Annotated in this window: 52 protein-coding genes and 6 pseudogenes (2 of these 58 cut by a window edge); 40 read left to right on the top strand and 18 right to left on the bottom strand. The window is 69.0% G+C overall.

Features of this window, described 5'->3' with window-relative positions; genetic code table 11:
- From ACSYGN_RS01360 to ACSYGN_RS01350, 3 genes are all read left to right on the top strand, one after another.
- Positions 1-1,111: the 3' end of a helix-turn-helix domain-containing protein gene (locus ACSYGN_RS01360; protein WP_460390933.1), read on the top strand. 1,202 nt of this gene lie to the left of the window's left edge; only the last 1,111 of its 2,313 coding nucleotides appear in the window; its start codon lies beyond the left edge, outside the window; it ends in the stop codon at positions 1,109-1,111.
- Positions 1,112-1,326: 215 nt separating this feature from the next.
- Positions 1,327-1,599 (top strand): ATP-binding protein, encoded by a 273-nt coding sequence (locus ACSYGN_RS01355; protein ID WP_460390931.1) that lies wholly within the window; start codon positions 1,327-1,329, stop codon positions 1,597-1,599.
- A gap of 332 nt (positions 1,600-1,931) precedes the next feature.
- Complete coding sequence (locus ACSYGN_RS01350; RefSeq protein ID WP_460390929.1) at positions 1,932-3,248, top strand: PP2C family protein-serine/threonine phosphatase; 1,317 nt, start codon at positions 1,932-1,934, stop codon at positions 3,246-3,248.
- 569 nt (positions 3,249-3,817) lie between these two features.
- On the opposite strand, the gene ACSYGN_RS01345 is transcribed toward ACSYGN_RS01350, so the two are convergent.
- From ACSYGN_RS01345 to ACSYGN_RS01335, 3 genes are all read right to left on the bottom strand, one after another.
- The gene (locus tag ACSYGN_RS01345; protein ID WP_460390927.1) at positions 3,818-4,102 is read right to left on the bottom strand and encodes a hypothetical protein; all 285 of its coding nucleotides are present in this window, start codon (positions 4,100-4,102) and stop codon (positions 3,818-3,820) included.
- Between the two features lie 22 nt (positions 4,103-4,124).
- Positions 4,125-5,009, bottom strand: a complete 885-nt coding sequence (locus tag ACSYGN_RS01340; protein WP_460390925.1) for a thermonuclease family protein — start codon at positions 5,007-5,009, stop codon at positions 4,125-4,127.
- 527 nt (positions 5,010-5,536) lie between these two features.
- Positions 5,537-6,373 (bottom strand): hypothetical protein, encoded by an 837-nt coding sequence (locus tag ACSYGN_RS01335; RefSeq protein ID WP_460390923.1) that lies wholly within the window; start codon positions 6,371-6,373, stop codon positions 5,537-5,539.
- Between the two features lie 599 nt (positions 6,374-6,972).
- On the opposite strand from ACSYGN_RS01335, the gene ACSYGN_RS01330 reads away from it, so the two are divergent.
- The 12 genes from ACSYGN_RS01330 (at position 6,973) to ACSYGN_RS01275 (ending at position 15,081) form a co-directional block, all read left to right on the top strand.
- Entirely contained in the window at positions 6,973-7,221 is a 249-nt protein-coding gene (locus tag ACSYGN_RS01330) for an SCO4226 family nickel-binding protein (protein WP_460390921.1), read from the top strand.
- Between the two features lie 386 nt (positions 7,222-7,607).
- On the top strand, positions 7,608-8,327 hold the full coding sequence (locus ACSYGN_RS01325) for a carbon-nitrogen hydrolase family protein (RefSeq protein ID WP_460390919.1): 720 nt from the start codon (positions 7,608-7,610) through the stop codon (positions 8,325-8,327).
- Between the two features lie 353 nt (positions 8,328-8,680).
- On the top strand, positions 8,681-9,805 hold the full coding sequence (locus tag ACSYGN_RS01320; protein ID WP_460390917.1) for a CapA family protein: 1,125 nt from the start codon (positions 8,681-8,683) through the stop codon (positions 9,803-9,805).
- A 311-nt stretch (positions 9,806-10,116) separates the two neighbouring features.
- A complete protein-coding gene (locus ACSYGN_RS01315) occupies positions 10,117-10,572 on the top strand; it encodes a hypothetical protein (protein WP_460390915.1) in 456 nt (151 codons plus the stop codon).
- 17 nt (positions 10,573-10,589) lie between these two features.
- Entirely contained in the window at positions 10,590-11,087 is a 498-nt protein-coding gene (locus ACSYGN_RS01310; protein ID WP_460390913.1) for an alcohol dehydrogenase catalytic domain-containing protein, read from the top strand.
- Complete coding sequence (locus ACSYGN_RS01305) at positions 11,017-11,598, top strand: PfkB family carbohydrate kinase (RefSeq protein ID WP_460403153.1); 582 nt, start codon at positions 11,017-11,019, stop codon at positions 11,596-11,598. The genes ACSYGN_RS01310 and ACSYGN_RS01305 overlap by 71 nt, the downstream gene beginning before the upstream one ends.
- Positions 11,576-12,430, top strand: coding sequence for a class II fructose-bisphosphate aldolase (locus ACSYGN_RS01300; RefSeq protein WP_460390911.1), 855 nt, complete (start codon positions 11,576-11,578; stop codon positions 12,428-12,430). Before ACSYGN_RS01305 ends, ACSYGN_RS01300 begins: the two co-directional genes overlap by 23 nt.
- Positions 12,431-12,537: 107 nt before the next feature.
- Complete coding sequence (locus ACSYGN_RS01295; RefSeq protein ID WP_460390909.1) at positions 12,538-12,714, top strand: class II fructose-bisphosphate aldolase; 177 nt, start codon at positions 12,538-12,540, stop codon at positions 12,712-12,714.
- A 297-nt stretch (positions 12,715-13,011) separates the two neighbouring features.
- Positions 13,012-13,212, top strand: a complete 201-nt coding sequence (locus tag ACSYGN_RS01290) for a hypothetical protein (RefSeq protein ID WP_460390907.1) — start codon at positions 13,012-13,014, stop codon at positions 13,210-13,212.
- Positions 13,213-13,247: 35 nt separating this feature from the next.
- Positions 13,248-13,508 carry an HPr family phosphocarrier protein gene (locus tag ACSYGN_RS01285; RefSeq protein ID WP_460390905.1) on the top strand — a complete coding sequence of 87 codons (261 nt, stop codon included), beginning with the start codon at positions 13,248-13,250 and terminating at the stop codon, positions 13,506-13,508.
- Positions 13,509-14,155: 647 nt separating this feature from the next.
- On the top strand, positions 14,156-14,365 hold the full coding sequence (locus tag ACSYGN_RS01280; RefSeq protein WP_460390903.1) for a hypothetical protein: 210 nt from the start codon (positions 14,156-14,158) through the stop codon (positions 14,363-14,365).
- Positions 14,362-15,081: a restriction endonuclease gene (locus ACSYGN_RS01275; RefSeq protein ID WP_460390901.1), complete on the top strand. Its 720-nt coding sequence runs from the start codon at positions 14,362-14,364 to the stop codon at positions 15,079-15,081. The genes ACSYGN_RS01280 and ACSYGN_RS01275 overlap by 4 nt, the downstream gene beginning before the upstream one ends.
- A gap of 219 nt (positions 15,082-15,300) precedes the next feature.
- Here ACSYGN_RS01275 and ACSYGN_RS01270 read toward each other — a convergent pair whose 3' ends face one another.
- Entirely contained in the window at positions 15,301-15,915 is a 615-nt protein-coding gene (locus tag ACSYGN_RS01270; RefSeq protein ID WP_460390899.1) for a hypothetical protein, read from the bottom strand.
- Between the two features lie 221 nt (positions 15,916-16,136).
- Between ACSYGN_RS01270 and ACSYGN_RS01265 the strand changes: the two genes are divergently transcribed.
- On the top strand, positions 16,137-17,777 hold the full coding sequence (locus ACSYGN_RS01265) for a sigma-70 family RNA polymerase sigma factor (protein WP_460390897.1): 1,641 nt from the start codon (positions 16,137-16,139) through the stop codon (positions 17,775-17,777).
- A 230-nt stretch (positions 17,778-18,007) separates the two neighbouring features.
- Here ACSYGN_RS01265 and ACSYGN_RS01260 read toward each other — a convergent pair whose 3' ends face one another.
- The 8 genes and pseudogenes from ACSYGN_RS01260 to ACSYGN_RS01225 all read right to left on the bottom strand — a co-directional run bounded on the left by ACSYGN_RS01260 (position 18,008) and on the right by ACSYGN_RS01225 (position 25,213).
- Entirely contained in the window at positions 18,008-18,808 is an 801-nt protein-coding gene (locus ACSYGN_RS01260; RefSeq protein ID WP_460390895.1) for an ATP-grasp domain-containing protein, read from the bottom strand.
- Positions 18,805-19,707: an ATP-grasp domain-containing protein gene (locus ACSYGN_RS01255; protein WP_460390893.1), complete on the bottom strand. Its 903-nt coding sequence runs from the start codon at positions 19,705-19,707 to the stop codon at positions 18,805-18,807. Before ACSYGN_RS01255 ends, ACSYGN_RS01260 begins: the two co-directional genes overlap by 4 nt.
- A 618-nt stretch (positions 19,708-20,325) precedes the next feature.
- Positions 20,326-20,766, bottom strand: a complete 441-nt coding sequence (locus ACSYGN_RS01250) for a VOC family protein (protein WP_460390891.1) — start codon at positions 20,764-20,766, stop codon at positions 20,326-20,328.
- Positions 20,767-21,400: 634 nt separating this feature from the next.
- Positions 21,401-21,553: a hypothetical protein gene (locus ACSYGN_RS01245; RefSeq protein WP_460390889.1), complete on the bottom strand. Its 153-nt coding sequence runs from the start codon at positions 21,551-21,553 to the stop codon at positions 21,401-21,403.
- Positions 21,550-22,535: pseudogene (locus ACSYGN_RS01240) on the bottom strand (IS5 family transposase). The gene ACSYGN_RS01245 and the pseudogene ACSYGN_RS01240 overlap by 4 nt, the downstream one beginning before the upstream one ends.
- Positions 22,536-22,611: 76 nt before the next feature.
- Complete coding sequence (locus ACSYGN_RS01235) at positions 22,612-22,905, bottom strand: helix-turn-helix domain-containing protein (RefSeq protein ID WP_460390887.1); 294 nt, start codon at positions 22,903-22,905, stop codon at positions 22,612-22,614.
- Positions 22,906-23,100: 195 nt separating this feature from the next.
- A complete protein-coding gene (locus tag ACSYGN_RS01230) occupies positions 23,101-23,697 on the bottom strand; it encodes a nucleotidyltransferase family protein (protein WP_460390885.1) in 597 nt (198 codons plus the stop codon).
- A gap of 133 nt (positions 23,698-23,830) precedes the next feature.
- Entirely contained in the window at positions 23,831-25,213 is a 1,383-nt protein-coding gene (locus ACSYGN_RS01225; RefSeq protein WP_460390883.1) for an aminotransferase-like domain-containing protein, read from the bottom strand.
- A 76-nt stretch (positions 25,214-25,289) separates the two neighbouring features.
- Between ACSYGN_RS01225 and ACSYGN_RS01220 the strand changes: the two genes are divergently transcribed.
- The 4 genes and pseudogenes from ACSYGN_RS01220 (at position 25,290) to ACSYGN_RS01205 (ending at position 30,742) form a co-directional block, all read left to right on the top strand.
- A complete protein-coding gene (locus ACSYGN_RS01220) occupies positions 25,290-26,225 on the top strand; it encodes a DMT family transporter (RefSeq protein ID WP_460390881.1) in 936 nt (311 codons plus the stop codon).
- Between the two features lie 184 nt (positions 26,226-26,409).
- Positions 26,410-26,953: pseudogene (locus tag ACSYGN_RS01215) on the top strand (P-loop NTPase family protein).
- A gap of 641 nt (positions 26,954-27,594) precedes the next feature.
- A complete protein-coding gene (locus tag ACSYGN_RS01210) occupies positions 27,595-28,095 on the top strand; it encodes a DUF4232 domain-containing protein (RefSeq protein ID WP_460390879.1) in 501 nt (166 codons plus the stop codon).
- 445 nt (positions 28,096-28,540) lie between these two features.
- On the top strand, positions 28,541-30,742 hold the full coding sequence (locus ACSYGN_RS01205) for a recombinase family protein (RefSeq protein ID WP_460390877.1): 2,202 nt from the start codon (positions 28,541-28,543) through the stop codon (positions 30,740-30,742).
- Between the two features lie 17 nt (positions 30,743-30,759).
- On the opposite strand, the pseudogene ACSYGN_RS01200 reads toward ACSYGN_RS01205, so the two are convergent.
- Positions 30,760-30,858: pseudogene (locus ACSYGN_RS01200) on the bottom strand (IS5/IS1182 family transposase); the annotation flags it as partial.
- 91 nt (positions 30,859-30,949) lie between these two features.
- On the opposite strand from ACSYGN_RS01200, the gene ACSYGN_RS01195 reads away from it, so the two are divergent.
- Complete coding sequence (locus ACSYGN_RS01195) at positions 30,950-32,215, top strand: IS701 family transposase (protein WP_460390556.1); 1,266 nt, start codon at positions 30,950-30,952, stop codon at positions 32,213-32,215.
- 179 nt (positions 32,216-32,394) lie between these two features.
- A pseudogene (locus ACSYGN_RS01190) lies at positions 32,395-33,972 on the top strand (IS1182 family transposase).
- Positions 33,973-34,032: 60 nt separating this feature from the next.
- Here the strand turns inward: ACSYGN_RS01190 and ACSYGN_RS01185 are convergent.
- Positions 34,033-34,227 carry a hypothetical protein gene (locus ACSYGN_RS01185; protein ID WP_460390875.1) on the bottom strand — a complete coding sequence of 65 codons (195 nt, stop codon included), beginning with the start codon at positions 34,225-34,227 and terminating at the stop codon, positions 34,033-34,035.
- Positions 34,228-34,676: 449 nt separating this feature from the next.
- On the opposite strand from ACSYGN_RS01185, the gene ACSYGN_RS01180 reads away from it, so the two are divergent.
- The gene (locus ACSYGN_RS01180) at positions 34,677-36,710 is read left to right on the top strand and encodes a HelD family protein (protein ID WP_460403151.1); all 2,034 of its coding nucleotides are present in this window, start codon (positions 34,677-34,679) and stop codon (positions 36,708-36,710) included.
- A gap of 852 nt (positions 36,711-37,562) precedes the next feature.
- On the opposite strand, the gene ACSYGN_RS01175 is transcribed toward ACSYGN_RS01180, so the two are convergent.
- Together ACSYGN_RS01175 and ACSYGN_RS01170 are read right to left on the bottom strand one after the other, a co-directional pair.
- Positions 37,563-39,971: a macro domain-containing protein gene (locus ACSYGN_RS01175; protein WP_460390873.1), complete on the bottom strand. Its 2,409-nt coding sequence runs from the start codon at positions 39,969-39,971 to the stop codon at positions 37,563-37,565.
- Between the two features lie 849 nt (positions 39,972-40,820).
- A complete protein-coding gene (locus ACSYGN_RS01170) occupies positions 40,821-41,447 on the bottom strand; it encodes a DUF4253 domain-containing protein (RefSeq protein ID WP_460390871.1) in 627 nt (208 codons plus the stop codon).
- A gap of 167 nt (positions 41,448-41,614) precedes the next feature.
- Between ACSYGN_RS01170 and ACSYGN_RS01165 the strand changes: the two genes are divergently transcribed.
- Positions 41,615-43,015: an immunity 49 family protein gene (locus tag ACSYGN_RS01165; RefSeq protein ID WP_460390869.1), complete on the top strand. Its 1,401-nt coding sequence runs from the start codon at positions 41,615-41,617 to the stop codon at positions 43,013-43,015.
- A 40-nt stretch (positions 43,016-43,055) separates the two neighbouring features.
- On the top strand, positions 43,056-43,226 hold the full coding sequence (locus ACSYGN_RS01160) for a hypothetical protein (RefSeq protein ID WP_460390867.1): 171 nt from the start codon (positions 43,056-43,058) through the stop codon (positions 43,224-43,226).
- Between the two features lie 699 nt (positions 43,227-43,925).
- On the opposite strand, the gene ACSYGN_RS01155 is transcribed toward ACSYGN_RS01160, so the two are convergent.
- A complete protein-coding gene (locus ACSYGN_RS01155) occupies positions 43,926-44,234 on the bottom strand; it encodes a Ku protein (protein WP_460403149.1) in 309 nt (102 codons plus the stop codon).
- A 136-nt stretch (positions 44,235-44,370) separates the two neighbouring features.
- Positions 44,371-44,547 (bottom strand): annotated as a pseudogene (locus tag ACSYGN_RS01150) (Ku protein); the annotation flags it as partial.
- Positions 44,548-45,403: 856 nt separating this feature from the next.
- Between ACSYGN_RS01150 and ACSYGN_RS01145 the strand changes: the two are divergent.
- The 15 genes and pseudogenes from ACSYGN_RS01145 to ACSYGN_RS01075 form a co-directional block, all read left to right on the top strand.
- Positions 45,404-46,237, top strand: a complete 834-nt coding sequence (locus ACSYGN_RS01145; RefSeq protein ID WP_460390865.1) for a PIG-L family deacetylase — start codon at positions 45,404-45,406, stop codon at positions 46,235-46,237.
- Between the two features lie 476 nt (positions 46,238-46,713).
- A complete protein-coding gene (locus ACSYGN_RS01140) occupies positions 46,714-46,911 on the top strand; it encodes a toxin-antitoxin system HicB family antitoxin (RefSeq protein WP_360969070.1) in 198 nt (65 codons plus the stop codon).
- A complete protein-coding gene (locus tag ACSYGN_RS01135) occupies positions 46,908-47,204 on the top strand; it encodes a hypothetical protein (protein ID WP_460390862.1) in 297 nt (98 codons plus the stop codon). Before ACSYGN_RS01140 ends, ACSYGN_RS01135 begins: the two co-directional genes overlap by 4 nt.
- Positions 47,205-47,695: 491 nt before the next feature.
- Positions 47,696-48,229 carry a GNAT family N-acetyltransferase gene (locus ACSYGN_RS01130; protein ID WP_460390860.1) on the top strand — a complete coding sequence of 178 codons (534 nt, stop codon included), beginning with the start codon at positions 47,696-47,698 and terminating at the stop codon, positions 48,227-48,229.
- Positions 48,230-48,524: 295 nt separating this feature from the next.
- Positions 48,525-49,508, top strand: a complete 984-nt coding sequence (locus ACSYGN_RS01125) for a hypothetical protein (RefSeq protein ID WP_460390858.1) — start codon at positions 48,525-48,527, stop codon at positions 49,506-49,508.
- Between the two features lie 255 nt (positions 49,509-49,763).
- A pseudogene (locus ACSYGN_RS01120) lies at positions 49,764-50,322 on the top strand (NAD-dependent epimerase/dehydratase family protein); the annotation flags it as partial.
- A gap of 19 nt (positions 50,323-50,341) precedes the next feature.
- Complete coding sequence (locus tag ACSYGN_RS01115) at positions 50,342-50,560, top strand: hypothetical protein (protein WP_460390856.1); 219 nt, start codon at positions 50,342-50,344, stop codon at positions 50,558-50,560.
- A 415-nt stretch (positions 50,561-50,975) separates the two neighbouring features.
- On the top strand, positions 50,976-51,368 hold the full coding sequence (locus ACSYGN_RS01110; RefSeq protein ID WP_460390854.1) for an SAV_915 family protein: 393 nt from the start codon (positions 50,976-50,978) through the stop codon (positions 51,366-51,368).
- Complete coding sequence (locus ACSYGN_RS01105) at positions 51,368-51,670, top strand: DUF6317 family protein (RefSeq protein ID WP_460390852.1); 303 nt, start codon at positions 51,368-51,370, stop codon at positions 51,668-51,670. Before ACSYGN_RS01110 ends, ACSYGN_RS01105 begins: the two co-directional genes overlap by 1 nt.
- Positions 51,670-52,941, top strand: coding sequence for a hypothetical protein (locus ACSYGN_RS01100; protein ID WP_460390850.1), 1,272 nt, complete (start codon positions 51,670-51,672; stop codon positions 52,939-52,941). The genes ACSYGN_RS01105 and ACSYGN_RS01100 overlap by 1 nt, the downstream gene beginning before the upstream one ends.
- Positions 52,919-53,443: a hypothetical protein gene (locus ACSYGN_RS01095; protein ID WP_460390848.1), complete on the top strand. Its 525-nt coding sequence runs from the start codon at positions 52,919-52,921 to the stop codon at positions 53,441-53,443. Before ACSYGN_RS01100 ends, ACSYGN_RS01095 begins: the two co-directional genes overlap by 23 nt.
- Before the next feature lie 211 nt (positions 53,444-53,654).
- Complete coding sequence (locus ACSYGN_RS01090) at positions 53,655-54,140, top strand: transposase family protein (RefSeq protein ID WP_460390846.1); 486 nt, start codon at positions 53,655-53,657, stop codon at positions 54,138-54,140.
- Complete coding sequence (locus ACSYGN_RS01085) at positions 54,058-54,942, top strand: ISL3 family transposase (protein ID WP_460390844.1); 885 nt, start codon at positions 54,058-54,060, stop codon at positions 54,940-54,942. The genes ACSYGN_RS01090 and ACSYGN_RS01085 overlap by 83 nt, the downstream gene beginning before the upstream one ends.
- Before the next feature lie 145 nt (positions 54,943-55,087).
- Entirely contained in the window at positions 55,088-56,677 is a 1,590-nt protein-coding gene (locus tag ACSYGN_RS01080; protein ID WP_460390842.1) for an arabinofuranosidase catalytic domain-containing protein, read from the top strand.
- 311 nt (positions 56,678-56,988) lie between these two features.
- Positions 56,989-57,285: the 5' portion of a hypothetical protein gene (locus ACSYGN_RS01075; protein WP_460390840.1), read on the top strand. 93 nt of this gene lie beyond the right edge of the window; 297 of the gene's 390 nt are visible here — the first part of the coding sequence; the start codon lies at positions 56,989-56,991; the stop codon falls past the right edge of the window.

Genomic DNA, 57,285 nt, shown 5'->3' with positions numbered 1-57,285 from the left:
GGCAGCAGAACGCTACCGGTTCCACGACTTGCTGAGACTGTTCGCCGCCGAGTGCCTGGCCGCGGAGGACGACCTGGGCACGCGCGAGGCGGCTCTGGAGCGCACCGGTGGATGGATGCTGCGCCGGGCCGCCGCGGCAGCGCTGCGCTTCGATGCCGACCGCCATCAGGACTCACCGGACGCGGACCCCGATCCCGCGACCGCCCCCGCGGACCAGGCCGGAGCGCGTGCCTGGCTGGAGGCCGAACGGGACGAATGGCTCGCGGCCCTGCGCCGGGCTGCGACGGCCGGACACCACCGGCAGGTCATCGACACGGCCGAGGCCATGCACTGGTTCTCCGACCTCAATCAGCACTGGGAGCAGTGGGCCGAGGTGTTCCAGCTTGCCGTCGACTCCGCCCGCGCCCTCGGCTCGCGGCAGGACCTCGCCGTGCAGCTCAACTACCTGGCCTGGGCACACAACCTGTGCCGCCACGACCATCGCGCCGCTCTTGACGCCGCCGATGCCGCCCTCGACGTAGCCCGCATGATCGGCGACGGGCTCCAGACCGGCTGGGCCCTGGGACATGGTGCGGCGGCACTGCACAGGCTCGGCCGGACCACCGAGTCGTTGGACCGTTTCCGCGAGGCGGCGTCCTGCCTGCGCAGCCAGACCTCACCACAAGCCCGCCTCGCCGAACTCACGATCCTCAACGCCCTCGGCCACAATCTCCGCCACCACGGGCACGCCGAGGATGCCCTCACCATCCACCGGCGCATCGAGGCGGTCTGCGGCGCCGGGATACCGGGACAGCGGCCTGACCTCATCGCGGCGTACCACGCGAGCGCCTGTCAGCAGATCGGCAACGACCTTGCCGCGCTGGGCCGGCTCGACGAGGCGGAGGTCGCGCTGCGGCAGGCCCTGGCCCACTTCGAAGCCGTGCGGATGACCGCTTGGAGCGAACCCGCCCGCCTCGACCTCGGCATCGTCCTGCGCCGACGGTCCCGCCATCAGGAGGCGTTTGAGGTTCTGCTTGCCGCCGAGCGCTCCCTCACCGCGTTGAACAGTCCCCGGCATGTTGAAGCAGCTGAGCAGCTACGGCAGTTGGCGGAGGCGGACACCGGGTGGTGAGCGGTTTTCGGTCCGCTCGCCGACGCTCCGGTGTGCCGTTCCGCCGCGTCCGCCTGGACGCCCGTTCCACCGCCCGCGTCCACACCGGGCAGGGCCGCGACAGCCGCATAAAGACGCACCTGGCGATCGGCCTGGCTTCGGCTGCATCCCCTTCGAAGCGGAGGCCGTGAACCTGTTTTTTCCAGCTCATCTCGAACAGCTACGAACGCGCGTCCGTGATCGTCACCAGCAACAAGCCCTTCGGACGCTGGGAAAAGGTTTTCGGGGACGAGACTGTGGCCGCCGCCATGATCGACCGCCTGTTCCACCACGCCGAGGTCCACTCCCTCAAGGGCGACTCCTACCGCATGCGAGGACGCGAGCTCGGACGCGTCCCCGCCGACACATCGGACAACGACCGAACCACCACCCATCGACACCAACCGGGTCATATTCCACGGCGCCCAAAGTGGGTCGCGATTCACCCGACGCCGACACATAGACCGTGATCAGCGCGCGTATAGCTGTTTTCGGCCTGCTCCGGGCGCGCGGACGCGCCGGCATCGGACACAACTCGGCCCGGAAGCCGACCGCTGTTGCCGCCCCCGAGGGAGAGGAGAACCCCGGACGGGTTAGGCTTTTCGCCTAAAATCTGGGCAATAGGGGCGTGCCTGCGGTCCCGGATCCTTGACCGGGCGAGAGGAACACGAGGCCACCGCGGTGGCCTCGGATGTTCCGTTCCATGAGTGGGGCGGTTCGAAGACACGCTGATCCAGACCGGAACTGGGCTCCAACCGGCTGAAGGCCAGCGAAGCGGAACGTAGAGAACCAGGCGGCTGTAATGACTGATCGCGAAGAGCCCCAGCAGCCCAGGCCGCGTCTGCGTCTGAGCGGTGAGCTGGAGCGGATCGCCGAGCAGCTCAGGTCGCTGGCCCGGGCCCAGGACGAGCTGAATCACCTGTATCGGGCCGTGCTGAGCCGGGAGGTGGAGCTGCCCGCCGTGCTGGGTTCGATCGTGTCCACGGCGATGGACCTGGTCGGGGCCCGTTACGGCGCGCTGGGCGTGCTCGATGAGGAGGGCGACAAGCTCTCATTGTTTCTTCCCGTGGGCCTTTCGGAGCAGGAGAGAGCCGACCTGGCCGACGTGGAGCTGCCCCGCGGGCGCGGCCTGCTCGGGCATCTGATCACCCACCCCCAGCCGCTGCGCGTCGATGACATCTCCGCCCACCCGGAATCGGCGGGCTTCCCGCCCGGCCACCCGCCCATGCGCACCTTGCTGGGAGCCCCGATCGACATCCGTGGGAAGATCTACGGAGATCTGTATGTCTCCGAGCGGCTCGACGGGCGGCCCTTCGACGCTCTCGACGAAGCCCTGGTCGTGGCGCTGGCCGGTGCCGCAGGCCTGGCCATCGACGACGCCCATCTGTATGAGCAGACCCGCCGCGATGCCGAACGCTTCCAGCAACTCCTGCGACCGCGGCTCCCCGACAGCCTCGAGCCGTTCGACGCTGCCACCGCGTACCGCCCCGCCAACACCGCCGGTCACGTCGGCGGAGACTGGTTCGACGTGCAGATGGTCTCCGACCAAGCCTGCGCCGCCGTCATCGGCGACGTCCTGGGACATGATCTGAAGGCCGCGGCCGCCATGGCACAGACCCGCAACATGCTGCGCGCCATCCTCTACAACAGACGCATCCCGCTCAGCGCCATCCTCGCCGAGCTCGACCGCACCCTCCACGCCATCACCGACAACCCCATCACCACCGCATGCCTCGCTCGCATCGAACCCGGGCAACCGGCCGGCTGGACCTTGCGCTGGAGCACCGCAGGTCATCTCCCGCCACTGCTTGCCACGCCCGGCCACCGGGCCCGCTACCTGCGCGTCAGCCCCGACCTGCCCCTCGGCGTCGACACAGCCTTCGCCCGCCACGACCACACTCACCCCCTGCCGGCCGGGGCCACCGTGATCCTCTTCACGGACGGGCTCGTCGAACACCACCAGCACCCGGTCGAAGAGAGCCTGGAACACCTCGCTGACCTCGCCACCGCCCACGCCGCCCTGCCCCTGCACGACCTCGTACAGACACTGGCCGACCAACACCCCGGCGACGGCCACGACGACATCACCATCCTCGCCCTACGGACCCCGCACACCTGACCCCCCAATGGGGGAGGCGAGCGCCGTGGTCAGCCGCTGGTACAGGGTGATACGTCCGTCGGGCAGCCGTACGGCGAGTGCCTTCGGGTGACGGGCAGTGCCGACGCCGCCCGTGACACCGGCGCAGGGCGGACCGGTCGCGGGCTACAGCCGGCCGGAGTGGTCGCCCTTGTAGAGCGCGGAGACGTCCGTTGATGCGGGCGAGGTCGTCGCGCACTGCCGGGGGCGAGAGCACTTCCACCGGTTCGCACAACTGGATGTGACCGACCAGGCGGTCGTGAGCCTGGCGGCAACGCACATCGAGTAGGAGAGCGGGCGCCTGGATGTCCTGGTCAACGCGGCTGGCGTCGGCAAGCCGTGGCCCACTCCGAGCCGTACCCCGCTGGAGGATCTGGAAGCGGAATTCGCGACCAATGTCTTCGGCGCAAGCGGCACAACCTCGCCCGCATACGCCGCGGCGACGGCTTCGTGGCCTGCAGCGGGATTTCGAGCAGCAGGCGGCAGGTCGCCTGAATGGTCTCGCCTTGGGCGGCGATCAGGATGTTCCGGCCCGGATGGCGTTCGTTCGATCAGGGCGGTGAGACGACCGGCTGCCCCGGCCAAGCAGCGGAGCCAGGTGTCGGATCCCGGTGCGTACTGCTTGTCGGGACGGGTGTGTGGGGCGCCGTGGCAGGCTGACTCGGTGTCGGACCAGAGGGGCCGTCGGCCTGGACGTACGCGTCGAGGAGGCGGAGGAGGTCGGTGGGGAATGCGCCGGTGAGCCGCGCGCGGTAGGCGTCGGCGATTGCGGGGTCCAGGGCCGGTTCGGCGGTGAGGGGTTGGGACAGGGCGAGGAACTCGGCGGCACGGGCCATGGTCGTTTGGCTCCCGGCCCGTTCACTTCTCGTCGAAGATGATCTCTTCGGGCTGGTGGGTCATCTTCACGGTGTTGCCGTTGGTGATCTCGATCACGTGCTGCAGCCCGGTGATCTGCTTCGTGGCCGGCGGGATGTGGAACTGGTCCGCGCCTCCGCCCAGGTAGGAGGGGAAGCAGGCCAGTGACGGGTTGGTGGGGTTGAGGTCCAGGTACTCCTTCAGCCGGCGGAACAGCTTCGGGAGGATGACCGCCCCGTCGTCGGCCGTGAGCGAGGCCATCCCGGTGATCTTCACGCCGGACTGCGTCACGTCCCTGGCCCACACACCCAGCGGGGGTGTGGACTCCCGCGCCTGCTTGGCGGCGGCGGCGAGGACGTTGCGCAGGGAGACGGGAAAGCCCTTGTAGAAGGTCGGGTAGGCCAGGCCGAGCGAGAGCAGGTGGTAGTTGGCGGTCTTCTTCAGCAGGGCGTCGTCGACGTCGATCTCGTAGCCGGTGCACCCGGGCAGGATGCCTTTGCCGACAAGGGCCACACAGCGGCCGAAGACGTCGGTGCCCTGGGTGAGGATGTAGCCGGGCACACTGGCGGGGGTGAGGGTGACGGTCTCGTCCGGCTTGCGGACGATGTTGGTGAAGCCGAGCCACCTCAACAGCTCGTCCGCGGCCTCGTGGGCGAGGTCGATCGGCTGGTGCTGTCTCGGTCCGTAGTGGCCCTCGTAGTGGGTCTCCAGCGCGTCGATGCCTTCGAGCCGGATGTTGGCGTGGCCGTCGGCCGCGGGCAGGATCCGTTTGCACCCGGGTACGAGCTTCCAGTCGGCCACGTTGTCCGGGACGAACCCGACGGTGTCGCCGTCCGGCATGGCCTTCTCCGACACCTTGAATGAGCCTTTGATGAGCAGCATAGGCATGGCGGCTCCCATAGGGCTGTCACTTTACGTGCTTGATCATCACGCACAGTATACGCCCTGGGGTCGTGTCGTGTCGGAGCCATTCCGCGCCGGGCGCTTGGCCCGGGGCTACCGGGGCCGCCGAGTGGGGAGGGATAGCACCAGCAGCGCCACAAGGCGGCCCTGCCACACCGCCTGGACCAGGCCCTTGAGATTCGGAGGGGCGGTCAGCTCGAACCGTTACACCCGCGGGCAGATGTACCGCAACTACCTGCGACAGGTCCTCGTCGACGATGACGATGCACGAAATCGTCTCCGGAAGTACCGCGGCGCTCCTGGACGCGCTCTGCACCTGGGTGTCCGGCCACAACGACCGGACCGACGCACAGCCGACCGTCGAGGACGAACTCACTCGGCGCTCTGGGCCGCTGTCGGTCAACGTGATGCCCGTCCGCTGCGCACCGAGGCCCTCCCTCTCGGCGGCCCCAGGGCTGCACCGCCCCAGACAGCGGGACGCGGCTGTCAGGGGCCCGGTGCAGGGTTCGTGTTCAGTGGGTCTTCGTGGCGTTCTTCAAACGCTCGGTGAAGTCGGCGGTCTTCGCGGCGGGCGGTGCCTTCACCGTGACTGTCTTGCCGAACTTCTCGAAGTCCATGGTGATCTTCAGGGATCCTGCTTCCTGCCGGATCCGGACCGGGAGGTCCTTGGCGCCGACCCAGATGTCCATGGTGAGGGAGTTCGCGCCTCCGGTCATCGAGCCGACGAGGGTGTCCTTGTCGCCGTAGGCGTGCTGGTACACGCCCATGTGTGCCTTGTCGATCACGGCGCGGTAGTGGGTGGTGCGCTGCCCGTTCACCGTCTGTGCGCCGAGGTCGTCGACGTTGCTGGCGTACTTCAGGCCCTTCAGGGACGCCGTGGGATCGACGCCGACGCCGTTGCTGAGGCTCTTTGCGGCCTGCTCACCGAGTACGGCGGACACGTCGACCTTCATCCATTCCTTGCCCTTGAGAGGCCCGGTGGGCTGGGGGTCGACGTTGTAGTAGTAGGCGCCGTCGACCAGCAGGCAGTGGATCGTCGGGGAGTCCTGCACGGACTGCATGTTCACGGACTTGGTGTCCATCTCGGCGTCGTACGCGGCCCCGTCGCCCCAGGAGAACGTGCCCTCCATGGCGATAGGGGTGCCGTTGCCCAGGTCGGTCGTGGTCCTGATCTCGGCGGACCCCAGGGACTCTGTCCGGTTCGTCGCGCGGGCGAGCGCCGCCATTATCTTGTCGGCGTTGCTGACCGCCTTGGCCGCCGTCGTCGCCCCGTCGGCGCCGCACGCGGAGGTTGCCAGCAGTGCCGCGGCCGTGAACCCCGCCCAGGCCGCGGTGTGCCGCAGTTTCATGTACCCACCCCAAATGAAACAAGCTGTGTGTCGGTTGTGAACGGGACTCTACTCGCCAGCGCTGACATGGACGCGACCGATTTTCCGCGTCCGGACCCGGACGGACCACTAGGGTGCGCAGTTCGTCATGAAGAGCGCGTCTTGTCTTGGGGGCCAGATTGCTGCGACACGGGGCAGCGCCAGGTCGGGCGCAGAGCCTGACGGGGCGTCTGGCCTGGTGCGCTCGGGCTTTGTTGATGAAGGCGGTGAAGTGTCGGTGATGGTCTCCGCCATCTGAAGGGCTCGGGCGGGCATGCACTCCGCAACACCCCGAACGCTACGGACGATTGATCGCTAGACCACCACAGGGGGCGTGACCTTCCGCGGTTTCCCGCTCAGTACGAGGGGCGAGGTGGGCAGTTCAGGTTCGCAGTGGCCGATGTTCCTCGGCCCTGACGGCCGACAGCTGTCCCTGGGCTGGGAACCTGCTGGTCACCGGCTGTTCGGTCGCCGATATGGACGTACGGGCACAGGATGGAGGTGACGGAGCTTGCCAGGGCCACTCGGCAACTCCGAAATCTCCAACGCCAGACGCGACAGCCGGAAGGAGGCGCGACGCCATGCCCCAGTTCATGGATGTCCACCACGGGATGGAGGGCATTACTGCCGAGCAGTTGAGGCAGGCCCACGGAGCCGACCTCGCCATCGAGAAGGAAGAAGGAGTCCACTTCGAGAAGGCCTGGGCGGACCCCGAGTCCGGCACGGTCTACTGCCTCTCCGAGGCGCCCACGGCCGAAGCGGTCCAGCGCATCCACGAACGCACTGGTCACAAGGCTGACGAGATCCACCAGGTTCCCCTGACAGCATGAGCAAAGCCCCGACTGCGGAGAACCGCAGTCGGGGGTGCAGAGGGCGATTTACGTACCGCCGCCTACCGGCTGATGGACGCCGCTGGACTACCGCGCGGCGCACGGGCCGCCCCTCTGGTGCGCGGCCGCGCACCAGCCGACGGGCTCTGAGCAACTGCTCCTCATCACCCAGAAGCAGCGCCCCACAGCCCACCCGGTCGTCGGCCACGCGGACCTGCGCGCCGACCTGGAGGCCCTGGGACTGACCGCCGAACAACTCGGCTACTTCGGCCGTGCCGGGCAGCACCTTGCCGCGCTGCGCAGGGACTCAACCGGCGAGCGCACCGGGCTGCCGCCGGCAGTGCACGGGGTTCCGCCCGCGGCGGGCAGGCGGGATGATGGCGGGCATGATCGTCGCAGCTGTGCAGTTCGCCCCGGTCGCCGGGGAAGTCGAGGGCAACGTCCGTACGGCGGCCGGCCTGATCCGCCGGGCCGGTGCCGAGGGCGCGCGGGTCGTCGTCTTCCCCGAGCTGGCCCTCACCGGTTACGAACCGACCCTCATCCGCGCGATCCCGGCGGTCTGTCTCGCCGAGGGTGACGCCCGGCTCGATCCGGTGCGTGAGGCATGCCGCGCGGCGGGGGCGGCGGCCGTCGTCAACGGGCCGGTGCTCATGGCCGGGGCGGAGGGCAGGCCGGGCATCACCTCGCTGGTCATCGGCCCGGACGGCGCTCTCCTCACCCGCTACGACAAGATGCATCTGTACGGCCTTGAGGCCGAGGTCTTCGCCCCGGGCACCGCAGACGGGCGCTTCACCCTCGACGGCGTCCGTTTCGCGCTCGCCACCTGCTACGACAACCGCTTCCCGGACATCGCCGAGCGGGCCGCCGCGGACGGCTGTGCGGTCTATCTGGCGAGCTCGGCTCTGGACGCCGACAACGACTCGTTCGAGAAGGTGTATCCGGTACGGGCCACGGACTTCGGGCTGTACGTGGTGCTGGCCGACCTCGTCGGCCAGAGCGAGGTGGGACTGTGCGTGGGTCGCAGCGGTGCGTGGGGCCCGGACGGCGAGCGGATCGCCGACGCGGGCCCCGACCGGGAGGGGTTCGCCCTCGCCGAGGTGGGCTGACGAGCCCGCCGGGTGAGTGGCACGCTCGGGCGCTTGTGGAGGTCCGGGGCGCCGGCCGGTGCGCCTGCGTGGAATGCGACGTCGCCGGGACAGCGAAGCCCAGGATGAGTATCCGGCGGCCGCGGAGCAGGGTGAGGCGTCCTTCTCCCCGGGACTGGCGCCGGCCCTCATCTTCTGCCCGGGCGTGGTCCTGGCCACGACGGGGGTGACACACCGCCGTCACAGGAGGCTACGGACGTTCGGGACGGGGGACACGACCACGGCGCAGTACAGCTGATCGTGAGGACCATGCCGACCGCGATCGAAATCCCTTGCTCAGACCATGCAGGTCTTGGCCTGCGTAGCGTGGAGGTATGAGCGACGGCACGGTGACGCTGTGCCTGTGCGGGGATGTGATGCTCGGGCGCGGCATAGACCAGATCCTGGCCCGGCCCGGTGATCCGGCGCTGCGGGAGGACTACGTCGAGGATGCCCGCTCCTATGTCCGTCTGGCGGAGTCGGCCGGCGGCCCGATCCCGGCTCCCGTCGCCCCGTCCTGGCCGTGGGGCGAGGCGTTGCGGATGATGGAGGAGGCCGCGCCGGACGTGCGGATCCTGAATCTGGAGACGTCGGTCACGCGCAGCGACGAGTTCGCTCCGGGGAAGGCGGTCCACTACCGCATGCACCCGGACAACCTCCCGGCGCTCGCAGTGGCCCTGCCCGACGTCTGCGTCCTGGCCAACAACCACGTGCTCGACTTCGGCCGCTCGGGCCTGACGGAGACGCTCGACTCGCTGGCCCGTGTCGGGCTGCGAACGGCGGGGGCAGGACGGAAGGCCTCGGAGGCGTACAAACCCGCTGTGGTCACCCTTCGCGAAGGCGGCCGGGTACTGGTGTTCGCCCTGGGGGAGTGGTCCAGCGGCATCCCGCCCGACTGGGCTGCGGCCGACAACCGGTCGGGCGTCGCCTACGTTCCCGAACTGTCGGCCTCGGCGGCGGACGCCACGGTCAGGGCCGTGCGCAGGGCGCGGCGTACCGGCGATCTCGTGGTCGTGTCCGTGCATTGGGGCTCCAATTGGGGCTACCTCGTCCCCCGGGACCAGATCAGCTTCGCGCACGCTCTTGTGGATGGTGGTGTCGACGTCGTCCACGGGCACTCCTCTCACCACTCCCGCCCCGTCGAGCTGTACCGGGACCGGCTGATCCTGCACGGCTGCGGCGACTTCATCGACGATTACGAGGGCATCACCGGCTACGAGAAGTACCGCGACGACCTCCGCCTCGCCCACTTCGCGACGCTGGAGGCGGACACGGGCCGGCTCCTCGGGCTGCGGATGGTGCCGTTCCGGGTCAGGCGCCTGCGACTGGAACCGGCCCCGGCCGAGGATCGCAGCTGGCTGCGCCACACCCTCGACCGGATCAGCCGCGGCGTACGCATCACGCTGGAGCCCGACGGCGCCCTCACCCTCGTACCGCCTCCGCCGGGACACGCGCCATGACCGATGGCTGCGGCTGGCCCTGCTCGGCGCAGGCGTCATGAACTCACCGACGTTCACCCCGGCCGGTCTGCTGCTGCGCTGCGCCGTTCACCAGACCGCCCGTAATAAGCCGAAATATGATTGTCCATTCGGGTAACTGACTAAATGCTCCACTGCTGGGCATATTTCCGTTGACTCTTCCCGGCGGGGACCGTGTTGCATGGCGTTTGCACACTTCCCGGTGAGGCCCCTTGTGCTACTCGACCTGCTCGTAGTCCCCCAGCCCTGTTCGAGGAGGCACACAACCGAGGAGGCACACAACCGTGGCGCGGATGCTCATCGAGGATGAGGACCTGGTCGTACGGCTGGCCTGGTGGGAGAAGGCGGTCGTGCGCCGCCGTGACCTGCGCGTGCCGCTGGCGGCGGTGCGCCGGGTGACCCTCGAACTGGACTGGTGGCGGGCGTTGCGCGGCAGCCAGGAGCAGGGCATCTGCATCTCCGGCGCCCTGTGTCTCGGCAGGCGCGGCCATCAGGGCGGGAAGGACTTCGTCGTGGTGAGGTCGGGCAGGCCCGTGGTGTGCGTCGAACTGTACCCGTCCGCCTCCTTCCGCCTTCTCGCTGTCTCCGCGCGGGGAGATGAGGAGGGCAGGGTGACAGCAGGGAAGCTCGGCCGGTGTGCACCGAACGCCGACACATCCACGCGTTGGCGGCAGCCGCTGCCTGTGCCTGAAGAATCGGACGGAGCTTCTGCCGCTCGGACGCCTGCCCTGGAGCAGGCGGACCGCTGAGCGATGGCGATCCGGCCGTGCGGGGCGACGGCGACCCGTTACGCCTCGCCTGCGATACCCAACTGTGCAAGGTGCCCGGGTGGATACCCCCCTCGCGCCCTCGCGGAACTCCGCATCGTAGAGGCGCTTCTTGGGCGCCACGACCCCAACTGCCCCGCCGGTCACGGTCTCCACAGTCGGAAGCGGTGGTCGTGGTCGAGGTCGCCTATTGCGGCATCTGCGGCTCGGACTTCCCCCGCTACTTCGACGGCGCGGTTCATCAGGTGCCGCAGACCCTGGGGCACGAGTTCTCCGGCGTCGTCGTCGAGGTCGGCGAGGGCGTCGACCAGGTGGCCCCGGGCCGGCACGTCGCGGTGGCACCACTCGTCCCGTGCCATGACTGCACGGCCTGCGCCGCCGGTCGTCCCGCCTTGTGCCGCAGCTACAGCTTCATCGGCAGCCGGCCTGGACGAAGGAGACGTGCTCGTCGTATCCGGGTCGTGCCCGCCCGGCACCACCGAGACGGACCTCGGTGAACTGCTGATCGCCGCACGTCGGGTCGGGGCGATGACCGTGGTCGACACCTCCGGCGCACTGTTGCTCACTGCGGCACCTCACGCCGACCTGCTCAAGCCCAATCGCGAAGAACTCCTCGACGCCACCGGGATGAGCGACACCGACGCTGCAGCGCGAAACCTCCTCGAGCGTGGAGCGGCGGCGGTCGCGGTGTCCGCAGGAGTCGACGGCATGGACCTGTTCGTCAGGAACAGCCGGTCCTCCTGGCACGCATCTCCTGCCGCCGTTGTCGAGGGCAATCCAACCGGTGCCGGTGATGCCGCAGTTGCCGCTTTCGCCGCGGGCCTCCGTGAAGTCGCGGGCGGTGCCGAGGTCCAGCAGTCACTGGTCGGGAGCCTCCGGAGGGCCGTCGCCCTGTCGGGTGCCGCAGTACTGGCCCCCGTCGCAGGCGTCGTCGACATCGACGCCTGCGAGTCGTTCCACAAGATGATCTTCGTTGAGGAGAACCATGCCCCTCACCAACCTGCGTGACCTGGCCGCGGATCGCGCGGCTCACCATCTCGGACTCGGGGCCTTCAACGCCATTCATCTCGAGCATGCCGAGACGTTCGTAGAAGCCGCCGAAAGGTGCGGACAGCCGATCGTGCTGCAGATCAGCGAGAACGCTGTGCGCTATCACCGCCGACTGGAACCTCTCGCGAGCGGCACGCTCGCTGTGGCGCGCGCCGCCGCCGTGCCCGTGGTGGTTCACCTCGACCACGCGGAGACCGTGAGCCTCATCGATGAGGCCATCGAGCTCGGCATGACCTCGGTCATGTACGACGGATCGAAGCTGCCCTTCGAGGAAAACCTCGCGACCACTGCCGATGTGGTCGGGCGCGCCCACGCCATGGGTGTAACGGTTGAGGCCGAACTCGGCGAAGTCGGTGGGAAGGACGGGGCGCATGCCCCCGGTGTCCGGACCGACCCCGATGAGGCGGCGACGTTCGTCGAACGCACCGGCGTCGACGTCCTCGCCGTCGCGGTCGGCTCATCCCACGCGATGACCAGCCGAGAGGCGACTCTGGACACCGACCTCATCCGCCGACTCGCCGACGCAGTCCCCGTGCCATTGGTTCTCCACGGCAGTTCGGGGGTCAGCGACGAGGGCATGCGCGATGCGATCCGCGTCGGCATCACAAAGGTCAACGTCTCCACCCATCTCAACGTCCTCTTCTCGGGAGCTGTACGCGACTTCCTCGCGGCGAACCCAGACGTTGTCGACACCCGGAAGTACCTCGCCCCGGCGCTGGCCGCCTCCGGAGCCGAGGTCGAGCGCCTCCTGCGCTGGTACGCAGCCGCAGGCTCGGCCGTCGCGGTCTAGCCCCGACCGCCGGCAAGCCCGAGTCTTCGTACGCCCGCTGCCGGGACTGTCGACCGAGCGGGTCAAGCGCGGCAGACAGCCTTCCCATCACACATGAGGGCTCGGCCGTGCCCATGGCCGGGAACCTCCAGATCGCCCGCGAGTCGCTGGACCTCGCCGCGGCCGCCCACGTCGTCCTCGAGACCGAGGTCGGTGTCGTCCGCGGCGAGGAGGACAGCATCGTCGGCGGGACTGACGAAAACATCCACAGCACCCCGAGGGCGCCCTCACCACTACCGTGGTAGCTCAACTCCGACAACGTGCACGGCGTCTACCGGCCCGGCAATGTCAACCTCCAACCGGAGGGCCTGCGCCAGGCCCAGGACGCCGCCGTCGAGAAACTCGGCCTGCCGGGCCGGCTCCAAGCCGTTCGACGCTCGCCGAGTCCGGCATCGCTGCCCGCGCGGCCGAGGCCTGCGCGGCCGAGGCATGCGAGGCACTGAGCTCTGTCGGCACGTCGCTCGAGGGTCGACCCTCGCAACGAACCAGAACGCACAAGGACCCGATGAAGATCACTCACTGGCGAGGCCGCCGCTGACCCGTTGCTCGCAGCTGTCCTCGCCGGGCTCGGAGTCACCTCGCTCTCCATGGCCGCGGCCGCCGTACGACCCGTCGGGGCCCTCCTGGGCACGATCACCATGAACACCTGCATCGAGGCCGCCACAGTTGCACTCGCCGAGCGAGACCCCATGGCGGCGCGCGCCGCTGTACGGGGCGTCCTCGGCAACCCCGACGCCGACTGACCACACGCCCGAACCAGCCCCCCAAGGAGAAAAACGTGCCCACCCGGACCGCCGTCGTCGGATCAGCCGTCGGCCTGCATGCCCGCCCTGCCCAGATCATCGCCGACGCGGTGGCCGGGCTGGGGGTCGATGTCTTCATCGGCCGTCCCGGCCAGACGCCCGTCGACGCCAGCTCCGCTCTCATGATCATGACCCTCGGCGCCGGGAACGGCGCCACCGTAGAACTCACCAGCGGGGAGGCGGGCGCTGTGGAGACCATTGCGGCTCTGGTCGAGAAGGACCTGGAAGACCACTGAGTCTGACGTTGGGCCTCGCAGGTCACCCGACCTGCTGGACTGCGGTTCTTCCCGGCACAGGCGGAGGCGGCCGTTCTCAACGCTTCGAGATGTCGAGTAACGAAGCAGGAGAGAACGGCCGCTGCCCATGAGTCTCCCTGGCGACGCGGCCACAGGTCTCGCGTTGGGCATCCTGTCCCGCGTTCGGGTCGAGTGTCACGAACACCGCTCCGCCCGAGCGGACGCGCCGCCACGTCCACGGACGCGTGGACCGCGCGGTGTTGTTCAGGTGACGGAAGGGATGGCTGAACAACTCGCGGGCCGTGAAACTCAACACCGTCCCGCCGGACCACGGTGGGACGGACCAGAACCTGCTGCTCCGCCCGACGCACCGTGGGATCCTTCCATCCCGACGATCAGGGTGAAGGGATCTGACGCATGGGGCGTCCCGAGTGGCCGGTCGATCCCGAGGCCGGCCTCGTACAGCATCTTGCCCATGAACTGCGCACATTGCGTGTGCCTGCGCGGTATTCAGCCAGGTCCGATGGCTTTGTGCCATTCGTCGGCAACTCGCCTCCAACCTCACTGAGGCGCCGCTAAACAAGAGAGCCGGGGGTGGCGTCCTGCTGTCCCCGGAGTGGTAGCCGGTCGGTGGGGAGGTCGGACGGTTGCTGACGATCGATGTGGCGGTGCTGCTGGCAGTCATCGTCGTATGGCGGTTGCGGCGGCGTACGGAGGCCCGGAGCCGCTCGGACGAGAAGATGACCGTCGTCATCGTCCTGGCCCTGGGCGTTCTGATCGCACCCACCCCGGCAGGCCAGGGAATCCTGAACGTCCTGGGGCAGCTCGCGAGCGGCGTCACGCGGGCCAGCCGATGAGCCCCCGTACAGGTAAAGGGCGGGCGAGGACCAGGCGCCCGCCGACGCGGCGGCGTTCCCGCAAACCACGGCAGCGCGCGGACGACCGGCTGATCGGCCTCCTGGTGGCAGCGGTCCTGGCCGTCGCGCTGGTGGTGGCCGTCGTCAACTGGTTGCTGGCCCACTGGTGGGTCATGGTTGTCATCGGCGTAATCGCAGTGCTTGCCGGCGGCGGTTGGCTCTATCACAGGCAGCAGCAGGCTCGGTGGGAAGCGGTCCGCACGCAGGGCCTGCGGTACGGCCTGTCCCAGTTGGACGCCCTCCACCACTCCCGGTTCGAGGATGCGGTGCGGGACCTGATGCGGCGTGACGGCTGCCACGACGCGGTCCGCGTCGGGGGCGGTGGTGACCTGGGCGCCGACGTGAAAGCCACCGACCCTTACGGGAGGCGGTGGGTCATCCAGTGCAAACACCGGCGCAACGGCCTGGCCGGTTCCGCGGTGGGCACGCCGGATCTCCAGGTCCTCAACGGCACTGCCCGCCAGGTCCACGGCGCCGACGTCGCGGTCATCGTGACCAACGGGCGGGTCACCGCACCCGCCGTGGCCTTCGCCAAGCAGCAGCGCCTCCACGTGATCGACCGCCACACTCTCGGAGTATGGGCCTCCGGTTCACGCCCCCTGTGGGAGCTGCTCCGCGCCGTCCCGCCGCCCCGCAAGCCGACTGCCTTCTCGTGAAGCCGCGCGGCCGCTCCTGCCGACGACTCCCCTGATGGAGCGTCTGGACCGTTGCCAGCCCCGGCCGGGCCCGGTTCGCGCTGCTGCGGTGGGTGCTCGCCCCGCGCACGACGTGGCGGGCGCGGCGCCTGGCTGCCGACTACGGAAAGACCGGGATCGTAGTCGCCGACAAGGACGGACAGCCCTTCCATGTCGTATGTCCCGAGCATCGGCCCTGCGTTACCTCGCCCTTTGACCTCGGCGTGAGACGAGACGGGCGAGTGACTCCGTGGGCCGGCAGAGCCAATCGAGAAGAGGGCTGGTGACCACGAACCAGTGGACGCTGACCCGGCCGCGCTTCTTTTCCAGGATCAGCGGGGCCTCATCCCGGTAGATGTAGCGGAGGTATCGGTGGCGGATCGGCGCTCCGGCGATCAGCAGCACCGGTGAGGCGATGAGGATGGCCACCGGGACAAGGGCTCTCACGACGGCGATCTTCGCCTTCTCCTCATATTGCTTGCGCTCAGTGTGCTGACGCCTGTGTTGCTTGTCAGCCTGCCCTGCGGGGACGGCAGCGGGATCGCGGGCATGACGCAACGGCGCACGCACTGGGCGGAACGCTGAACGCCGAGCCCGGCAGTGCGGGCAAGCAGTTGGCCGCTTGACGGCTTCCCGGTCACGGACGAGCTGCTTGCCCGACTCTTTCCGCTCTTTCCGCTCCAGGACGACCATGACGAGACGGACGACTGCGATCGCCGTGACGAGGGAACCGGCGTAGGAGCGGACCAGGGTGCAGGCGGCCGTGGCGATGCCCGTGGCGCTCCACAGCAGAGCTCCGACCCGTCGGCGCTCCACCGGTCAGCGGTCCGCCCGGCGGCGATGCCCAGGCCTGCGACCGTCAGGCTGGGCCCGCACCCTTTTGGTGCCCTCCTGTGACATGCGCCATTGCGGTCGTCGGGCCGATGCGATCACCCTCTCCTCGAACAAATCTCCGAGGAACTGTTATCGGAGGCTCACCGGACGGTCTCCCAGGTGTCGGACAGCACCGCTCGGCATCCAGGACAGGGGAAGCGATGATGAGTACACAGCACACGGTGGAGACTGCGGCGTCGGTGATCGCTGCCCGTGGGGGCGACCCGCAGGCCCAGGACGACCTGGTCAGCGCGTACCTCCCCCTCGTCTACAACATCGTGGGGCGTGCTCTGAACGGCTCGGTCGATGTCGACGACGTGGTGCAGGAGACCATGCTTCGTGCCCTGGACGCGCTGGGTGGTCTGCGCACGCCCGAGTGCTTCCGCTCCTGGCTCGTGGCGATCGCGATGAACCAGGTCCGTGCGCATTGGCAGGACCGGCAGATCGCGCCGGGCGCCGTCGAGGAGGCCGAGGATCTCGCGGATCCGGGCGCAGACTTCGTCGACCTGACGCTGGTACAGCTCCAGTTGACCGGCCAGCGCCAGGAGACGGCGCTCGCCACCCGTTGGCTGGAGCCGGACGACCGAGGACTGCTGTCGCTCTGGTGGCTGGAGTGCGCCGGTGAACTGACCCGTGGCGAGGTCGCGGCGGCCCTTGAGCTGTCGCCGCAGCACACGGCGGTCCGGGTGCAGCGGATGAAGGCGCAACTGGAGGCGGCCCGCGTGGTGGTCCGGGCGCTCGACGCCCAGCCGCCGTGCGAGGAACTGCGCGGCGTGCTGGTCACCTGGGACGGTCGGCCCTCGGCGCTGTGGCGCAAGCGCATAGCCCGGCACGCCCGTGGCTGTGCACGCTGCTCCGGCCTGTGGAGCGGGCTGATGCCCGCCGAGGGGCTGCTGGCCGGACTGGCGCTGGTCGCGGTGTCTTCCACACCGCTCGCACAGCTCGGGCAGGGCGCGGGCAGGGCGGCGGTGGCCGGTTCGGCGTCCCGTCCGGACCCGTCCGAGGCCCCTGCTGTGGCGGGGTCGGCGGCCGGGCACCGCGCTCCGCACCGCGGCACGGCCTCCCGGGCCGAGGCCCGCAGACGTCGGCGGTTCCGGCGCCGGGCCGTCGGCGGCGCCGTCGTCGCGGCCTGCGTTGCGGGCAGCGGTATCTGGTACTTCGGTACGGACTCCGGCACGGGGCACGAAGCAGCGACCGCCACGCAGACCGAAGACGTGCCCGCCGTCGGCCTGTCCGCCAGCCGTCCCGTCCAGCCGTCGCCGTCGGCCTCGGCCTCGGTGACACCGTCCGCCTCGCCGTCGAAGAAGGCGGGCGGTGCCAAGAAGACCCCTCGCCCCGCGAAGAAGAGCGCGTCGGCTCCCGCACGCTCGACTCGGCCCCCGCAGACCGCGCCCACTGCACCGAAGGCGCAGCCGGCTCCCACGGGCACCGTGGCGCAGGTGGTCGCGCTGGTCAACAAGGAGCGGGCGGCCGCCGGTTGCGGACCGCTCACGGAGAACGCGCAACTGGAGCAGGCCGCCCAGGCCCACTCCGACGACATGGCCGCCCGGAACTTCTTCGAGCACACCAACCCGGACGGCGCGGACCCCGGGCAGCGCATCACCGCCGCCGGCTACCGCTGGTCCACGTACGGCGAGAACATCGCCGAGGGCCAGCAGACGCCGCAGGAGGTGATGGACGCTTGGATGAACAGCTCCGGCCACCGTGCCAACATTCTCAACTGCTCGTTCAAGGACATCGGCGTGGGTGTGCACCGAGGGTCCGGCGGCCCCTGGTGGACACAGGACTTCGGCGCCAAACTCTGATCCGCCTTTCTCCGGAAACGGAACCGGCCGAATAGAGGCGGGATCTGACGGGTTGCCCGCGCCGTCCACGACCCGGACGTACACGTAGCAGGCCTTTCATGGCCGTGGCCCGTTCCGGGCCGCTGCCGCTACCGCTGCCGGTGCGGGGCTGTGGGTGATGGTGTCCTCGCCGCTGCCCGGTGGCGAAGCGCCCGGCATGGTCGACCCGGGGTCCCGGCGCGTCTTCCCCCTCAGCTCCCGGTGCGCAGCGCGAGTGCCGTCAGCGCCTCGGGAGCACCCGCCTGGCCGCGGACTCCGGGAAAGGCGTTGACGTCCACGATCTGCGGTGTGTTGCCGCCGGCGTCGATCAGGTCGACCCCGTACACCTCGAGCCCGAAGAGAGGTCCGACCTGTCTCGCTGTTTCCAGCCATTGCTCCGGGAGCTCATGAAGCGGAAGCGACACGGTCTTGCGCCCGGCAACCGGGTCGCCGGCCAGTTCGGAGCGTCGCAGCGCCGCGAACACCTGACCGTCTATCACCCAGAGTTTGCGGTCCCAGCCGTCGTTGGCCGTGTACGGCTGTACGACCACCGGCTCGTCGGCCCACTGATCGCACAGGTCACTGAGCCGCCCAGGGCCGTCGACCCGTGCGACCAGGTCACCACGTCTGCTGTGGCGGCTCTTCACCACCAGCGGGTAGGGAAGTTCGGGCTCGGCAGCGAGGTGTCGGAGTCTCGCGACGGTCCAGTTGTCAACGAACGGCAGCCCTCCGAACACCGCCAGTTCCGCCATGAGGGTCCTGTCCTGGCACAACGCCGTAGCAGATGACGAGTTCACAACGGGTGCGCCGCGCTCTTCCAGCGCTCTGGCCAGGGCGAGGGCGGGCGTCGTGCGCGCCTTGAGGAGGTAGACGTCTGCCGGTGTGTCGGGAACGCGCGGACCTCCGGCCTCACCAGGGTTGAGCCAGTCGACTCTGTGCCGGGGCGCCAGAAGAGCCGCTGTGGCGGCCAACAGCGGATGGTCGGGCCGCGGTGTGATGAGACCAACCCTCATATGCCCTCCCCGACGGCCACCGGAATCTGCGCCGGAGTCCGAGCGGAGTGCAGAGACGTCACGGCTGTGGCCGGTGGCGGCGGTGCGTTTCCGCCGCGTGCCAGTCTCAGAATGGCCCTCGCCACCCGGGCCGGCGCGTCGGGGACCTGGCGGAAGCTCGGGAAGTCATTGACATCCACGACCATCGGACCCTCAGGGCCCAGGAGCACGTCCACTCCGTACAGGTCGAGCCCGTAGACCTGGCCGACCTCGGCCGCGATCCGCGCCACCTCCCTGCTGAGTTCGACGCGCCGTTCGGGGACCGTGCGTCTCGGGTGGAGCGGTGAACAGCGCTCGGTCGCCCACAACTCGCCGCCGACGCAGTAGACCTTGAGGTCGGTTCCGGAGTTGGGCACGTACGGCTGGGCGATCAGGACTCCCTCACCTGCCAGTTTCGCACCCGTCTCCTTCAGCCTGATCGGCGACGACACGAGGTGTACGCCGCGCCCCGAGCTGCCGTTGGCCGGCTTGACGACCAACGGATAGTCCGCCTCGGGTACTTCGGCCAGGGTCTCCCAGTGGGTCACCGCGTAGGTCATCGGGACGGGCAAACCATGGTTGCGGCCGATCGCAGCGGCCAGCGCCTTGTCCCGGACGCCTCTGATGGCGCGGGCATCGTTGACGGTGGTGAGTCCGACGGCTGCGGCCGCCTCCAGCAGGGTGAGTCCGGGGCCGCCCGAGACCGTCTTGAGCACCCATGCGTCATGACTGCCTTTGCGCACCGCCTCGGACACAGGCACCAGCGAGCTGCCGGGGCGCAGGATGTCGACCTTGTTTCCCCAGGAGATGAGTCGGCGTATCACCTCGACGGGCATACCGTCATGACGGTATTGCTCCTCCACCAAGAAGCAGATTCTCATCGTCCTTCCCCCCCGCAACCCCTCGAGCCCGTGCGCTCGGGCACGCCGCCCGACGACCTGACACGCCTGAGAGTAGATGATCTCCTGCGCCTCCTTCTCACTCCACCAGACCCCTCAAAGGGTGCAGCTTTCCCTCCCGTGAGGCGGTTCTTCGGCTGAGCGGGCGTCACCGAACGACGGTCTTCGCGCTGCTTGAGCTGTGGGACAGGGCTGCTAGAGCTTTCGAGGTCTCCCTGATGTGATCGTGATCTTGGTTGAGAGGCCATCGCTGCGGCAGTTCGGATAAGGATCGCGCACGCGTCCGGATCGGCGAGGATCATCTGAGCCCATGCGATGGCGGGCCCGAGGTCGCCCCACCGGGCCCGGTCAGCCAGCCGCTGCGCTTCCGCGCGCTCCTGCTCGGTCTCCTGGCCGCACGGGGTGCAGTGCCAGTCGGCCATCGCCTGCTCACGCTCGCTCAGCGCCGCCCACACCGTGATCGGGAACAGCTGCACCAGGCACCCCGCCGACAGGACCGCTCCACAAGCCACCCGGCCACCCGGCGGCCGCGCTCAAGGCGTTCGTCGCACGCCGGGGGCGGATTGTTCTGAGTGCTCGTAAGTCGGCCGCGAAGGGCCGTTACCTGATCTGTTCGGCCAGGGCGAGGATGATGCCTGAGGGGCCGCGGAGGTAGCAGAGGCGGTAGATGTCCTTGTACTGCGCTACCTCGCCGATTAGTTCGGCGCCATGGGGGCGCAGACGGGCGATGGTGTCGTCCATGTCGTCGACGGCGAACATGACCCGGTGCAGGCCCAGCGTGTTCGGCGGGGGGTTGTACGATCCGTCACCGATCGCCGCGGGGGTGTGGTACTGCGCGAGCTCCAGCTTGCCGTGGCCGTCTGGGGTCCGCATCATCGCGATGTCGCTGCGGACTCCGTCGAGTCCGACGGCCTGATCCGCGAAGAGGCCCTCGATCTGCGCCTTGCCTTCCACGACCATGCCCAGTTCGGTGAAGAAGGCGACGGCGGCGTCCAGGTCTTCGACGACGATGCCGACGTTGTCCATCCGCTGAAGCGTCATGACGGTTCTCCCTCTGCGTTGCGCGGCCCTTTGAGGCCACTGGTATACCGAGGACGGAGCCAGCGGCCCATCCTCGACACCCTTAGTGCGTGGTGGAAAGGGAGTCCCTGTTCGATGAGCAGGGGCCTCTTCGTGTGGGGGGCATGATCGCGACGGGGTGGGGGCAGGCAGCGGACGGCTTGTTGTTGATCGAGGAGGGTGCGATGCCGTCGGTGCTGGGGTTGATGGAACAGCGTGAGGCGCTGCAGGTGCAAGGCCCGCCCGGCGCTCCGCGAAGACCCTGTCCGGTGTTGTGCGGGGCGGGGTCCTTTGCTGTTCGGAGTGGCGCTCCGGGCAGGTAGCCGCACGCACGCGTGATGCCTGACCTGCTGTGGGACGTGATCTGCCGTCGCGGGATCAACCGCAGGTCGCGTGCAGTTCCTCCACGCTGATCAGCGGCAGGTCGCGCACGTAATCTGGGCCGTGGGTGCGGATGTCGGCTTGGACGCGCAGGGGACGCCCGAACCCGGCGCCGCGCATCTGATCGGCCGCCTCCGACGGATCAGGCCCCCTCCGCGCCGGTGGTCATCAGCAGAGTGACACCTGCCCGGTCGGGGCCGCCGAGGGCGTACCGGCCGGAGCCCGGGCGCGGGTGCTAGACGCAGGTGGCGGCGTAGGGGCAGGTGTCGCAGTCGAATTCGTTGACGCACGGCGTCACTGCGTGGGCGAATGCCAGGTCCATCAACCGCCGGTACTCGGTGACGGTGTCGACGTTCAGGGTGTAGGTCCTGTCTGGAGTTCGGATCACGACTGCGGTGCGATGCTGCGGAGCCAGAGCATCGCACCGCACAGATGCAGTCCGGCCTCGTAGCTCTCCGGGGTCTTGTCGAAGCGGAACGCGATGCCTCGCCAGTTCCGCAGCCGGTTGATGCACCGCTCCACGGTGTTGCGCTCGGTGTACAAGGCCGCGTCGTGGCTGACCGGGCGACCGCCCTTCGAACCGCGCTTCTTCCGGTTGGCGGCCTGGTCCACCTTCTCCGGGATCACCGCCCGGATTCCACGACGCCGCAGGTAGCGGCGGTTACGGCGGCTGGAGTAAGCCTTGTCCGCGGCCACTGCGTCCGGTCGGGTCCGGGGACGCCCGACCGGCCCGCGCACCTTCACCCGCTCCAGGACCGGGACGAACTGCGGGCTGTCGCCGGCCTGTCCGGGGGTGAGCACAAACGCCAGCGGACGGCAGCGCCGGTCGGCCGCCAGGTGAATCTTGCTGGTCAGCCCTCCCCGGGAACGCCCCAGTTGTGCGGCCTTCAGACGGGCCCGGTGCCGTCGGCGGGCCCGTCGCCGCTCAGCGCCCGCGTCGTCCTCGCACTGTCCGTCCTGCGGCTGTTGTCCCTCCACGGCGCCCCCTTTTCGGACTCGGCGGCCGCTTCCAGGGCCGCCAACTGCTCGGGTTCCAGTGCCATCCCGGCGGCGTGGTGGTGCGCCCGTGCTGTCGCCGAGTCCACGCTGACCAGGCCCAGGTCCGCCTGACCCCGGTCAGCGGCCTCGGCGATCACCGCCTCCATCAGGTGCTGGAAGACGCCCTGCGTCGCCCAGATCCGGAAGCGGTCGTACGCGCTCTGCCAGGGCCCGAACTCGCTGGGCAGGTCGCGCCAGGGACTGCCCGTGCGGAACCGCCACATCACCGCGTTGAAGTGTTTCCGCAGGTCGGGGATGGGCCCGACTGCGGCGATCGGAAGGTGGGGCTCGATCAGGGCCCACTGCTCGTCGGTGAGATCGCCTCGCGCCATGGCCGATGGCCTATCAAGGAGGGACCCCATGACGCAGGCGATCTACCGAACTCGTGATCCGGACTCCAGACAGGACCTAGTAGACACGTGCGGCGACCTGCTGACGGTCGACGAAGCCGGCCTCGTGGAGGATCCGCAGGTGCTTCGTCGCGGTGGGTTGGCTGATGCGCAGCGTGTGCGCGACCTCGGTGACCGACAGCGGTGCCTCCTGGTGCGAGCCGAGCACCTTGATCATCTTCATGCGCACCGGCAGAGCGAGTGCGGCCTGCAGTTCACAGGTGCGCTTGACCAGACCGCGTGGGCGCTCGCCGTCCGCCCGGCGTCGCCCGCGCGACGCGACGAGGCCAGGGCGGACGGCGATCTGCGTCATGTCAGGGTTCCACTTTCTGGCCGGCGTCAGGACGGTCGAGCAGCTCCAGCCGCCAATGCTCCGGGCGATCCGGGGGGAGGCCGAGCACGTGCTCCTTGAAGGCTCTCAGGCACCATACGACGCTGGCCATCTACGAATCCGGAGCAGGATGATGACTCTTTGAATTCGGCTTTGTCCGCAGTTCCGTGAAGGCCATCAGTTTGGCCACGGCAGGACCGTGAGCTCCGGCCATTCGTTCTTCCAACGGGCCGCCTTGGTCTCATAGACCTCCCGCGGGGCAAGGACCGGGTTGGGTCGAACGACAAGGTTGAACACGTCGGAGAGTCCGTGAGGCGCATAGACGCGCCATCCTCCGTCGGGTTCCAGCCGGACGCCCAGGCAGCACGTCGTCGCCGCGAAACCGTCGATCGCGGACTCAGTGGATTCGTGCGGCGGACACGGCACCCCGAACTTCTGCTCAAACCAAAGATGTACGCGGGCTTCGTTGCGGATCTCCACCTCGGCGGGCAGGTCGGCGAACGCCTCCTGACCCGCCTTGATCACGGCATCCTCCGCTTCCCAGGAGAGGTCGCTGCCGTCGAAGTAGAAGACGTCGTAGTCCTTGATGCCGTTGGTCGGGGGCCTGCCGGTAGTCACGTTCCACACCGTCTGGAACAGGCAGCCCGCCGTCACGTACCAGTCGGGCAACTCCAGTGTTGCCGCCCTGGTCATCACGTCGGTCAAGATCCCGTTCTGGGAGAGCACGGATCGCAAGCCGTCGAGTTGCTCAATGAGAGGAAGTCGGCCAAGCATCCGCCTTGCCTACCACGCTGACCTGGCCTTGTGCTTCGGTGAAGCGGGCATTCAGATATGAGTTGAAGAGATGCCCGGGCGGGCGGCTTCGACGACGCACGCCGGACGCTGTCCGAGTACCTGCCGCTGTGTGTCACATCGCGTGGGAGAGACGACGGACGCCTTCGCCGATCTGGTCGGCGGAGACCTGTCCGTAGGTCAGGCGGAGGTAGGGGCCGTCGGGTTCAGCGGGGAACCAGGGGGTGCCTGCGGAGATGAGGACCCCGGCGGCCAGGGCGCGTGCGGCGAGGACGTCGGGGTCGGTGCCGTCCGGCAGCCTGACCCACACATGCATGCCGCCGCGGGGCACGCACGTGACGTTCGCTTCGGGCAGGTGGGTGGCGAGGGCCCGCAGGAGGGCGTCGCGGCGGTGGGCGAGTTGGCGGGACACCGCGCGCTGGTGGCGAGGCAACGCGCTCGAGGTGAGGAAGTCGAGCGCGGCGGCCTGGAGGGGGCCGGAGACGTAGAGGTCGTCGAGGGCTTTGGCCGCACGCAGTCGGGCGAGGGCCGGTCCTCGGGCTGCGAGCGCGGCGACGCGTAGGCCGGGGGCGACGGCCTTGGTGAGGGAACGTATGTGCACGACGTGCCCGGTCCGGTCGGCGGACATCAGCGTCGGGGGCACGGGGGTGTCGATGACCAGGTCCCGGGCGTAGTCGTCCTCGACGACGAACGCGGAGTGCTGTGTCGCGGTGTCCAGGAGCTGGGCGCGGCGTTCGGGGGGCAGGGTGGTTCCGGTCGGGTTGGCGAACAGGGGCTGGACGACGACGAGGTGGGCCCCGGTGCGGGTGAGGGCGTCGTCGAGGAGATCGGTGCGCATTCCGTGAGCGTCGGTGGGGACGGGCACGGTCTCGAGGCCGTAGGTGCGGGCGATCGAGATCGCGCCGAGATAGCCGGGGCTTTCCATGAGGACGGGCTGGCCGGGGCGGGTCAGGGCGCGGATGGCGATGGAGAGGGCGCTCTGCCCGCCGGCGGTGACGACGACCTCGTCGTGGGCGACGCCGCCGATCGCGCGGGCGAACCACCGCCGCAACGCCTCCTCGCCGTCCACGGGTGAGCGCCCCCACACACCCGGGCGGCGTCCTGCGCGGGCGAGTGAGGCGCCCAGCGCCCGGGTGGGGATGGTCTCCTCGTCCAGGTAGCCGCCGGACAGCCGGATCGTGCCCGCGGGAGGTTCGGTCACCAGATCCAGTGCGCGCACGGCTGCGTCGGGGGTGCGCCCGCCGAGCACGGCCTGCTGCCAGGCGGTGTCCCGCGGTGGCGGGAAGGGGCGAGCGGCGACGAACGTGCCCGCGGCCGGGCGGACCTCCACAAGTCCCGCGGCAGCCAGCTCCCGGGTCACGGCCTGCACTGTGGCCGGCGACACCCGGTACTCCCGTTGCAGCGCACGCACCGTCGGCATGCGTGTCCCCGTCGGCTCGCGTGCGGCCAGCTCACGCAGCGCCGAGAGTAGCAATGCTCGACTGCTATCGTCATTCATGAGAGATGAGAGTAACGCAACTGTAGATACGGCGACTTCGAGTAACAGTTCGCCGCGTGCCGCTGCGACAGCATGGGTGCTGGGCGGGCTGGGGGTGCTGGCGTTCAGCCTGTCACTGCCCGCGAACAAGATCGCTGTCACGGGATTCGACGCGGTCGGGATCACGGTGTGGCGGGCGGCGATCGCCGGTGTACTGGCCGGTGCCTACCTGATGGCGGTACGGGCCCCTGTTCCGCGCGGGGCTGCCGCAGCGCGCTTGGCGGTGTCCGGTCTCGGTGTCGTCGTGGGGTTCCCGTTGCTGTCCTCTCTGGCACTGGAGTCGATCGACTCGGGACGAGCAGCCGTCATCCTCGGACTGCTGCCGGCCATCACCGCGATGTCCGCCCAACTGATCGGAGGAGAACGGCTACCGGCCGGCTTCTGGGCGGCGTCCCTGGCCGGGATCGCCGTACTCACCACATATCTGCTGGCGTCCAGGCCCGGTGCGGCGGCCACCGGGTTCGGCTGGGGCGACCTCGCCATGCTGGGAGCCACCGTGTGCTCCGGCTTCGGGTACGCGGTCGGAGCCGGGGAGGCCAAGAACATCGGCGGCGCCCGCAGCATCTCCTGGACGCTGGTCCTCCTGCTGCCGCTCTCGCTCCCCGCCACGTCGGTCGCTTCCCTGACCGGCACCTACGACCTCAAGCCCCCGGTGGTCGCCGCGATGGGCTACATCGCCGTCGTCTCCCAACTGCTCGGGTTCTTCGCCTGGTACGGCGGCCTGGCCCGCGGCGGCATCGCCCGCGTCGGCCAGATCCAGCAACTGCAACCGATCCTCACCCTCATCGCCTCCGCCGCGCTCCTGGGCGAACCCCTGGCAGCCGACACCTACTTCGTCGGTGCCGCCATCGCCGCACTCGTGTGGCTCGCCCAGCGCGCCCGCGCCACGGCTACATCGGCTGCGACCTGTCCTCGCCCCGTGCCTGGCTCCGTCGTCCCCGACGCACTGGCTCACGAAAGCAACAGGTCGTGAGTGGCACGGGCTGCGTTGACACCCTAGGGAGCGGGGCACGTTCGTCCAGGTTGCGCATCGGCGGGGCGGCCACGTCGGGCTGCTGTCAGTGCTGAGGGCAACCCGCCGGGGTGCCGACGACCCGTAACGGTGCCTGAACATGCTCCGGGCGCAGTCACGGGTCGTCGGCAGCGTGATGGCTGGGATGGTGGGCAGCGAACAAACGCGGCCGGTCGTGCTGCGCGGCAACAGCGCCTCGCGGAAGTCGACCGTCGCGGTCGGCCTCCGGGAGAGGTTCGGCCGCGGCCTCGCCCTGGCCGGTCAGCACAACCTCCGCCGCATCGTGCTTCGAGAGCGCGACCGGCCCGACGCCACGAACATCGGCCTGAACGACCTGACTGCCCGCCACGCCCCGGACGCCGGATTCCACGTCGTGGTCGAAGGCTTCCTCTACGCCGACCGCTACGGCGACATGCTCGCGGCGCTGCCTGCCGACCACCGAGGTCCGACCCACGGCTACTACCTGGACGTGCCGTTCGGTGAAACCCTCGTCCGGCATGCCACCAAGCCGCGATGACGTCAGCGAGCATCAGCTACGTGACTGGTCCCGGCCGCGCGATCTGTTGCCCGGCGGCATCGAGACCATCAGCGGCGCCGACCGCGCCCCGCACGAGACCGTCGACCGCATCATGCTCGATAGCAGCTTGGCTCACCTGCCCTGTTGCGCGTGGGGTCGTTGGCGGCGGTGACGGTACCGGACTGCTTCGGTGTGCGGCCGGGTGCGCTAGGACGAGGGCTGGGGCACCGAGCCTACGGCCACGATCATCGACTGGCAGTCGGTCAAAGCAACTGCATCCGTCTCGGCCACCTCAAGAGGCTTCAACGGCGGCAAGAACTTCAAGCGCCATCGCCAGGCCGGCAAACGCCCGCACGAACTGTCCAGCGGCCAGCGGCCAGCGGCCAGCGGCAGCGCATCGACATGGCCCGGGCGCTTGCGATGCGCCCAGCGTGCTCCTGACCGACGAACCGGTGTCCCCGCTGGGCATCTCCGTCTTCAACCTGCTGGACGACCTCAAGCGCGACCGCGACTTGGCGCTCGCAGGCAGGCGGTAGGCGGCCGAGCCGACTGCCTGCCGCTGGGCACCGGGCCGGTCGGGGCAGTCACCTGCGGCCAAAGGTGTTGGTGAGGGCGCCAGGTAGTAAAATGATGTCTGGCCCTGAAGGCCGCAGAACCACAGCGGTACCCATGCCGTCCGACCGGTCCGCACCCCCGAGCGGGCGCGGATCTGTGCCACGTCAACGGCACACGCGGAGCTGTACAGCGGCTCCCCCCGGTCGTGTCCCGCCGGACGCGGGTCCGACGTCCTTCACTGCCGCAAAGGTGTAGATTATGATCACCATCTCCGGGCGCGCGATGGCCCTGGTATCCGCCGCTCTCCTCGCCGCCACCGGCGTCTCGATCGGCACTGTCGCCCCGGCTCAGGCCGCACCGAGGACCCCCACCTGCCACGTCTCCGACCTGCACCTCTCCATCGGCATGGTGACCGGTGGCGCGGGTTCGCTTTTCTACCCGATCCGGTTCACCAACATTTCCCACCACACCTGCGCCCTGCGCGGCTACCCGGGTGTCAGCCTTCTGAACAGTCACCATCACCAGATCGGCGCGCCGGCGACCCGTAACCCCCACCCGGTGTCCACCGTGTTCGTCCGCCCACACCGCTCGGCATTCGCCACCATCCGTACCAACAACCCGAGCGTGGTGCCGACCTGCCGGCCGACCTCGACATTCATCCGGGTCTTTCCACCGTCCAGCTTCCGGTCCGTGTTGATTCCCTTCCACCTGAAGGTATGCGGAGTCTTCCAGGTCAACCCGGTGCAGACCACGCCGTAGTGCCGCCCCGCTTCCGCTGTCACAAGGGTGAATATGAAAGGGAACTCGGGCCAGGTAGATGGTTGCGGTCGTCTCGTTGCGATTGGCGATCCCGCGCCACTGTTTCAGGCGGTTGATGCACCGCTCAAGGAGCAAGCCGCAGTGCTGACATAGACGAGACCAGGACAGGGAATGCCCCGGTCATAGGGATTGATGCCCTGTTGGCGCTGGTCGGAACAGTCCGCAGGTTGCGCGAGGGGCAGGTCGAGGCAGGCGAGGGGGGTGGGTCGCGATGGCTGGAGGAGACGCGGCTGCGCCCCCCAGTCCGGGCCCGCGACAGCGGGTGCACCGAGGTGGGAATCCTTCCCGGAGGTGAACCGGGTGGTGGTCCAGCGATTACTGGGACTGCTGGTGGAGCGGATGGCGACGGCGGCACCGCCCAGGAACGCGGACGGGGGTGTGGACAATGACGGTGGTCGGACTGCCCTGGGAACGGCTGGAGGGCAAGGTCCAACCCTGGCATCGTGACCGGCTCGCGGCTGTATATGTGCGCCAGTCGACGGCTGGGCAGGTCAGGGATCATCAGGAGTCCACGCGATTGCAGTACGCGCTGGTGGAGCGGGCGGTCGCGCTGGGGTGGCCGCCGTCGCGGGTGCTGGTGATCGATGAGGACCTGGGGCATTCCGCGTCCGGGATCGATGCCCGGCCCGGCTTCCAGCGTCTGGTCTCCGAGGTCGGCCTGGATCACGTGGGGATCGTTCTGGGGATCGAGATGTCCCGGCTGGCGCGCAGTGGCCGTGAATGGCATCAGCTCCTTGAACTGTGCGCCCTGGCGGGGGCTTTGCTGGGGGATCCGGACGGCGTCTATGACCCCAGCGATCACAACGACCGGTTACTGCTGGGCCTGAAGGGGACGATCAGTGAGGCGGAACTGCACCTGATCAAGCAGCGGATGTGGTCCGGGCGTCTGGCCAAGGCCCGGCGCGGGGAACTGGTGGTGCCGCTGCCGACCGGCTTCGTGCGCCGTCCCTCCGGTGAAGCCGTCCTCGACCCCGACGAGCAGGTGCGCTCGGTGGTGTATCTGGTCTTCGAGTTGTTCGAGCGGTTCGGGACCGTCAACGCGGTGCTGTGTTACCTGGTCGACAACCACATCCAGGTCGGAGTACGGCTGCGCGAGGGCCCCGAGCGCGGGGAGTTGGAGTGGCGTCGCCCCAGTCGGGCCGCGGTGCAGAACATGCTCCGCAATCCGGCCTACGCTGGAATCTACGTCTACGGCCGCAGTCGGCTCGACCCGCGGCGGCGGCAGGCGGGGCGGCCGTGCACCGGCCGGGTGCGTACCGGTCGCGAGGACTGGTTCGTTCACCTTCCGGGTCTGCTGCCTGCCTATATCAGTGTCGAACAGCATGAGCGGAACCTTGAGCGGATGGACGCCAACCGGGCCCGGTCCGAGAGTATCGGCGTGGTGCGCGACGGCCCGGCGCTGCTGGCCGGGCTGGTGGTCTGCGGGCGCTGCGACGCGAAGATGACGGTGCGCTATCAGCGCGGTGCGGGTGGGAAGCTGCACCCGGCGTATGTCTGCGCCCGAGCCAAGAGCGACTACGACCAGGGGCAGTGCCAGCAGCTGGCCGGCGGCTGCGTCGACGAGCACGTCACCGCCCTGCTGCTGCAGGCGATGTCCCCGGCCGCGGTGGAGGTCTCCCTCGCGGCGGCCGAGCAGGTCGAGGCCCAGCGCGCCCAGGTGGACCGGATCTGGCGGCAGCGCCTGGAGCGCGCCGACTACACCGTGGACCGCGCCCGGCGCCAGTACCAGCTTGCCGAGCCCGAGAACCGGCTGGTGGTACGGCAGTTGGAGAGGGACTGGGAGACCGCGATGGAACAGCGGCAGGCGCTCGGCGAGGAGTACGACCGCTTCCTCGCTGTGCGCCCGCGCACCCTCAGCGCCGAGGAACGGGCACAGATCCGGGCTCTGGCCGCTGACGTCCCGGGTATTTGGCACGCGCCCACCACCACCGACGCGGACCGCAAGCAGCTGATCCGTCAGCTGGTCGAGCAGGTGCGCGTCGAGGTGGTGGGCACCAGCGAGCTGGTGAACGTGGCTGTCCGCTGGGCGGGCGGGCACCACACCGAGGCGCAGGTGGCACGGCCGGTGGCCTGCCTGACCCAGCTCAGCTACTACCCCCGGCTCCGCGCCCGCGCCGCCGAGCTGGTTGAGGCTGGCTGCACCACCGAGCAGATCGCCGAGCACCTCAACGCCGAGGGCTTCCGCCCGCCCAAGCGGTGTGAGACGTTCACCAGGAACGCGGTCAACGACCTGCTGCGAGCCCTGGGCATCCAGCGCTTCCGCACACCCAACCGCCGACGCCCCGACCTGGACGAACACGAGTGGTGGCTCCGCGACCTCGCCGAGCACCTGGGCATGTCCGAGATCACCCTCGACTCCTGGGTGCGGCGAGGCTGGGCCACTGGATACCTGCACCCCCAGGCCCGACTGACGGTCATCCACGCCGACCCGGCAGAGGTCGAACGCCTGCGCACCCTGCACGAGGTGCCCCGCGGCCAGCACAACCGGCGCCCCTGGCTGAAGAATCAGGCCGCCAGCATGAACACCGGAAACGAAGAGGCACGAGAGGAAGGAGCCGACGGCGATGGATCCAAGCCGCAGGTATGACAGCACTGTGGCTTGCTTCTCTCAACGGTGTTGCGCTGCTTGTAGTTCTCGTGGTCGAAGGCGGGCGGTCTGCATCCCTGGCTGCCCCGTCGCAGTCGGTGGCCTCGCTGGTCCGCTGAGGTTCTCGTCGGCGTCGGCCTAGTAGTGCTTGGTCAGGTTGATGGGGCTGGTGCGTGTCCTTCGGGTCCGGTGTGGTGTTGAGGGGGTGTGACTCCGGACGAGATTGCTGTGGTGCGTGGTGAGCTGGAGGCGTTCGCGGAGGAGGTGTTCGAGCCGTTCGCGCGCAAGGACCAGCGCCGGTGGGGGCAGGTCTACCTTCGGGGACTGCTGACCGACGGCAAACGCAAGTCCATCGAGCCGATGGCCGCCCGGCTCGGGGCTGACGGCAACCGTCAGGCTCTCGCCAACTTCATCACCACCAGCCCCTGGAACCCGGCTCACGTCCGGGCCCGGCTCGCCTGGCGGATGGAGGCGGCGATCAAGCCCAGGGCCCTGGTCTTCGACGACACCGGGTTCCTGAAGGACGGGAGTGCCTCGGCGTGTGTGTCGCGGCAGTACACCGGCACTGCGGGCAAGGTCACCAACTGCCAGGTGGGCGTCTCGCTCCACCTCGCCTCCGACCATGCCTCGGCTGCGGTCGACTGGCGGCTGTTCCTGCCCGAGACCTGGGACCCGGCCTCACCGAAGGCCGACCCGTGCAAGATCGCCCGCCGCACCGCCTGCGGCATCCCGCCGGACGTCGGGCACGTGGAGAAGTGGCAGCTGGCCCTGGACATGCTCGACGAGGTCCGCTCCTGGGGGATCGAGGTGCCGCTGGCCGTCGCGGACGCTGGATACGGCGACGCCGCGGCCTTCCGGCTCGGCCTGCAGGCCCGGGGTCTTCGCTACGTGGTGGGGATCTCCACCACCATGTCGGCGCAACCCGACGACGCGGTCCCGGTGTGCGAGCCGTACTCGGGGCACGGACGCCCGCCGGTTGCGAAGTACCCCGACCCGGCCCGGTCGGTGAAAGAGCTGGTCCTCGCCGCGGGCCGGAAGGCCGCACGGCCGGTGCAGTGGCGGGAGGGATCCCGTCCCGGCACCGGCCGCTCCGGCCGCAGGCGCATGTACTCCCGTTTCGTGGCCCTGCGGATCCGGCCTGCCGGGCGCGAGATCCGGCAGGCCACCGACGGCCCGGAACTGCCCGAGTCCTGGCTGCTGGCCGAATGGCCCGCCACCGAACCGGAGCCGGTGCAGTTCTGGCTGTCCGACCTGCCCGCCGACACCCCGCTCACCACGCTGGTCCGGCTCGCCAAACTGCGCTGGCGCATCGAGCACGACTACCGCGAGATGAAGCAGGCCCTGGGCCTGGCCCACTTCGAGGGCCGGACCTGGAACGGCTGGCACCACCACGTCACCCTCGTCTCCGTCGCGCACGCCTTCTGCACCCTGCAGCGGCTGAACCGATCCCCAAAAGACACGGCGCCGGCCTGAGCCTCTACCAAGTCGTCCGCGAGCTGCAGACACTCCTCGCCCTCTGGACCGGCGCCTGCCCCACCTGCCACCGCGACATACCCACGGCGATACCAACCTGACCAAGCACTACTAGAAGATCACTGAAAATGTTGCGGGTTCTGGCCCCGGCCCGGCAGGGCCGGGGCCAGTCTGTAGGCATGCAGGGGGAATGGGCCGGGGAGATGGCCGGGCCGGATGTGTGGGAGACCTGCCGGGAGTTGATCCCGGCCGGGAGCGTGTTCGCGTTTTTGGCCGAGCACCGGGAGGCACTGTTCCCGCCGTCGATGTTCGCCGACATGTATCCCTCGTCCAACGGCCGTCCGAGTCTGCCGCCGCAGGTCCTGGCCGCCACCGTGGTGCTGCAGAACCTGCAGGGGCTGTCGGACTTCGAGACGGTCCAGGAACTGCGGTGTGATCTGCGGTGGAAAGCAGCCTGCGGGCTGGGCTTGTACGACATGGCATTCGATCCGTCGCTGCTGACGTACTTCAGGCGCCGGCTGCGCCGCTTGGCCGATCCGATGCGGATCTTCACCAAGGTCAAGGAGGTCGTGGCCGCGACCAGGGTGCTCAGGGGCAGGCAGCGGCGCGCTTTGGACTCCACCGTCCTCGATGACGCGGTGGCCACCCAGGACACAGTCACCCAGATCATCTCCGCGATCCGCCGGGTGATCCGCGATGTCCCCGAAGCCCGGGAGGTTGCCGCGGAGCACTGCCGCGCGCACGACTACACCGACCCGGGCAAACCGAAGATCGCCTGGAACGACGAGCAGGCGCGCGCCGCGCTGGTCGATGCGCTGGTTACCGACGCCCTCGACCTGCTCGGGCACCTGCCCGAGCGCGAGCTGGGCGAGAAGGCCGCGAACGCCGTGGGCCTGCTGGCGCTGGTCGCCGGGCAGGACGTGGAACCGGCCCAGGACTCCGACGGACGCGACGGCCGCTGGCGCATCGCCCGGCGCACCGCGCCCGACCGGACGGTGTCCACCGTCGATCCCGACGCCCGGCACATCCACAAGAACCGCACCCGCCACCAGGACGGATTCAAAGGACACGTCTGTTTCGAGCCGGAGAGCGGGCTGTTCACCGCCGTCGCTGTCACCGGCGGCTACGGTCCCGGCAACCACGAAGCGGCCGTTGCCCGTGATCTGCTGGACGGGGAGGACGGCGGGTTGACCGTGCTCGGCGACTCCGCCTACGGCACCGGGGAGCTGCGCGAACAGTTGCAGGCCGCGGGTCACATCCTGGTCATCAAGCCCCCGCCGCTGCGGCAGGTGGTCCCCGGCGGCTTGACCATCGACGACTTCCGCGTCGACCCGGTCGCCGGTACCGCGACCTGCCCGGCCGGACGCACCGCCAACCTCGGCCGGGCCAAAGCCGACGGGACCCGCACCGCCCAGTTCAAACGCCTCTGCTCCGACTGCCCGCTGCGCGAGCGCTGCACCACCTCCTAGACCGGACGCACCCTCAACGTCCATCCCCAGCGCGAACTGCTGACCGCCGCCCGCCGAGAGGCTGCCGGCCCGGCCTGGCAGGCCGAATACCGCAGATGGCGGCCCCCGGTCGAACGCGCCATCGCCTGGCTGGTCGCCAGGGGCAACCGCCGCGTCCCGCACCGCGGCGTCATCGCCAACAATCTCTGGCTCCACCACCGCGCCGCCGCCCTCAACCTCCGCCGCCTGATCAACCTCGGACTCACCCGAACCGGCACCACCTGGCACCTCACCCCGACCACCGCATAGCGAAAAGGGCCGCCGGGCCTACAGCCGGACAGCCCCAACAACAAGATTTTCAGCAGCCTTCTAGGCCATCAGCGCGGTGAACCCCCGCTCCCCGGTGCCGTCGACGGCCCACATCCGCAGCCGGGTTGTAGACGCCCCGCCAGTTGCCGTACTTTTCCGGCCGGCCTCGACGTCGACCAGTACGGTGCCGTAGGTGCAGCCCCTGCGGAAGGCGAACTCGTCCACTCCCAGCACCCGCAGCACACGGTCCGACACCCGCGGCGCCGTCAACAGTCTGAGCAGCCGGGTCCAGCCGCGACCAGTCGCAGGTGGCGTCACAACCGCGCGGCCGGACGGCCGGACGGCCGCCGAGCTCGATCGCGATCGACCGCAGCCAGCCTGTCAGCCCGGTGCTGGAGCGGCGGGGCCGCTCGGACAGTCCCGGTTCCGCCCCGCTCGACCTCATCCGGCTGGGCGGAGTGCTGCGAAGGGTGAGATTGCGGGTGCGAGGGCTGGGCTCGTGCCGGCGCTCGGCGCGGAGGAAGTCCGGGGCGTTGTCCATCGCGGTCGTGGGAGGGCAGCGTGGTCGCAAACTGCGGTAGTAAGTCAAGACTTACTTTTGCGGAAATCCGAGCGCATAGTGGTGGGCCGTATCGAGAGGAGGCCCACTGTTGTCGCAGTTGAGCGACGGTGCCGGGCGTCAGGTGAGGGCGGAGCAGGCTCACGTGTCGGCCATATATGGACTGTTCGAGGAGCGTTTGGCGGATGCGCGGGCGCAGCTGACGGTAGCTCTCAGGTCACCCGCCGGCAGCGCGAGAGAGATGTATGAGCGTGATGTCGCCGCCGACCGTCTGACGAGGGAGGTCTGCCGGTTGGAGGCGGCCGAGGCCGGGCTGGTCTTCGGCCGGATCGACGGTGTGGATGGGATCGCCTTGCACATCGGGCGGCTTGGTCTGCACACGGAGGACCGTGACCTGCCGCTGCTCGTCGACTGGCGGGCGGAGGCAGCGCGGCCCTTCTATGAGGCGACGACCGGCTACCCGATGGGGCTGCGGCGACGCCGTCACCTGCGTCTGGAGGACCGCACGGTCCGCTCGGTGAGCGACGAACTGCTGGACGGCTCCGACGTCACGACCGACGACATCGTGGGTGACGACCCCTTGGTGGAGGTACTGCAAGCACGGCGAACCGGTCGGATGAGCGCGGCGGTCGCGACGCTGCAGGCGGAACAGAACGCGATCGTCCGCTCGCCGCACCGAGGGGTGACCGTGGTGCAGGGCGGACCTGGCACCGGTAAGACGGTGGTTGCGCTGCACCGGGCGGCGTACGTGCTGTACGCGTTCGCGCGGGCCGCCGAACAGGGTGTGCTGGTGCTCGGGCCGAATACGCGCTTCCTCGACTACGTCTCCCAGGTGCTGCCCTCGCTCGGGGAGAACGACGTCGTCCTCGCAACGTGCGAGGAACTGGCCGGGGCCGTGCCCGATGCGGTGGAACCGTTGGAAGCCGCGCTGCTGAAAGGGAGTTCGGTACTGGCGGATGCGCTGGCGAACCTGGTGCGTGCCCGGCAGGCGGCGGCCGGAGACTTCGCCGTGCGGTTGGGACAAGAATGGGTCCGTCTGCGGGAGCGGGACGTTGCCACGGCGCGGGACGCCGCCGTGGCAACCGGCCTGGGACACAATCGCGCTCGGCAGGTCTTCAAGGAGCTCCTGGTCGATGAGGTCACCGACGTACTGGAACGCGGCGCCCTGGAGACTCTGGAGCGCATCGATGCCGAGGTCGCGGAGGCCACCGGCATGGACCTCGACCGTGTCGCGGCGGCCGACCTGCGCAATCTCGGCTTCGACGACGCACCGGCCGTCACACCGGCGGATGAGTTCGACGCAGATGCCGTCCGGACCAGCCTCCTGGACGATGACCACGTCGACCGCGCTGTTGAATCCCTCTGGCCGCGGCTCGTACCCGAAGATGTCGTACGGGTGCTGCTGGCCAATCCCCACGAGCTGGCCGAGTATCTCCCGCAGCTGACCGGTGAGGAACGGGCTCTGCTCCTGCGCGCACCCGACACACCGTGGACCGACGCGGACATGCCGCTGTTGGACGAAGCGGCAAGTCTGGTGGGCGGCCCGCCGCAGCGGACGTACGGCCACGTCGTCATCGACGAGGCCCAGGAACTCACCGCCATGCAGTGGCGGATGATTGTCCGCCGGTGCCCCGGCCGGTCGATGACGCTGGTGGGGGACTTCGCCCAGGCGGGCCCGGCATCGAATGCACGTGACTGGTCCGAGGCGCTGGCCCCGCATCTCGGCCGGCAGTTCAACCTGCATACCCTCACCGTCAGCTACCGCACCACGGAGGAAATCCTGGAGACCACCCGCGATCTGCTCGCCCGGATAGCTCCCGGCCAGACGCCCAGCCGCTCGATCCGCCACGGTGATGCCCCTCGCACCCTCACCGCGCGCCCGGACACGCTCACCGACACTCTGGCCGCAGAACTCAGGGCTCAGAACGCGAAGTACCCCGGCGAACTGCTCGGAGTGATCTGCGCCGACGTGCGGACCGACAAACTGGAGTCCGCCGGGATCACGCAATGGGCGCACCTGGTACCGGCGTCCCAGGCACGCGGCCTGGAATTCGATGCCGCTGTCGTCGTCGGCCCCGAGGAGATCATCACAGCCCGCCCCGGTGGGGAACGGGACCTGTACGTGGGCCTCACCAGGGCGACCAAGCGGCTCTGCACGATCGTCCTCCGGCCGACGTGAACGGCGCGACCCTGCCTCGAGCGTCCCGATCGAGGAGTGAGGCAGGCTAATCCGGCGTGACGGTCGTGAATCAGCTCGGTCTGGGAGTGAGCGTGAACGCACTCCCAGACCGAGCTGAGTAGCCAACAACGTCCCGGCTCGCAGTGCGGCTGGCCTCGTAGTGGCGAAGCGCCTCGGTGAACGTCGATTAGGCGCCGCGATAGCCGAGTCGGACGACCTCGTCGAACAGGTGGATGCCAACAAGTGCGGGTCGTCCGCCAGACGTTGACGGTTGACGGCAGTAGCCAGGAAAGGAGCGAACGCGTCTGGAGCCTGGCGGCGCTGCTGTGGGACGCGTTCGCCTTTCAGGCAGGAGCGGATCGTCTTGCGGTCGCGTCCCAGGTGTCTGGCGATCACGGAGATCGTCCAGCCCTGGCGACGCAGCGCGTGCGCGTCCACGTCCCGAGCCTGCCTTTGTCGCGCAGGAGGACGTCGGCCTCGCGCCCGCGGGGATACCCCGGTGTATCGGCATGACCTGGGGGCGCCGTCGTCCCCGTGCCCGCGAGCGCGGGGACGGTCCGGTCCCCGAGAGTCGGGTATATCCGAGAAGGAGTACTCGTCGCCCCCGCGCCCGCGGGGATGGTCCCGTACCCGCGCCCATTGGTGACGCTGGGCCAGCAGCAGACGCGTCACCGCCGTGAAGGCAGACGATGCCCTCGGGGCACCCGCACACGCCTGCCGCTCGCTCAGGACACGGAACCCTAGGTTGCAGCAGGGGCAGCGGCGGGCCCGGTGTATCGGCCTCTACGACGTGGCTGCCGGGCGCGAGCGTTCGGCAACCACGACCGTGGCCGCTGTGGAACGGGGGGTGGTTCAGGACACCACGGGAGCGGCGTCCGTGACCTCGCTCAGCCGGACGGTGCACAGCCCGCGGGGCTCGCTCTTTACCTCCGTCACCTTGAGCTGGGTACCCGGAGTCAGGATGTATTCCTCCTCGCCGGTGAAGGCGGAGAAGCTCTTGATCCCGACCGCCCGGGCCGGCGTCACCTCGAAGAGGGTTCGCTTGCCGCGACTGCCCAAGAACGCCCTGGCCACCTTCAGCTCGGAGGTACACGAGGAGACGCCCCACCAGGTCACCGTCCGGCCCACCGGGTACTGCGCCCGAAGGTCCAGCGACACCCCGCGCCACAACGGCTGCGTGTAGGCGGGCAGCTCCGAGACTGCCGAGAACAGCAGCCGCAGGTACGGCAGGTAGGGCGTGACCCTGGTGCGGTCGGGGGAGCGCAGAACGCTGTTGATCTCGCGGTAGAAGGCTGACTCACAGGTGTAGAGGTGGAGCGCGGCGATCGCGTCGGCGGACAGGCCGCCGGCCGCCTGGTCCACACGATGCTTGCCGAAGTCGCGGGAACGCCGGATGTGCCCGGCGAGCCCGGACAGCGCCGTGGAGACCGGGGTGACGGCGTCCTGGAAGTCCATCAGCGGGGTGTCGAAGACGCCGGTGATCGCGGGCAGGACCAGGCCCTCGTCCTTGACGCCGGTGAGGCGCTCCAGGTACAGCTGGTGCAGGTTCATGGTCGACTCGATGAAGGCGCCCATGCGCGCCGCGACACCCCCGTCCGCACCGCCCGCGCCGGCCGCCGACCCGTTCCACCCCTTGCTCGGCAGCCAGTCGATGCGGTCGGCGCCCAGCGAGGTCAGGGCGTCGTTGACCAGGGCGAAATGGTCGCCCTCGCAGAAGATGTCGCCCTGTGCCGCCGGGTTCGCGTGGTCCAGGTGCCGGACCTCGACGTCCGGGTACTTCTGCTGGAGCCGCAGGACGACCCGCTTCAGGCTGCGGGCGTGCGCCCCCCACCACGCGAACACGACCCCGCGGTCCTCCTCGGTCGCGTCCTGCTTGGCCTTGAGGATCTCCTCGACGATCCGCTCGGCGACCGGCCGCCAGAACGCCGTGTGCTGGTCGGCACCCATCGCCCCGTCGCCGCTCGCGGTCAGCGACGCGTTCAGCAGGAGCACACCCTGCGTCAGCATCGCCTGGAACCACTCCGGCGGCTGGACCGTGTCCCGCTCCTTCAGCAGCGCCCGCACGTCGGCGATCGGCGTCTTCTTGGCGATGCCGTACTTCCACATCGCCGCCGCCTTGATGAGACACCGGATGCTGACGACGCGGCCGAACTGGCTGTCCTTCCAGTCGCTGAAGGTGTTGTCGAACATGGCTATGCCGGTGGCGCTCTCCGGCCGCGGGTACGGGTTCTGACCGAAGACCACGACCTTCCACTTGTGCGGCGGGTTCGGCTTGAGCGCCTGGAACGTCAGCTCGCGGACCGGGACCACCTCGTGGCTGCGGCCCTTCCCGATGAACCGTGCGGCGTCCGGCTGCGCCTCGATGACCGGCTTCAGCAGCGGGAGCCAGGCCTCCCCGCCGCCGTCGAAGAGCTCGGTCAGGGCGAGGGGGTCGTTCGCATCGGGCTGGGGCTGCGGCGGCTGGTCCGGAGCCGGGACGCCGGTCTTCGATCCGGTCATGGCGGAGGCGCTTTCGCTCGTCGTGGCAGAAGGAGAGCAGTGGGCGGCGGAGGGAGCGGGAACGGCAGATTCGGGCGCCGACGCGGGGGCGACGGGCGTGACGGCCGCCGGCGGCACGATGCGCACCCGCTGGTCGACGGGCGCGTTCTCGATCCCGTGGAGCTGGGAGATGATCGTGGACCGCAGCTCGTCGTCGTCCTCGAACCAGTGGTCGTGGAAGAGCGTGTAGCCGGTCCACATCAGATTGGCGCACACCCGGGCCGGCACCTGCCCGGTCTGCGCCCCCATCCCGACCAGCGCCACGGACCGGATGCTGCCCGGCTTCTTCCGGTTCTGCCGGTGGACGGCCTGGAAAGCGGCCGCGCACGCCAGCGCCACGTTCAACGTGGCACTCACGTCCTGCGAGGACCGCACCATCGTCGGCGTCGATATCAGGTACCGGGGGACGGTCGCGCCGGAAGGGATGCAGACCGCGCTGCCCACCGGCATGGGTCCGGCGAACCGGTCGCGGATCGCCCGCTGGACGCGCACCTGGATGCCGGACCCCAGGTACCGCTTGATGACGGCGTCGACCCCGCCGTCCATCCGGCCCCGGGAGTTCGTGGGGGTGACCCAGGCGTCGACGTCCTCGTCGAGGATCGAGCCCTTGCGGATCTCGATGCCGGGGGTGTCGGCGAACGCGGCGCGCCACGCCTCCACCACACGCTCGTTGACGTCCGTCAGTACCACCCTGAGCGCGGGCAGCACACTGCTCTCGGTCATCGTCCACTCCTGTTGTGCAACAGCGGTTCCAAGACCTCGAACGTATCTCCCACCACTACAACGCAGCTCCGACAAGGGGCCGGTGACCTGCCGTCATGCTCCGGTGAGCCCGCACCGACCGGTGGCCGCACACGCCCGTGTCCTACTGGCCGTGCACCCGCCGATCGGGGTACCTGAGTCGGACCCGGGGCTTGGCCCTCAGACCGCCCCGGAGGCAGGCCCGGGCACCTCACGACTGAAACCCGGCCGGTGTGCCCGTGCCCACTCAGCCTGGCCGGCCAGATCGGCGGTTCCTTGGCCCGTTGGGAGTGAGAAGAAGACCCCCCATCGACACCACCCTGCCAATTCTCCTTGGTCTGCTGGGGTGACGTCGGGTCAGCACGCCAGCCCAGTCACATGGTTGACCTGTTTTTCACGCCCAGTACGCTGAAGATCCTGGACCGGCTCGTGTCCCAGCAGCAGGCACGTGATCAGGTGTGCCCCAGGACCTGCCTGGCTGATGCCAGAGCGCGCACCGGATGCTGCGCAGCTTCGATACTTCGCTATGTCCCATGAGACAAGGGCGCTGTGAGGATCTCGGTTCGAGTCTCGTCGCCTCGACGCTCGGCGCCTGGGCGGCTCCTCCGCGCTCGCCGCGAGCGGGACTTCTCGCGCGTTGTTCCGCTGGCGCGGCGGGTGTTGTGGTGCTTCAGACGACTGAGAGGCTCACCGACGTCACCGACGACGCCCTTCGCAGGGTCTTCCGAGCACTGGCCCCGGTCCTCCCCCCGGGGGGTGCCCAGGTATGACCCCGCCGATCCGAACGTCCGCTACATCCCGGCGGAGGCTGGCGCCCTGTGAGCCGCGGGCTCAGTCCCACCAGAAGTGCCACTCCCGGCGGGTCATGAGCTGGCCCGGGTACGCGTCCCAGTCGAGGTCGAAGTCGTTGTGGAACACGTCAGGGCAGGAGAGGTAGTGCTCGGCGGCCAGCACGTGGGCCTGGCACAGGTCTCGCGGAGGGATGGCAGCCGAGAGGTACAGGTCGGCGTGGCCGAGACCCACGAGGCGGGCGCCGAAGCGGTCCTCCCAGGAGCGCAGTACCCCTGACAGTTCGTGCGTGCTCATATGGTCGGCCATGCCGGGCCAGTTGAGCGCGACCAGTGCGTCGGAGCCTCGCTCGGCCTGGACCAGTGCCAGGCAACGGGCCCGGTCCTCGCGTACGACGGTGGCGGCCGCCTCAGCCGCCAGGGCGTCGAGTTCAGCTTCCGCTGCAGCCGGATTCGCCAGGCCCGCCCAGGCCGGGAAGGTCGGCCAGGCGCGTGGCTCCCATGTGTTGCGGAAGTACGCGGCGGCGTCGACCGGGCCGTGTCCCCTGACCTTGTGGTCGTGCATATCTTCCGAGTATTCGAGCAGGACCGGATACAGCCCTGTCGCGGACCGGTCGGCGTAGAGGCGTCGCCACCACGCGTCTGCGTCCAGCAACTTGCGGTTGCTCATCCACACGAGGCGGCCGTCTTGGCGGTATGACTCGATGATTCTGCCTGGTGGCAGGGATTCCGGAAGTGACGCCGTCATAGGAGAAATCTAGAAGCCATCGCTGACAGCGGGGCCTACGGCTGTGCATGAGCTACGACCCCGGTGACGATGAACCCGAGGAGAGCGTCATGCCAGGGGAGTGGATCGACGCGCTCTGCCTGACAGCGCTCAGGGACAGGGCCAAGTGGCACGGCGAGGCCTTCCACTTCGCCCGGCAGAAGTTCGCCGAGACGGCGCAGGGAACGCCCATCGGCGAGCTCGCCACCGGACTGACGGCCGTGGTCCTGGACGACACCGGCGACGACGAGGAGTATCCGCCGAGCGCGGAGGCCAAGCTCGCTGCCATCGACGCGGCCCTGGACCGGATCCGAACCCGCGCCGAGGAGACCGGCGAGCCTCTCCCGGACCGGCCGGACAGCGCAGCGCTGCTCACGCTGCGCGCCCTGGCCGCCGAGGACCGGGAAGCCTTCGATGCCGCGCTCGCCGACCTCCTGGCCAGGCACGCCACCCTGCACGGCCCCGCGGCCTCCCCGAGCACTCTCCTCCCGCTGGTTCCCATCGCCCTCGCCGCTCTCGCGTACCGGACCCTGGGCTGGGCCCCGGCCGTCCGCACCGACTACCTCCCGCACGCGCTGATCACCGGCTTCGAGACCCGGGGCCCCCGGGTCGGAGGGTTCGGCCGCAACCGGTGCCCGGACGCGGTCGCCGCGCTCGCCGCGGGCCCGCTGGTGGTGGAACGGCCCGCCTGCGAGCGGACGGTGGACCCGCAGATCGAAGCCATGTACGAGGAAGAGGCCCGGGAAGCGTTCACCGCCGTCGACGGTGAACCCCTCGACGTCTGGCGGCTCGACAGCGTCATGGGCGATCAGGAACGCCTTTTCAAACGGAGTGCGGGGAACTTGAGGGTCACGGACGCCCAGCTCGCGAACCTTCGGCTGGCCTCCCAGATGGGGGCGGCCCTCTTCCGTATCGCCCTCGCGGAACCGGGTACCGAGGCCGAGGTGACCATCGACGGCCGCGCGCTGCGTTACCCGGCCGAGCGGGACGAGGAGGCTGGCGCCGGCACGTGGCAGAAGGCCACCGCCTTCGCCCTCATCACCGGCGCACGCGAGGACCTCGCCCCGCTGGTTCTCACCGGCCCCACCTTCGCCCACCCGGACGACTCCGCTTTCAGCGCGTACCGCGAAGCCCTCCATGCCTACCTGAAGGGGGCTGATCCCGAACCGGCCGCGCAGCGGGCGCTGCAGCAGGCCGAGAAGGCCAAGGACTGGGGCTTCGCCATGCCGCCGGTCGTGCTGCTGTCACAACTCGTGGAGGGCGACGAGGAGAGCTTCAACCTGGCCCTGGCCGACGCGCTCGAAGCCCACCGCGACTACTACCAGGTTGCCGACCGCGCCGACGATCCGGACGCTTCCCTCGACCTCGACATCCTCGCCCTGGCCTGCCACGCCCGCCGCCGCGGCTGGGCCATCCGCGTCGAATCCCCCTACCTTCCGCAAGATCTCCTGCGGGCCGCCGAACCCTTCTAGAGTGGGCCGGGGCCGCAGCGGAACGACTCTGCCGGCCCTCATGCCGAGGAGCCGAGGACGGACCGGCGCCCGGGCCAGCAGCATCGACGACGTCCTTACCTCGGCCCTGGGCGAAGAGATGGACCCCAAGCACATGAAGGAAGTCAAGGCCGCCTTGGAGTTACTGGGCCGCCGCCTCACCCCGCACGCCTCGCCCCGGCCACACGGCTGACGGCTCCGCCCGAGGCGCACACACGAAAACCCCGTCCCTGACTGTTCAGGGACGAGGTTCCTTTGGAGCGCCGGGCAGGCCTTGCACCTGCATTTTCCCGCAGGAAGCGGGACGTCTTTCCTTGGACCACCAACGCATCACGCCTCACCCGAATTTGGGTTCCACGATCAAGATCGACTCTACCGCACCCCCGGCTTCTGACACAAACGAGCGACCCACAACGTTGATCGCATCAGCGGCTCGGGTGACGGTCTCCGCGTCGTCGTCCAGCGTCGTGGCGCAGAGCACCTGCTCAGGTGGACTTCAGGCAGCGGGACCGGGCTCGCAGGAGAAGCGCCTCGCCCGCTGCTGAGGCGAGGAGTACGCCGCCCGCGGTCCAGGCCACCATGGTAGTACGGGATGTCCCGGAGGGGTGCGCCGCACGCCTCCGTGGAGCATGCGGCCGCTCGTGCGGCGGAGGCGATGCGCAGCCGGGCCCAGGCCTTGTCAGGGCCGGACTGGTCCACGTCGTGCCGGTAGACGACGTAGAGCCCGTGCGCGGCATCGCACTTGAGAGCGGTGGTGGCGGTCAGGACGGCTTTGTCGCCGCGCAGGACGGGCCGGTCGGTGAACGCACGGGAGGTAAGGGTGATGTCCCCGTCCGATACTTCGGCGGCCCACACGTCCGCTACCCTGGACGAGAACCCTATGAGTTTCTGATCAATAGTGCACGGGACTGGCTTCCCAGTCGGTGGTGAGGGCGTCGACGAACTGGTGGGCCATCTTCACCTGCGCTGCGGTCGGCTCCGCCCCGCCCGGCAGGTCGGGGACTTCCCGGTGGGGGTCGTGGATCTCGTCCGCCCAGTGCAGGGTGTGCAGGGTCAGCAGGCCGTCCTCGGCCTTCAGCGCGACGAGGTATTCGCGCCCGCGCATCACGAGCGTCGCGATGCCCGCCTTGTTCGACTCTGCCAGAGCCCGCTGCAGCAAGGCGTACACCTTGCCGTACTGCTCGCCCCGGGCCCGAGGCAGTACGTCTTGTCGAAGAAGATCGGGTCCACCCTGTCCAGATCGATGAACCCGGACACCTCCAGGGCCCTGGACCGCCCGGCGCGATGTCGTCGAGTTCCTCGGGTTCGACGATCACGTACTCGCTGCCGGTGTCGTAGCCCTTGACGATCTCCTGAAGGTCCACCTCGTCGCCGGTGCGCTCGTTGGCGCGCCGGTTGCGGATCCGGTCTGCGGTGCCGCGCTGGAGCTGGTGGAAGCGGATCGTGTGAGTGTCGGTTGCGGTGTACAGCGCGACCGGCAGCGAGATGAGCCCGAAGCGACGATTCCCGTCCATACGGGTCTGGCCATGGTTGATCACCACCTTGACCTGCGGTGTCGTGCTCCTTGGCCCCCTTCCCCGCCCGCCGCCTGATCGCCCCTGTCGTGGCGGGCGGGGCGTCGGCAGCCCCAGCAGGACTGGCCCGCCCGCGCCGACGCTTCGATGTGGCCGATCTTGGATTCGGCGCTGGCCGGGCTGACGCGGGGCTCTCGATCTCGCCGAGCTGGCCCTCTCGCTCGGCCTCGGCGATCAGGTCCGGGAGATTGTCTCGGATCTCCACTGACCGGCCGTGCTGGGCTGGGTCCGGGCGCATCTGTGATTTGGCTCGTAGTGGTGAGGGAGCAGAGAGGTGGCAGCAGGCCAGGCCGGTCAACGGGCCGGGCACGTTCTGCTACGATTGATCTTGAGCTGGTCGGCGGAAGTCCCGCTGGTCCGCGATGCGTTGGTGGTCCAAGGAAAGACGTCCCGCTTCCTGCGGGGAGATGCAGGTGCAAGGCCTGCCCGGCGCTCTGTGAAGACCCTGTCCTGCGTTGTGCGGGGCAGGGTTTTTTGCTGTTCGGAGTGCTTCTGAGCGTGTAGTTGCCGACGCCCTGCGGGGGCGTCGGCGACTACACGCTTACCGGGCCGAAGGACGAGCCTTGCGCCTCTACCTCGTTCGTGTTGAAGTCGCCGACGCCTGGAAGGCCATGCGGCCGGGCTGGGAACAGCCGGTCCGGCCGGCGCGGTTGTATCGACCGAGGGACCGGCGCCGCACGGGCGGGGAACACGGAGACAACGAGGTCGTCCGTCCAATCAGGATCCGGGCCCCAGGATCGCGGTACGCCCGCCGCGCTACTTGGACCAAGACGTATTTCTGCAGGAGGACTGTTTCATGACTGACCGGCCCTTGACGCTCATGGCAGTACATGCGCACCCCGACGACGAGGCCACCGGAACCGGAGGGGTGCTGGCGCGGTACGCGGCGGAAGGCATCCGCACGGTTCTCGTGACGTGTACCGACGGCGGTTGCGGTGACGGACCGGGGGGCGTCAAGCCGGGCGACCCCGGGCATGAACCGGCGGCGGTTGCCTTGATGCGCCGTCAAGAACTCCAGGCGAGCTGTGACGTCCTGAAGGTCAGCGATCTGAAGATGCTGGACTATGCCGACTCCGGGATGATGGGTTGGCCGAGCAACGACGCCCCCGGATCCTTCTGGCAGACCCCTGTGCAGGAGGGCGCGGCCCGACTCGCGGAACTCATGCGGCACTACCGGCCTGATGTGGTCGTCACCTACGACGAGAACGGTTTCTACGGCCACCCCGACCACATTCAGGCCCACCGCATCACGATGGCGGCGCTGGAGATGACCATGCTGACACCGAAGGTGTACTGGACCACGATGCCCCGCTCGATGATGCAGCGGTTCGGCGAGATCATGCGCGAGTTTCATGAGGACATGCCGGAGCCGGATCCTGCTGAGGCCGCCGCGATGGCCGAGATCGGCCTCCCCGACGATGAGATCACCACGTGGGTGGACACCACCGCGTTCAGCGGTCAGAAGTTCGACGCGCTGGCCGCGCACGCCAGTCAGGGCGAGAACATCTTCTTCCTCAGGATGGGCAAAGAGAGGTTCGGCGAGTTGATGGGCATGGAGACCTTCGTACGCGTCCAAGACGCCACCGGCGCGGCCGTACCCGAGAACGATCTCTTTGCCGGACTACGCTGATCCGCCCGTCCGGCCCGGGCCCGGGAAGCGCATCGGCCGCACGACGCTTTCGAGGGCGTCACACATCCGGAGGCTTGTCCACGCGGGTTTTGCTCCGGCAGCCCACGCCCAGGCCCGCACTGCCGACCCGACTCGGTGCTCGGAAGGTGCGCGACAGCTCAGGTCACAAGCCCGGCGGTTTGCTCCGATCAGGACAGACCGCCGAGGAAGCGACACAAAGCTGAGGCTCCGATGTCCGACATGCCGTGAGGCAACGGAAGGAGCAGCAGGTCACGAGGGCGGTCTCCGACACCAACCACGAGACCCTACAAACCCGCCCCCGTACGATTACGCGTGCTCCCGGTGGTGCTCGGTCCCGTTCCGAGGTGGCGGCGCGTTGGTGTTCAGAGGAGGATCTTGCCGCCTCGGATGCAGGCCTGCACCGTCCCGGCCGCAACCGTCTTACGCCACCGCGAACCGGTGGCTATCCTGCAACCATGTCTGTCACCACCATGACCCTGCGCATCCCCGATGAACTCGCCCCCTCGATCAGGGCGGCCGCTTCCGAGGCCGGCATGAGCGTGAACGCGTACGTAGTGCGTGCCGCCCGCCGCGCCGCCACCCTCGACGCCGCGCAGCAGCTCGCAGCGCTCGGCCTCGGCGACGAGCTGGCGGGCGAGGGCGACACCCTGTGAAGCGCGGTGAAATCTGGGCACTCCCCGACGGCCGCAACGTCCTGATCATCAGCCTGACCGGCCTGGAAGAGACGTACGGCGCCCTCCTCGTGATCGTGCTGCACGAAAGCGGCAGGTTCCCGGACACGGCCATGTCGGTGGTGATCGGCGACCCGCTCCCGTGCACCGCGGTCGCCGTCAACATCACACAAATGCGGCTCAACCGGTTCGAGGGAGCAAAGCTCCTGGGCCCCATTGCCCCTGCGGCGATGACCCGCGTGGACCAGGCGCTGCGCGCCGTCCAAGACCTCTGAGCCGCCCCCTGTGGGCCGGACGACCGGGGCGGATCACCGCGGTCCTCGCCCGCGCACAGGGCCGCACGGAGGGGACGTCATTCCGATGGCACTCTGCACCTGCCCCATCGAAGCCCCACCAACTGCCCCACAAGCCGCTGTGCGTGCCTCGCAATAAGTCCCGGTCAGGGGCGTGATCGTTGCTCAGCGGCTCATACAGCTGATCTTGAAAGGGAGTCGGTTGCGGCTGCGTTTCTGCCCGCAGGTCCAGATCGGAACGGGTCGGCCGGCTGCGCCAGCATGCCGGCCTGGCCCACCATTGCTGCGTTGAGGTGGTCGTGCTCGACGGTAGGGCTGAGACCCACCACCGAACACGTTCCGGGGCTGAAGCCATCGGTTCCCCCGTCACGGTGTGCGGTGCAGGCGGCTTGATGCCTTGTGGTTCCGGAGCGGCAGCGCGGGCGAGTGCCGGATTGCCGAGATGAGGTGCTTGTCTTCGGCAGGATGGGCACATGACCGAGATCCGCACACCCCGTCTCCTCCTCCGTAACTGGCACGACGACGACCTCACACCGATGGCGGACATCAACGCGGACCCACGGGTCATGCGCTGGGTCGATGACGGTTCGGTGCGCGATCTGGACCACACGGCCGGGGCCATCGAGCGGTGGGAGGAGGAGTGGGACGAGGAGGGCTTCGGACTCTTCGCCGTCGAACTGCTGGCCTCGGGCGAACTGATCGGCTTCACGGGACTGTCCGTGCCCGAGTTCCTGCCGGAGGTGATGCCCGCCGTGGCGATCAGCTGGCGGCTCGGCTCACAGTTCTGGGGCCAGGGATACGCGTCCGAAGCCGCGCACGCCACACTGGAGTTCGCGCTCCAGGACCGCGGCCTGGACCGCATCATCAGCATCAACCGGGTGGGGGACAACGCCTCCGAGAACGTCGCCCGCAAGCTCGGCATGGTGCCCGAGCGGGAGACGGCACATCTGGTGTACGGCTACCCGCTGCGTGTTCACGCCATCGATCTCACCGAGTTCCAGGCGTGAACCGGCCGAGTCGTCGATCATCACAAGATGGCCGACCACTGTCCCTTCGTCCCTGAGCACATTGATCGCGACGGTACGGATACCGAGGGAAGGATGATGTCTCACCGTAGTTGACCTGCGATTTCACTGAATTGCGGCCAGAGCCGTTTTCAAAGATCAGGGACGGCAGAGTAGGCCGACCGGATCCTGTACGAGCGCGTGCAGGCACTGGTGGGACTCGCCCAACGACACCTGGCGGAACGCCATCCAGATCACGGCCGGACGCTACAGCGACAACAAATGGACCGACGACCTCATGGTCCGCTGGGTCGACGGGGAACTCTCCCTCTATACCGACGTCGACGGCCGGGGCCTCCTCCACGAGCACAAACTCAAGGACCCCAACGACACCTGGAAACACGCCACGATCCTCACCGCCGGCAACTTCACCGGCGGCTCCAACTGGGACGTGATCGTGCGCTGGTCGGACGGCGAGCTCTCGCCCTACCGCGACGCGGGCCCTTCCGGTGTGGGAACGGAAGTCCGGATGCTGTCCTCTAACCAGCTGTGGACCCACGCCTCCGTCATGACCGCGGGCGCCTACACGCCGGGCGAGCCCGACGACCTGCTGGTGCGTTGGTCGGACGGTGAGACCACCCTCTACACCGACACCTCCACACCCTCTGCCGTGAACACATGCTCGTGCCGCCCAAAGCGGACTGAACCCCCCTCTCAGGAAGGCGAGGTACGCGCGATGTACCTGCGCACTGCAGCGACCGCTCTCACCGCGACCATCATCGCCCTCACGGGCTCTCACACAGCTTCGGCGGCGGACGGTCCGGGCCTGAGCATCAGCATCCGCGAAAGCGACAGCGACAGCACCGCGGACGGCCCGCTTCAGCAGGGTGTGCCCGTCGTGGTCACGTCCGACGTCGACCTGACCTCCCTGGCCGTGGACGGCAACGGCAGCTTCACCGTGAAGTCTCCGGCGTTCACCGAGGACGTGACCATGGAGATGCGGAAGAACAGCTTCGGGGAGGGCTACGGCACCATCAGCTGCGACATCGGGCCGGGTAGCTACCCGGTCGACATCGCCGGGCAGCACGAGAAGTCCGCAGCGATCGGCAAGCGGGGTCACCTGACCATCACGGTCAAGGACGACAACGACCACTACTGCGAGCAGGCGGCAGGTTCCTTCAGCCGCACCGGCACCGTTGTCGCGGTCGTCGGCGGCGGCGCGATAGCCCTCGCTGCCGCCGGCTACACCGCCGTGCGCCGCCGGAGGAACAGGAAGACCTGACCCGGCGGTACCGCGTAGTTCCCGCAGGCCGGGATCTTTGACAACGGAACCTATTCGTGGCCAATGCCGTGGCCACGAAGATCAGCGCGTTCACCTCGGTGAGGTGAACGCGCTGATCAGACACTGTTCCCCGGCAGGATTCGAACCTGCGACACCCGCTTTGCAGGTGAGCACACCTGGTTGCCGCCCTGAGGTTCCCCCGAGATGCGGTGGATGGTGACAGAGGGGCAGATGGTTTTCATGAGAGGAACATCGCGCCCCGACTCTCCCTACGCCGCGACCAATGCGGCCGCCGACCTGCTCGCCCTGGCCTACCACCGCACGTACGGCCTGGACATCCGCATCACCCGCTTGTTCCAACAACTACGGGCAATACCACCCGGAGAAGGCCATCCCTCGGTTCATCACCAACCTGCTCGACGGCCGTCCCGTGCCGCTGTACGGCGACGGCTCGCATGCGCGCGACTGGCTGCACATCGATGACCGCGTCCAGGGCATCGAGTTGGTCAGCACCCGGGGCCGTACCGGCGAGGTCTACAACATCGGCGGGGGGACCGAGCTGAGCAAGCAAGAGCTGACGCATTTGCTGCTCCAAGCATGCGGGGCGGGCTGGGACATGGTGCGGCATGTGGCCGACAGCAAGGGGCACGACCGGCGCCACTCGGTGGACTGCTCGAAGATCGCGCGGATCGACTACCGGCCGCGCCGCTCCTTCACGGAGGGCCTGGCCGAGACCGTCGCCTGGTACCGCGCCAACCGGGACTGGTGGGAGCCGATCATCGCACGGGACACCGCTGGCGTCGCGGCGGTATGAGCCGACGGGCCCTCAGACCATGGAGATCATCGGCCGCGGGTTCCTGGCCCGCCGACTCGAAGCCGTTTCCGAACGCCATCCGCACGTCGTCGTCCTCGCCGCAGGGGTGTCCGACGCCGGGCTCGACGACCCGGCGGCCTTCGCGCGCGAGGCCCGCCTGGTCCACGACACCGCGCAACTGTGCCGCGAGAGCGGCCGCACCCTGGTGTTCTTCTCCACCGCCTCGGCCGCTGTGTAGGCGCGCCGCACTGCTCGGGGCGCGAGGACTGCCCGCATGGGCCCGCCTGAAGGCTCTGTCGCGCCCCAACAGCCCGGTGGTCCGGGTCCTGAGGACGCGGTTGCTGATGATGCGGGTGGATCTGACGGGCTGAGGCATCGGCTGGGTCAACCAGTGGTCAACGGATGACCAGGCCGCGGCCAAGCGGCCGTATGGCTTCGGCGTGCACCCGACCCATAGACCTGACATAGCCTGATTTGCACTAGCGCACGTTGGCTACTGTGGCGTCTCAAGCGTCCATGGTCCGGAGGAGACAGCGGTGGGGGAGCCGATACGGTCGCGCCTTCTCGACTTTGTCGAGAATGAGCCGCCCGCACGGGCGTTTGTGGGCCAGCCACTGGCGCCGGAGCCCCGCCGTTCGCGCCTACTCGACTTTGTGGAGGCGGCGCCGGCGGCACGGCTGGCGGACAATCAGCGGCCTGGGCCCAAGCTCGGCGTGCCGCCGTACCACACGGCCGTGTTCGTACCGGCTCATCCGCGGTACGTCGAAGCCATGAACGCGGAGGGCCACCCCGTGCGGATGCCCTACATCGCCTACGAGCTCTACGAGCACCCCACCAACGGCACCGTGGCCTTCGCCTTCACCACACCGGACAAGCTGGTGACCGCGCTCGGCGACGCCCAGCCGTGGGTGGCCACCTCACTCGGACCACTCGCCGAGGGCGTGGCCGAGCACGGCGCCATCGTCCTCCTCGACCCGCGGGTCGCCCCCGGACACCACAACTGGCAGTCGGCCGACCTGGCCACCTACGCAGAGGAGATGCGCTGATGCCGGCGGACTTCAAAGCGGTTCTGAGTGACCTCACCGCGATGTCGAAGACTTTCCACGACGAGGCCACCAACTACCGGAAGCTGAGCGCCGACGTCAGCCCGCCCGTGGCCAGCGGCGGCGACGGCGGCCTCGACCACGCTATCAAGGAGGTCGCCGACCTGATCGTCGGCCTCCACATCGGCTTCGCCGACCGGCTGGACGAGCACGGCGACAAGGTCAAGTACGCCCGCGACTCCTTCCACCGGCACGACGCGGACGTGCATGGTGTGTTCGAGGACCTGATGGTGGGCGAGGACTGATGAGCGACAGCTGGGTCGGCGTCGACATCGGCGCACTGGGCACGATGGCCGACACGTACAAGAACGCGAAGAAGAAGCTCGAGGAGCCGCTTCGTCCGATCAGCACCGCCGTCGAAACACTGGTGAGCGATGCAAGCTGGAAGGGCGAGTCGGCCGAGAAATTCCGTGCCCACTGGAGCGAGGACGCGCTGACGGCCGGAGCCTTCGCCCACCTCGTGTACGAAGCGGGCGACATCCTCGACAAACTCGTCGGCGCGCTTACCACGTGCGAGACGTGCCTACAGAACGCCGCGCACATCGCCACGCGCAAGGGTGTGCTGATGAGCGACAAGGGCGTCCCCCTGGAACTCGCCACCGCCACTCCGCCCAGCGCCGACGACCAGAAGACGATCAAAGCGATGGGCGAGTACGAGGCGGCGCGCAACGACGTCCTCCACACCGCCCAGCACGCCCGGCTGGTCGCGGCCGACAAACTGCGTGGGTTGTACGAGCAGGTCAGCAAGGTGACTCCGTCCGACAAGATCACCCTTGCCGATGTTCTGCGCGGCCTGTACGCCTACGACGCCGAGGACGCCCGTGCGGGCGGCAAGAAGGCCCGCGCCAATCTCGATTCCGCCAAGGCCGAAGCGAAGGCTGCCAAGCAGGAACTCAAACAGGAGCGTAAGACCTTCCAGCAGCAGGGCCGCCGCATGGCCGACGACCATCCCGCCAACAGCGCCTACCGCGACGCCGTCGCCAAGGTCGACTCGCTGGAGGAGGACATCGCCCGCGCCGACTACAGCAGCAAGCTGCCCTACGACCGGGTCCTCAACTTCAAGCTGTCCGACGCCGCGGACGCGATGCGCCTCGGCAAGGGCCTTGAGAAGGTGCCCGAGTTCCTCAAGGAGATCCCGGTCCTGGATGTCGCCGCGGCGGGCGCCTGCGGTCTCCTCGAAGCCTCCGAGGACCACGACAAAGGCTGGTCGTGGCAGCACTCCGTCACCGTCGACGAGGGTGCCAATCTCGGCGGCCTGGCCATCGGCGCAGGTGTGGTCGCTCTGATGCCCGAAGCGGCACCCGCGGCTGCGGTGGCCGTGGTCGGCGTCGGGGCAGCGGTCATCTCGACCAGCCTCATCGACCACTCCCTCCACGAGCACTGGAGCGAGGACATCCACGACCACGGCGTGGTCGGCGGTGTGCTGACGGGCACCGGCGATGTCCTGTCAGAGACGAAGGACGACGGCGTACGACTGGCGAAGGACGTGTGGCATGGCGTCACGAGCATCTTCTGAGGCCCCCGCACCCGGAGCCCCCGACAAGATCCCGTCGCTGCCGGGGCTCGGCACCACCTGGTACAAGCGCGGCGCGGCCTACTGGATACGCCGCACCCTCACGGCCATCCTCTGGCTCGCCCTGCTGGCCTTGTTGTACTACACCTTCGCGCTCGGCATCTACCAGGGATTCCGCACTGTGCTGCCGCCGACCGTGCGCACCGTGTCGGACTGGGCGCAGGTGGCCGCGTCCCCCGTGGCCCTGGTCCTGGGGTGGCTGAGGCAGCGCCGGGACCACCGCAAGAGCCTCCTGGACCCGCCCACCCCAGGCGAGTTCCGCAGACGAAAGCGCGAACAGGCCGGCCGCAACGTGGCGTTGACCTTCGCCAGCCGCGGCCTCGTACTGATCGCGGCTCCCATCATGCCAGCCTTCTTCGGCTACATCATCGGCTGGTTCGTCGCCTACCTCACTGTCCGCGAATACCCCAGCGAAGTCGGTGCCCGCCGGTCGCTGCAAGGATGACAGTTGTGCATAGCGGCGCTCACGCACACTACTGACTTCGGCTCGTCAGGGTGAACTTTGGCGAAGTCCCTGATGAGTCTGGGGTGGTGGCCGTACCACGTGCTGTGTGAGATACGCGGATGGGTGCGGCTCGTGGCGAATACAAGATTTTCGTAGTCGGTGATCGGGGCCAACTGGCCTGTGGTATCGACTGGTTGACGGCGTCACCCTGGTGGTGTGTGAGGTCAGGTTGGAGGACCTGTTGCCGCATTTGGCCGCGGTACGGGTCGAGAGGGTGGAGGCCAGTGGCGATCTGCTGCGGATCGCAGCCCGGACCCGGGATGGCATCCCGGCGGTCTGCCCGGGGTGCGGGACGGAGTCGGATTGGGTGCACTCCCGGTACGTACGGCATGTCGCGGACGAGGCGGTGGGCGGCCGGCCGGTCGTCATCGATCTGTCGGTGCGTCGCCTGTACTGCGAGAACCCCGGCTGTCCGAAGGGCACCTTCGCCGAGCAGATCACCGGGTTGACGGTGCGTTACCAGCGGCGTACCACCGCCCTGCAGGCCACGGTGACCGATTGCCGTCGCCCTCGGGGGAACGGCCGGCGCCCGCCTGCTGGTCTGCCTGCACCAGGTGCTCAGCTGGGCCACGCTGCTCAACTGCGTGATGAGGGTGCCCGATCCGCCGCTGCCCAGGCTGAGCGTGCTCGCGGTTGACGACTTCGCAATGCGGCGCTCCCGCCGCTACGGGACACTCGTGGTCGACGCGGAGAGTCGGCTGCCGGTCGACGTGTGGGACACCCGTGACGCCGAACCGCTGGCCACCTGGTTACGCGCACACGCGGGGATCGAGGCGGTCTGCCGGGACGGTTCGCAGACCTACCGCGCCGCGATCAGCGCGGGGGCGCCCGAGGCGATCCAGGTCAGCGACCGTTTCCACTTGTGGCAGGGGCTCGGGCGCAAGGTCTACGAGGTCGTCGCGGCCCACCGCGGCTGCCTCCCCGAGCCCGGGCCGGATGCGACTGCGGCCGCGGTGCCGGGCGGCCTGACCGCCGCGCGCACGCGCCGCCTCCGCGCCGCCGTGCACCGCCTGCTGGACGAGGGGATGGCGCTACGCGCCATCGCCCGCCACCTGGACCTCGACCGCAACGCCGTGCGGCGCTACGCCCGCGCCGCGACCTGGCAGCAGGTCGCCCCGACCTGGCCCAAGACACATCGCGGTCAGGTATCAGCCAACTTACAGAAAGCGTTTTCCGTCACCGAGGCTCCGCTTCACAGGAATCTCACAGTTGAGGCGGCGGCGGCGCGGGATTCCGGCGGATCTTGTGGTGTCCGGTTCGGTGTTGTGCGGCTGTGTGGTATCTGGTGTTCGGGATGCCTGGTACCTACGGTGATCCACGGCTCAGCGCAATACGACCGGCCGACCCGACTCATTGCCGGATCGGTCCAACCGGCGGGAAGCGTTGCAATGGAGCACCACAAACGCGTTTCCCCTGATGCCAGGAGGAGGGGAACGTGAAACCTGGGGCGAAGGTGACAGTTCCCGCGCTCACGGCGCTCGCCGTAGCCGGAACTCTTTTGGCCGTCTGGCCCACCGCGCACCATACCGAACGCACGGATGCGGCGTCGGGACCGCGATTGCGTCGGCACGGTAGGGAGATCGGATGAGAGCCATACGAACAGGACGCCACCTGCCGTCCGGGCGCGGTGGCGTCCGGCGGTTACTCGCGGCGGTACGGCACCGTGGCAGGCCGCACAGAGTGCTGGACCAGGCGCACGTTCCGCCGCCGGAGCGCTCGCCCCGCTCTCGGTCGAAAACGTTCGCCCGGGCGGGGGCCGCAGCCGCACTCCTCGCCGGGGCACTGGTCGGCGCCACGGCCGGTACGGCTCGGGCTGCCACGTCCGGGCCGTGCGACATCTACGCGGCAGGCGGTACGCCCTGCGTGGCGGCGCACAGCACGACGCGAGCGTTGTACGCCGCGTACAACGGGCCGCTCTACCAGGTCCGGCGTGCCTCGGACAACACCACGCGGAACATCGGCGTCCTGAGCGCGGGCGGGTACGCCGACGCCGCCGCCCAAGACTCGTTCTGCTCGGGGACGACCTGCCTGATCACGATCATCTACGACCAGTCCGGCCGCGGCAACAACCTCACCCAGGCGCCCGCGGGCGGTGCGGCGGGCGGCCCCGACAACCTCGCGAACGCGACCGCCGCGCCCACCATGGTGGGCGGTCACAAGGCCTACGGCGTCTTCGTGGCGCCCGGCACGGGTTACCGCAACAACCACACCAACGGCATCGCGACCGGGGACAACCCCGAGGGCATGTACGCGATCTTCGACGGCACGCACTACAACGGAGGCTGCTGCTTCGACTACGGCAATGCCGAGACGGACAGCAACGACGACGGCAACGGCACCATGGAGGCCATCTACTTCGGCAACATCAAGGTCTGGGGCTATGGTTCGGGCAACGGTCCGTGGATCATGGCCGACCTGGAGAACGGCCTGTTCTCCGGAGTCAACCAGCACTACAACGCCAACGATCCGACCATCAACTACCGGTACACGACCGCCATCGTCAAGGGCGGGCCGAACCACTGGGCGATCCGTGGCGGCAACGCCCAGTCCGGAGGCCTGTCCACCTTCTACGACGGGCCGCGTCCCAACGTCCCGGGCTACAACCCGATGCGGAAACAGGGTGCCATCATCCTGGGCATCGGAGGTGACAACAGCAAGGGCGCCCAAGGCACCTTCTACGAAGGCGTGATGACCTCGGGCTATCCGTCGGACGCCACGGAGAACGCCGTTCAGGCCAACATCACCGCGGCCGGATACAGCAATTTCTCCGGTGGGACGAGCGCCGGTGCGTTGCACGCGGTGGGCGCTGGCAAGTGCCTGGACGTGCCGAACTCATCCACCACGGCCGGCACACAGCTGCAGATCTGGGACTGCAGCGGCGGGGCCGACCAGACCTGGACCCGCACGTCCTCCAACCAGCTGACCGTCTACAGCGGCAGCAGTCAGATGTGCCTGGATGCGTACAACAACCAGACCTCCGCCGGCACCAAGGTGGAGACCTGGCCGTGCAACGGTGGCGCCAACCAGCAGTGGCAGCTGAACTCCGACGGCACCGTCACCGGCACCCAGTCCGGGCTCTGCCTCGACGTCACCGGCGCCTCCACGGCCAACGGCGCGCTGGCCGAACTCTGGCCGTGCAACGGTGGATCCAACCAGCAATGGAGCCTCAACTGACCTGAACGGCTCCGGCCCGTGGTCGGCTCACGGTCGGCCACGGGCCACTGCCCCGGAGCAGGTCTCCGCATGCCCGGCGCCCGACGGGCACCTCCGGGATCTTCCGACCGTTCGGCCGCATCGCCCGTCCCGCTCACCCTGACCCCGGGCGGACGCGTCATGCGGGCGGCTTCGACGGCGAAGCACGCCACACCGCCCCGAGACCACCGGGCACACGCGCCACCACTGGAGGATGACGATGTCCACAGCCAGAGCGCTCCGCGGCCTCCGGGCCGCCCCCGGTGGCTGCGCTCGTCTTACTGGCTGGAAGCGTGACCACGGCTGGGGCCGCAAGTGCCGTACCGGCCGAGAGTCAAACGGCCGCCGTCCTGTACGTGGCGCCGGATGCGGATCCCGGCGGGAACGGCACCGCCGAGCAGGGGCTCGCCACCATCGACCGGGCGCAGCAGCCGGCGCACCGGCTCTCCGCCGATTCGGACGTCGTGGTCTACCTGGCTGGTGGCGCCCACCCGCTGTCCCAACAGATTGGCAGGTACACGATTAGACGCAAGGGTATCTGGTCGGTCAACGTAGGCACCTTCCAGAACAAGCACGGCGGCCTGTGCCCG

This window comes from Streptomyces sp. YIM S03343 (assembly GCF_054729195.1).
Note: the sequence above shows the minus strand (reverse complement) of the source record. Positions and strands in the feature narration are given on the sequence as shown.

Bases quoted from the DNA above. Each gene is read 5' to 3' on its own strand.
- ACSYGN_RS01335 (WP_460390923.1), bottom strand. From the start codon at position 6,373: ATGAAACTGCGGCACACCGCGGCCTGGGCGGGGTTCACGGCCGCGGCA.
- ACSYGN_RS01340 (WP_460390925.1), bottom strand. From the start codon at position 5,009: ATGCCTATGCTGCTCATCAAAGGCTCATTCAAGGTGTCGGAGAAGGCC.
- ACSYGN_RS01350 (WP_460390929.1), top strand. From the start codon at position 1,932: ATGACTGATCGCGAAGAGCCCCAGCAGCCCAGGCCGCGTCTGCGTCTG.
- ACSYGN_RS01170 (WP_460390871.1), bottom strand. From the start codon at position 41,447: ATGAGCAACCGCAAGTTGCTGGACGCAGACGCGTGGTGGCGACGCCTC.
- ACSYGN_RS01115 (WP_460390856.1), top strand. From the start codon at position 50,342: ATGGAGATCATCGGCCGCGGGTTCCTGGCCCGCCGACTCGAAGCCGTT.
- ACSYGN_RS01130 (WP_460390860.1), top strand. From the start codon at position 47,696: ATGACCGAGATCCGCACACCCCGTCTCCTCCTCCGTAACTGGCACGAC.
- ACSYGN_RS01210 (WP_460390879.1), top strand. From the start codon at position 27,595: ATGATCACCATCTCCGGGCGCGCGATGGCCCTGGTATCCGCCGCTCTC.
- ACSYGN_RS01325 (WP_460390919.1), top strand. From the start codon at position 7,608: ATGATCGTCGCAGCTGTGCAGTTCGCCCCGGTCGCCGGGGAAGTCGAG.
- ACSYGN_RS01315 (WP_460390915.1), top strand. From the start codon at position 10,117: ATGCTCATCGAGGATGAGGACCTGGTCGTACGGCTGGCCTGGTGGGAG.
- ACSYGN_RS01205 (WP_460390877.1), top strand. From the start codon at position 28,541: ATGACGGTGGTCGGACTGCCCTGGGAACGGCTGGAGGGCAAGGTCCAA.
- ACSYGN_RS01265 (WP_460390897.1), top strand. From the start codon at position 16,137: ATGAGTACACAGCACACGGTGGAGACTGCGGCGTCGGTGATCGCTGCC.
- ACSYGN_RS01225 (WP_460390883.1), bottom strand. From the start codon at position 25,213: ATGAATGACGATAGCAGTCGAGCATTGCTACTCTCGGCGCTGCGTGAG.
- ACSYGN_RS01330 (WP_460390921.1), top strand. From the start codon at position 6,973: ATGCCCCAGTTCATGGATGTCCACCACGGGATGGAGGGCATTACTGCC.
- ACSYGN_RS01145 (WP_460390865.1), top strand. From the start codon at position 45,404: ATGACTGACCGGCCCTTGACGCTCATGGCAGTACATGCGCACCCCGAC.
- ACSYGN_RS01300 (WP_460390911.1), top strand. From the start codon at position 11,576: ATGCCCCTCACCAACCTGCGTGACCTGGCCGCGGATCGCGCGGCTCAC.
- ACSYGN_RS01160 (WP_460390867.1), top strand. From the start codon at position 43,056: ATGCCGAGGAGCCGAGGACGGACCGGCGCCCGGGCCAGCAGCATCGAC.
- ACSYGN_RS01260 (WP_460390895.1), bottom strand. From the start codon at position 18,808: ATGAGGGTTGGTCTCATCACACCGCGGCCCGACCATCCGCTGTTGGCC.
- ACSYGN_RS01175 (WP_460390873.1), bottom strand. From the start codon at position 39,971: ATGACCGAGAGCAGTGTGCTGCCCGCGCTCAGGGTGGTACTGACGGAC.
- ACSYGN_RS01125 (WP_460390858.1), top strand. From the start codon at position 48,525: ATGGTCCGCTGGGTCGACGGGGAACTCTCCCTCTATACCGACGTCGAC.
- ACSYGN_RS01320 (WP_460390917.1), top strand. From the start codon at position 8,681: ATGAGCGACGGCACGGTGACGCTGTGCCTGTGCGGGGATGTGATGCTC.
- ACSYGN_RS01255 (WP_460390893.1), bottom strand. From the start codon at position 19,707: ATGAGAATCTGCTTCTTGGTGGAGGAGCAATACCGTCATGACGGTATG.
- ACSYGN_RS01275 (WP_460390901.1), top strand. From the start codon at position 14,362: ATGAGCCCCCGTACAGGTAAAGGGCGGGCGAGGACCAGGCGCCCGCCG.
- ACSYGN_RS01095 (WP_460390848.1), top strand. From the start codon at position 52,919: ATGGCGTCACGAGCATCTTCTGAGGCCCCCGCACCCGGAGCCCCCGAC.
- ACSYGN_RS01235 (WP_460390887.1), bottom strand. From the start codon at position 22,905: ATGACGCAGATCGCCGTCCGCCCTGGCCTCGTCGCGTCGCGCGGGCGA.
- ACSYGN_RS01100 (WP_460390850.1), top strand. From the start codon at position 51,670: ATGAGCGACAGCTGGGTCGGCGTCGACATCGGCGCACTGGGCACGATG.
- ACSYGN_RS01080 (WP_460390842.1), top strand. From the start codon at position 55,088: ATGAGAGCCATACGAACAGGACGCCACCTGCCGTCCGGGCGCGGTGGC.
- ACSYGN_RS01345 (WP_460390927.1), bottom strand. From the start codon at position 4,102: ATGGCCCGTGCCGCCGAGTTCCTCGCCCTGTCCCAACCCCTCACCGCC.
- ACSYGN_RS01230 (WP_460390885.1), bottom strand. From the start codon at position 23,697: ATGCTTGGCCGACTTCCTCTCATTGAGCAACTCGACGGCTTGCGATCC.
- ACSYGN_RS01250 (WP_460390891.1), bottom strand. From the start codon at position 20,766: ATGACGCTTCAGCGGATGGACAACGTCGGCATCGTCGTCGAAGACCTG.
- ACSYGN_RS01165 (WP_460390869.1), top strand. From the start codon at position 41,615: ATGCCAGGGGAGTGGATCGACGCGCTCTGCCTGACAGCGCTCAGGGAC.
- ACSYGN_RS01140 (WP_360969070.1), top strand. From the start codon at position 46,714: ATGTCTGTCACCACCATGACCCTGCGCATCCCCGATGAACTCGCCCCC.
- ACSYGN_RS01105 (WP_460390852.1), top strand. From the start codon at position 51,368: ATGCCGGCGGACTTCAAAGCGGTTCTGAGTGACCTCACCGCGATGTCG.